Here is a 57,671-nt window from a genome sequence, read left to right as displayed (position 1 = left end):
TTTCACCAGGGTGCTGGATGTTGACGAAAATGGCTTTGCCATCAGGAGATTCGGCAATACCGGTAATTTCACAGTCTTTTGGCCCTACCAGGAAGCGGCGCAGGGTTGTCGTAGTAGCAGTTTTACCCATGCGGGTAACAACAGTCTGGGGTGCATTGTTATTGCTGGGAACATTTTCCGTGTTGGCGACAGAGACAGAACCACCATCACCCACGCTCCCCGGAATGGCAGCCAGCATCATGCAGTTGGTCTGGTCGGTATAAGCGCCATCATCGGTTTGCACCCATAGCAAGCCGGGAGCGGCATGGCTGAACCACAAACCATCCGGGCTGGAAAAGTCGTTGTCAGCCGTCAGACTGGAAAGGTTGACACTGGCAGCCGCAGCAGCTTCAGACCCGAACAGGTAAATGTCCCAGGTAAAGGCGGTTGCCGCATGATCATTGCCTGCTTCTTTCCAGCGGATGATATGCCCGTTGACGTTACCCCGATTGGTTGTTACCCCCTTGGCATCGGCATAGTAACGCGGGTTGGCGGCATCCAGCGGTCGAGCCACAGAACCACCACGCTGGCTGTTGTTGGTCAGCGTCATGTAGACTTCGCCATTCAGCGGGTTGACTGCCCCCCACTCAGGGCGATCCATTTTGGTCGCGCCCACAGCATCGGCTGCCAGACGGGCGTTGATGACCACATCGGCTTCATCTGCAAAAGTGTAGGTTGCATAAGCTGCCACCGTTGGGTTGCTCATGCTCAGCAACTCCCACGTACCTGTACCATCAGCATTGAATTTGGCAACGTACAGCTTGCCTGCATCCATGTATTTGTCACCGGCAAACAGGCCACCATTGGCATCAGCAGCATCCCACAGGGCATCCGATACAAATTTGTAGATGTATTCATTACGGGAGTCATCACCCATGTAGAACACCACCGGCTTGCCAGCAACGGCTTTGGCAGGCCATGCGCCTTCATGCCCAAAGCGACCTAGTGCGGTACGCTTGCGCGGGGTTGAACCAATGTCAAACGGATCAATTTCCACTATCCAGCCGAAGGTGTTGGGGACATTGCGATAGTCGTTTGCAGCCGTTGCCCCGGTAATGCCTGCATTCCAGCGGGCATACACCCCTTCAGCCGTGTCGGCAACACCAGGGCGTGACCAGTTGTAACGACCGGAACTGGAACCACTGACACCGTAACGGTTTAACGAGGTATTTTCTTTGGCAGTACGGGCGGCGTCATTACGACGGTAGAAATAACCTGCCCAGTTTTCTTCGCAAGTCAGGTAGGTTCCCCACGGGGTATAACCATTCCCGCAGTTATTGACCGTGCCACGGGTTTGTGAACCGCTGGTGGAATAGGCTGTTACCATCAGGTCGTCATAAGCCGCAGGCCCGGAAATATCCATCACCGTTGCGCCGGTAATACGGCGGTTGTAATTGGAATAACGGTTGACCTGATATGTGGAGCCTGACTTGACGACTTCTACTACGGATACGCCGTGAGCTGCCACTTCCTTGTCAATTTCCGCCGTTGGACGGGCATTGGTGTTGGCAGTACCGTAATCGGTCGGGCCATTAGCGTGCATAAAGCCCAAATCTTCCGCCACCTCGTGGTTGAGACACAGCAAGCCACGGTTGGAATTACTGTAATCAGGTGCAGTACCGGCAACATTCATACCGAAATAATGCATCCCGTCGTGGTGATCACCGGAACGGTTGTCAAAGTCGGTGTCTGTCCCGTCATTCCTGTAACGTGGTACAGAGGTATTGATCGGGTCGCCCGTTGCCAGCAACACCGTAGCCGTATAACCCGCTGGAACTGTCAGGGCATCGGCAACGCTTTTGGCAACGGCATTGAAGCTCAAGGTCAAACCGGAAGTAGTGGCGGTAGTGGCTGCCGGACTATTACTGTCCGAACAAGCCGTCAGCCCCATGCCAAACATGGAAGTTGCCATCAGTGCAAAGCCACCTTTCAGCAGGCCGCGACGGCTCATCCGTGCTTCCAGTATTTGCTCAAAGGAAGGGTTATTAGAACTGTTGTGCCCAATATCATCTGGGTCGATGGACTGGACAGGAAAATCTTTGTGCTCGCTCATACCTGGATTCCTCAGCATTAACACGACAAAAAACCGATGGAGCGCAGCCTACCTGATGTTGTTGAACAACGTGTTTCAGAAATATTAAGAATTAATTTAACTAATTCAATAGAAAAAGACTCAATCAACCAATAATGAATTTCATCCAGAATTAATAAAAATTTCAGAAAAGCGTCATCCAGCCGCTAGATCATTGACCGTATTTATCCAAATATTTCTGGAGACTATCATGGGGATGCCGTTTTATCTAAAACCTGTCAGCCTGGCCTTGGCGGTTTCACTGGGATTAAGTGCCTGTAACGATGATACTGCTGTTACCACCGCATCACTGCCTGCTTTCAAGGTTGCACTGCAATACGTTTCAACATTTGCCACTGCTGGTGCTGAAATTGTTGCCTACGACAAAGCCAGCAAACGCATGTTCATTACTGATGCAGGCAGCAACACGCTGCACGTCGTGAACATTGCCGACCCAGCAGCACCAGTGTTGGTATCAGCCATTAATCTGGCAGCTTACGGAACCGGCATAAACAGTGTTGACATCAAGGATGGCAACGTGGCTGTTGCCGTGGAGAACAAGATTGATACTGCATTTGATGCTGACACCACTGCTGATGAACACCAGCGTGGCAAAGTGGTGGTATTCAATGCCGCAACCCTGGCAGAAATCCGCCAGTATGAGGTTGGCTTCCTACCCGACATGCTGACCTTTACCCCAGACGGCAAGCGTATTCTGGTGGCAAACGAAGGTGAACCGAATCAGGCTTATTCTTATGATCCAGTGGGTTCTGTCAGTGTTATCGGCTTGGCTGGCAACACCGTCACCGACATCGGTTTCAGCGACTTCAACACAGGCGGAGCCAGAGCGGCTGAAATCACCAGCAATATCCGCATCTTCGGGCCAGGAGCCAGTGTGGCGCAGGATCTAGAACCCGAATACATCACCGTTTCCCCCGATTCCACCAAGGCATGGGTAACACTGCAAGAAAACAATGCCATCGCTGAAATCGACCTGACCAGCCTCAGCATTAACCACATTAGCAGTCTGCGCACCAAGGATTACAGTCAGACTGCCAACGTAATGGACTTGAGCGACAGGGACAGCAGTGTTGGCAATTTCAAAACCTGGCCGAACGTGGTTGGTATGTATTTGCCTGACGGTATTGCCAGCTATAACGTGAATGGCATTACTTACCTGCTGACAGCCAATGAAGGTGACGACCGTGAATACAGCGGCTTTGCCGAAAAGAAACGCCTAGCAAGCGTCACTCCATTGAGTACCGCACTGGATGCAGAAAAAGCGAGCGACAAACTGGGGCGATTGAATGTATCCGATGTCGATGGCAAAACCGCAGGTACACTGACCACCGCACATTCTTACGGTGCACGTTCTTTTTCCATCTGGAGTACCAGCGCAAACCTTGTGTATGACAGTGGCAACGAACTGGACAAAAAAGCTGTTGAAGCCAGCAATTATGATGATGCTCGCAGCGATGACAAAGGCATGGAACCGGAATCCGTCGTTACCGGCAGCATTTCAGGTCAAACCTTTGCCTTTGTCGGTCTGGAACGCGGCTCCAAAAGCAGCATCGCCATCTATGATGTCACCTCACCTGCCAGCCCTGTTTTCAACAGCTATCATGTTGCCAGCAATGCTGATGTATCCCCTGAAGGCTTGAAATTCATCCCTGCCGCTGACAGCCCCAATGGCAAAGACCTGTTGCTGGTTGCCAATGAGGTAAGCAATACCACCTCCATCTATACTGTCAACCAACAGTAAGTGCTTAACCCTGCCGGAAGCCATGTCCGGCAGGGAATCCCCCCAAAGACTGCTATGCTGCAAACCGCCTGCGCGTTTATGCTAGCAGCTCTTTTTCACAAACCAGTTAAACTCGGAACCATGTCTTACTTTTACCTTGCACTTGCCATTATTGCTGAAGTGATTGCCACCAGTTCCCTGCGAGCGACCGAAGAATTCAGCAAACCCGTACCCACATTTATCATGGTGATTGGTTATGCCCTGGCGTTTTATTTCATGACACTGGCGCTGCGCACCATTCCTTTGGGCATTACCTATGCGGTCTGGTCCGGGCTGGGCATTGTTTTGATCAGCATCATTGGTGTCATGTTCTATGGCGAACGGCTGGATTTGGCAGCTACCATCGGCATGGGGCTGATTGTTGCCGGGGTGCTGGTGATCCATTTGTTTTCAAAAGCAGTCCGACACTGAGGAATGCATTCATGACCATCCACGCACTGCACCACGTCAGCCTGATTGTCAGCGACACCAGCCGTTCCCTGAACTTTTACCGTGACCTGCTGGGGCTGTCAGTCGATGATGCCCGCCCTGACCTCGGCTTTCCGGGAGCCTGGCTCACCATCAACAACCAGCAACAAATCCACCTGCTGGAATTGCCCAATCCTGAAGCTGGCTTGCTACGCCCTGCACACGGCGGGCGCGACCGCCACCTTGCCCTGTGGTGTAATGACATTGATGCCCTTGCCGCACGCCTGCAAACCGCTGGCATTGCCATCAGTCGCAGCAAGTCCGGGCGGCAGGCACTGTTTTGCCGTGACCCGGATGACAATGCCGTGGAAATCATGCAATGCCAGCCAACATGACAATTGCATAACGCTGAGCGGGTGATTTGCTGTAAATCACCAGACTTGTGATAGAATTGCGGCACTGCAACAAAAAGGACAAGACATCATGGTTGACCACGATTTTATCCAATCCCTCAAACGGGCCAGAACTTACGGTCTGGGCGAATTTCTCGAAATCATCGGCGAGCTTTCCCAGGAAAGCACCAAAAAAGGCGTACTCGACCGCAAACAGAAAGAGCTGATCACGCTCGGCATCGCCCTTGCCAAAGACTGCCACCGCTGCATCGACATCCACACTGAAGCAGCCCTGCAATTGGGTGCAACCGAAACTGAAATGCTGCAAGTGCGCCGTGTTGCCCTTTACCTGCAAGCCAGCCCGGAACAGCATCAGGGCGATTTGTGGCAAGCATGGTCAGATTCCTGGCGTGAATTTTCCCTCAGCAAAGGCTGCATGGATCGCCGCTGCCGCGAACTGGTCGGGCTGGGCATTGCTTTGGTACAACAGGATTCCCACCTGATCAACATGCACGTCAAGGCCGCCCGCGAATTTGGCGCAACCCCGGAAGAAATCTTTGAAGTCATGCCGATTGCCCTGCTGATGGATGGCGCTCCTGCCCTGTCGCAAATCCCGCAACTGGTACATGCCCTAGAACAGCACCAGCCGGAAGCACTCGCAGCCTGATAGTGTCACGCTCAGGGTTCATGCTACAGTGCCTGCATGGATACCCTGAGCAAACACCAGCGCATTTACCGCACCGTCCGCCGTATTCCGGCGGGCTGTGTTGCCACTTACGGTGATATTGCCCGGCTTGCTGACTTGCCGGGTCATGCGCGGCTGGTTGGCTATGCCCTCCACGCCCTGCCGGAATTTACCGACGTTCCCTGGCAACGGGTAATCAATGCCAAAGGAACCATCAGCCTAGGGCGGGCTTATCCGGGCGGCGAATTGCACCAGCGCCATTTGCTGGAAACCGAAGGGGTGGAATTTGATGCCAACGGGCGGGTAGATTTAAAGCGGTTTCGCTGGAAAGCGGCAACGACTCTGCCCGCATGAGCAGAGCCGTTCAAGCCGTGAATTACACGTTCATGATCTTGATAGTCGGGAACTTGGTGCTGTAATCCTTGGCTTTTTGTGCCAGACGGGCAGCAGCCTTACGGGCAATGTCCTTGTAGATTTGCGCAACCGTACCGTTGGGGTCAGCCACGACAGACGGGTTGCCATTATCGACCTGTTCGCGGATTTTGATGTCCAGCGGCAAGCCGCCGAGGTAGTTCACACCGTATTGTTCCGCCATGCGCTGACCGCCACCTTCGCCGAATATGTGTTCAACTGTGCCGCAGTTGCTGCAAATGTGCATACTCATGTTCTCGACAATACCGAGGATTGGCACTTCGACTTTCTCGAACATTTTCAGACCCTTGCGGGCATCGAGCAGGGCAATGTCCTGCGGAGTGGTAACGATGATCGCACCAGAGACCGGAATCTTTTGTGAAAGAGTCAACTGGATGTCGCCTGTGCCCGGCGGCAGGTCAATCACCAGATAGTCCAGGTCGCCCCAATTGGTATCGCCCAGCAACTGTTCCAGCGCTTGTGTGACCATCGGGCCACGCCAGATCATCGGGGTATCTTCCTCAATCAGGAAACCGATCGACATGGCCTTGATACCGTGGTTCTGCATCGGCTCCAGGCTCTTGCCATCGCTGGATTCCGGCTGCCCACTAATACCGAGCATACGCGGCTGGCTGGGGCCGTAAATGTCAGCATCCAGCATCCCAACTTTTGCGCCATCCGCTTGCAATGCCAGCGCCAGATTGACGGCAGTCGTGGATTTGCCAACCCCGCCCTTGCCGGAAGCAACCGCAATAATGTTCTTGATGCCATCCTTGCGTTTGACGCTTTTCTGCACGGCATGGGCAGCCACTTGGGTTTCTACCGTTACGTCAGCATCCGCGATGCCTGCCTCAGCCAAAGCGGTACGGATGGTCGCCGCCAGTTCATCACGGTAGCTGCCTGCCGGATAACCCAGCACCACACGCACGGCTACCTTGCCATTATCAGCGGTGATGTCCTTGACCTGATGCAGGCTTATGATGTCCTGATCCAGATAACGATCCTTGATGCCTTTCAGTACGGCTTCAACCTGTTCGCGTGTCATGTCTGCTCCTCAAAACAAAGTCTGGAAAAACTGGGCGCGATTCTACACCATCCCGGCACAGACCCGAAATAAGCACCCATTCAGGGATGGTTATTACCTAGTGTGACACTCAGGAATAGATCAAGCGTTCCCGCCCCCAGCCGATTGCTGCTAAACTCCCCCTCTTCAGCAGCAGCCCCGGTCAGCCATGAGCAAAGAACAACAACATACCCCGATGATGCAACAATACTTTCGCATCAAGGCCGAGTATCCCGACATTCTTCTGTTTTACCGCATGGGGGATTTCTACGAGCTGTTCATGGAGGATGCCAAAAAAGCCGCTGCCTTGCTCGACATTACCCTGACCGCACGCGGTTCCTCGGCTGGCGAACCGATTCCAATGGCGGGAGTGCCTTACCACGCCGTCGAACAATACCTTGCCAGATTGCTGAAAGCAGGCGAATCGGTCGCCATTTGCGAACAAATCGGCGACCCTGCCAAATCCAAAGGCCCGGTCGAACGCAAAATCACCCGTCTGCTCACCCCCGGCACTGTCACTGACGACTATCTGCTGGATGACCGCCGCGACAACCTGCTCATTGCCATCGCCCGCACCTCCTCACTCCCTGCCCCCCCTGCGGGGGAAGGGTCGGGGAAGGGGGGAAGTTACGGTATCGCCGCCATCGACCTCAGTACCGGGCGTTTCACCGTGCAGGAAGCCGATTCCGATACCACGCTTTACAATGAAATCGAGCGTCTGCAACCCGCCGAAATCCTGCATGAGGAAGACTGGAAACCCACTTTCACCCGCAACCGTATTTCCACCCCGCGCCCAGCCTGGCATTTCGATTTCGACACCGCCAAACGCCTGTTGCTGCGCCAGTTCGGGGTGCATGATTTAAGCGGTTTCGGCTGTGAGCATTTGCCACAGGCGATTGCGGCTGCCGGGGCATTGCTCAATTACGTGCAGGAAACCCAGCGCACTGCCCTGCCCCACCTCAACAGCCTGACGGTGGAACTGAGCGACGAAGGCATCATTCTCGACGCCGCCAGCCGCCGCAATCTGGAACTGGAAAGCAGCCTGAGCGGGGAACACAAAAACACCCTGATTTCAGTGATCGACAAAACCGCCACCAGCATGGGCAGCCGCCTGTTGCGCCGCTGGCTGAACAAACCGCTGCGTGACCGTTTCATTTTGCGTAACCGTCATCAGGCAGTCGGTGCATTGCTGGATCAATACCGTTTTGAACCCCTGCACGATACCTTGCGCGGTATTGGCGACATTGAGCGCATTGCCAGCCGCATTGCCCTAGCATCGGCACGCCCCCGTGACTTGTCGACCCTGCGCAGTTCGCTGCACGTGTTTCCCAAGGTGCACCGCTTGCTTGCAGACGTGGATAACCCGCATATCCAGCACTTGCACATCCATATCGGCTTGCACGACGAGCTGCGCCACTTGCTGGATTCCGCCATTATCGACAACCCGCCCGTGGTCATCCGTGACGGTGGGGTGATTGCTACCGGTTTCGATGCAGAACTGGACGAGTTGCGCAACCTGAGCGAAAACGCCGACCAATACCTGCTGGATCTGGAAGCCCGCGAAAAAGTCCGCACTGGCATCGACAAACTCAAGGTGGCTTACAACCGCGTACACGGCTATTACGTGGAAATCCCGCAAAGCCAGTTGCACCGCATTCCCAAGGACTACATCCGTCGCCAGACCCTCAAGGGGGTGGAGCGTTTCATCCTGCCGGAGCTGAAAAAGTTTGAAGACAAGGTGTTGTCAGCGCGTGAACGGGCGCTTGCCCGCGAAAAAGCGATTTACGACGACCTGCTGCATACCCTGGCGGAACACCTGATCCCGCTGCGGCAAAGTGCGCAAACCATTGCCGAACTGGATGTGCTGAACACTTTCGCGGAACGAGCCAATACCCTGAACTACAACTGCCCTGCATTGGTGGAAGGCGCAGGCATCCACATTGAAAGCGGGCGGCATCCGGTGGTCGAGCGCACGCTGGATACACCGTTCGTGCCGAATGATCTGTACATGGATTCCCGCCGCCGCATGTTGATGATCACCGGCCCCAATATGGGTGGTAAATCCACCTACATGCGGCAGGTCGCGCTGATCGTGTTGCTGGCACACATTGGCAGCTACGTCCCGGCGCAAGCGGCGCGTATCGGCAATATCGACCGCATTTTCACCCGTATTGGCGCACACGACGACTTGAGTACCGGGCGTTCGACGTTCATGGTGGAAATGACCGAAGCTGCCAACATTCTCAACAATGCCACGGCTCACAGTCTGGTGCTGATGGATGAAATCGGGCGCGGAACCAGCACCTTCGATGGCTTGTCACTGGCATGGGCATTCGCCGAATTCCTGGCGCGGGAACGCAAAGCCTTTACCCTGTTCGCCACCCACTATTTCGAGCTGACCTCACTTGCCGAGCAAATCAGTACTATCGCCAACGTGCATATTGATGCCGTGGAACACGGTGACAAGATCGTGTTCCTGCACGCGGTCAAAGATGGCCCTGCCAACCAGAGTTACGGCTTGCAGGTTGCACAACTGGCTGGTGTCCCCAAAGGAGTGATTGCCCAAGCGAAAAAGAAACTGGTTTCACTGGAAAAACACAGCCAGCAAGCACCACAACCAGGGCAAACCTTGCCACTGCTGTTTGGTACGCCGTCGGAACCGAAAGATGAACTGGCAGACAAGCTCAAGAGCGCATTCCTGGCTCTTGAGCCAGATGAACTCACCCCGCGTCAGGCGCTGGATGAGCTGTATCGACTGAAAAAGTTACTGAAATAAGATTTATCTCACCGCCTTAGTTGGCTTTCGGTGCTTTTTCCAGCATTTGCACCAACTGGTCAGCCGGACGGAAACCAGGAATCATCATGCCGTCAGCCGTTACCAACGCAGGCGTGCCGTTTACACCCAGTTTTTGCCCCAGTTCAAACTGTTCGGCAACCGGGTTGGCACATTCCTTGGAAGTGATTTCCTTGCCTTCGTTTTTGACTTGGTTCATGGCAGCCTGCTTGTCGTCGGCACACCAGATATTGGCCATTTTCTTGTAAGCCGGGGAACCCACACCTGCACGCGGATAAGCCAGATAACGGACTGTCACACCTTTTTCATTCAGGGCAGGAACTTCCTTGTGCAGCTTGACGCAGAATGGGCAATCAACGTCAGTGAAAGCGTAGATAACGTGCTTTTCATCGCCTTTGGCCTTGAATTCGATGGTCTTGCTGACATCAATTTTCTTCACAATTTCCTTGCGTTCAGCCGACATTGCCAATTCAGTCAGGTTGGTCTTGGTCTGCGCATCAATCAGCTCACCTGCGAACACATAGCGGGCATCAGCACTGACGTAGACGATTTCACCACCGAATTTGGCTTCAAACACACCCGCAACCGGCGTTTCCTTGAGGGAATCAGGCGCACCACCAAACAGTGGTTTCATTTTTTCACCCAGATCAGCCGGTACTTCGGCGATAGCCCAACTGCTAGCGAGTGTCAGGCCAATGGCTGCACCCAGAATCATTTTTTTGAACATGTTTGCTAAATTCCTGAAATAAAACGATATAAAAATATTGTTGATTCTTTAACCCAATAGGTAGCGTACCTTAGCATGGCTTGCTGCAATGTGTATACGTTACCCCACTTGGAATGGATGCAGCACCAACAAGTTCCTGATTTCAGCCGCGCGGATGGTGTTGACGATGCAAATCCTGCAAGCGCGCCTGTGCCACATGCGTATAAATCTGCGTGGTGGAAAGGTCACTATGCCCCAATAGCATTTGCACCACCCGCAAATCAGCACCGTGATTGAGCAAATGGGTCGCAAACGCATGGCGCAAGGTATGCGGTGAAATATGCCGCACAATCCCGGCATCCAGCGCATAACGCTGGATCAGTACCCAGAACATCTGCCGAGTCATACCCGTACCTCGCGCAGTCACAAATACACTTTCATCCAACGGCTTGCCGGAAACCAGCAACGGGCGGGCATCACGCAGATAAATTTGCAGCCAGTCGAGCGCCATTTCCCCCATCGGCACCAGCCGTTCCTTGTTGCCCTTGCCCGTGATACGGATAACACCGTTGGACATGGACAATTCTCCAAGTCGGATTCCTACCAGTTCCGAAACCCGCAAACCCGTGGCATACAGCAGTTCCAGCATGGCACGGTCACGCAAACCCAAGGGTGAATCAGTATCCGGGACTTGCAGCAAGGCATCGACTTCTTCTTCCGCCAGGGTTCCTGGCAGTTTGCGCCCCTGCTTGGGGGCTTCGATTTGGGCAGAGGGGTCATCCTTGCGCAGGTTTTCCCGCACTTGCCACCGGTAAAAGCGCCGCAGACTGGAAAGCAGCCGGGCAGTCGTGGCGGGTTTTGCCCCTTCCCGCACCCGGATGGCAAGGTATTCCAGCAAATCACCCCGGCTGGCTTCGCCCAGCGGAATCTTGCGTTCATCCAGCCAGCAGCATAGCAGGCGTAAATCCCGCTCGTAACTGGTCAGTGTATTGCGGCTAACACCGCGTTCCGACCAAAAAACGTCTAAAAAACGATCAATTAATGCCTGATTAAGGCACTTTAAACGAATCATAGGGGCTGAGGATTTTTTCGCAGGCTTCATGGTCTGACTACTAACAGCTATAATTTGATTAATCCTTGCGCATAAAAAGGGCTAGAATAATGACCAACAACGAGTACCAAACGCTGGGGATGTCGCAGTACATGCTGCGTGAATTCCGTGACCGTTGCAACCTGCGTGAGCAGGCGGCGGCGGATGCCCATCTGAAAACCGACTACCCTGTCTTGCCGGATCAGGTGTGGAGCTACCCGATCTTCAACAACCATGCCTGTGGTCATCAGGCAGCCCGCGAATTGCTGGAAGCCGAGTCCCCGGAAGAGTGCTGCCGCTGGCGTTTTTTCTTTGCACCAGAACCGGGAACCTTGCCACATGTCAACTTGCGAGCCACGATGCAAGGCCAACTGGCGACCCTGAAAAGCCGCTACCGTTCTGCCACATCTCCCGTCAATTTCTTCCTGTTTACGGGGGGGCTGCTCAGCGCCCTGCTCCTGCTGGAACACCCCGCTTTGGCAGTCATTCCGCTCGGTGCAGGTTTCTGGTATTGGCTACAGTCCCACCAGAACATTGCCAAAGCCAAGACGCAATTGCTGGCACACATCCACAAAACCGTGGAAATTGCCGAACACCAGACCACCCTGGAAGCTCAGCTCAGCGAAATCCCCGAACCCGCCAGTCAGGCAGACATGCAGGAATGCTACCAGTTGGCAACGGGGCGCCTGTTGCGCAATACCCTGTTGCATCTGCTGCGTCCGCATGAAATTGGCGAACTCGACCAGACACTTGCCAAGTACAACTGGAGTGGTTTCATCACAGAAAGTTGGGGACACCTGCAAGTGCCGCTAGCTGCCAATGACGGCAGTGAAATCCAGCAAATGCTGCTAAACCCGGAAAACATTCCTCTTAGCGCCTTGCAAACTGATCTGGCAGGCCGCAAAGGCAACAACATTTACCGCCTGCAATACCTGCACCTGTGGGTCATGACCAAACAGGGCTTGCTGATGGGACGCGCCCTGTATGACCGGGTAATGGATCACTTCCTGTACGAGGAACACGAGTTTTACCCGTATGCCCAACTGAAACACATCCGTATGACGGAACAGGCATTACCGGAACAGCCCACCCTGAAAGAACGTCTGCCAGAACACCTGTACCGGCGCTATTTCCGTCAGTCATTGGGTATCCTGTCCGTGGGAACCACGGAGGGGAAAACCTATGAATGTGCCTTGCTGCCTGCCAATGAACGCCCACTACGCCCGGCAACATGGCTGGACTTGTATGGGCTGGATACGGACATGACCCGCTTTGCCCGCCAGTTACACGAGCATCTGCTAGCGTAATAGCAGCAAGCAGTGTGGTACTCAGGAAGCCATGAGTGCCGCCATTTTTTCAGCGGTAGGGCGCTCTACCACGCCCTTTTCGGTCACGATGGCATCAATCAGGGATGCAGGCGTCACATCGAAGGCCGGGTTCCATGCCTTGGCATGTACTGCTGCAATCCGTTGGTTGCCAACGTTAAGCACTTCTTCCTGCGCACGTTCTTCGATCGGGATGTGGTTGCCAGTAGGGGTTGCCATATCAACCGTGCTGGTTGGGGCAACGACCATGAATTTCACCCCGTGATAACGGGCATTGACGGCCAGACTGTACGTACCAATCTTGTTGGCAACATCACCGTTGGCGGCGATGCGGTCAGAACCCACAATCACCCAGGAAACCTTGCCCTGCCTCATCAGGCTCGCGGCTGCACCTTCGCAGATCAGGTGTGCGGGGATTTTGTCCTTGACCAGTTCCCACGCTGTCAGGCGGGAACCCTGCCACCACGGGCGGGTTTCATCAGCATACACATGCTCAATCTTGCCAGCACTGTAAGCACTGCGGATGACCCCCAAAGCCGTACCATAACCACCGGTTGCCAGCGAGCCGGTATTGCAATGGGTCAGGACTGCATGGGATGACGGGATCAGTGCGCTACCCAGTTCGCCCATGCGGTAATTGGCTTCTATATCATCCTGATGGATTTTGCGAGCCAATTCCAACAATGGCTCTTCCGGGTCGCCATTAATCGTGTCCAGTGCTGCACACATGCGCTGCAAGGCCCACATCAGGTTGACGGCTGTCGGGCGGGCATTCATCAGGATGTCTTTTTCCGCTGCCAACCTTACCCGCCAGTCATTCGGATACTGTTTGTAACTCTTGCGGGCAGCCATCACCAAGGCATAAGCCGCCGCAATGCCAATGGCAGGTGCACCGCGTACCACCATGTTGCGGATGGCTTCAGCAGTATCCTCGGCATTATACAACTGTACATATTGCTCGTTGTGCGGCAGCTTGCGCTGATCCAGCAAAACCAGGTGATTGTCTTTCCACTCTACTGCACGGATCGAATCGTGTTGACTCATGGTGATTTTCGGCATAAATAGGTTGTTTTTAACGTTGCATGATTACAACACCAGATGGAAATTGAATTACTTGTTGTCCCTGAATGGGTTATTACGGTCAATTCCGGCAACCGGGTTCTGCAACACTACGCTGTAGCGGTGGATAATAGCAGGATTATTGACATACTGCCCAGCGCTGACGCAGAAAAACGTTACAGGGCAAAAAAAACTGTTGTTTTACCGCAACATGCATTAATGCCGGGTTTTATCAATACCCATACCCATGCTGCCATGTCCTTGCTGAAAGGTCTGGCAGACGACCTGCCCCTGATGGACTGGCTGCAAAACCACATCTGGCCTGCTGAAGCCCGTTGGGCCAATGCCGATTTTGTATATGACGGAACCCAACTGGCAATTGCAGAAATGCTCCGTTCCGGTACGACCTGTTTCAACGACATGTACTTTTTCCCGGAAGCCATCGCGCAGGCAGCCGATGAAGCCGGAATCCGCGCATCCATCGGCCTGATTGTAATTGACTTTCCAACTGCCTGGGGCAATGGCCCAGATGATTACCTGCAAAAAGGGCTGGCACTGCACGACCAACTGGCAGACAAGCCATTACTTACAACGGCCTTCGCTCCCCATGCCCCTTACACCGTTTCTGATGAACCACTCGGCAAATTGCTGCATCTGGCCTGCGAACTGGCTATCCCCATTCATATGCACGTCCATGAAACCGCGTTTGAAGTGCAGCAAGCCCAGAGCCAGCAAGGCACTCGTCCGCTGGATCGCCTGCAAGCCCTCGGCCTGCTCGACAAGCATTTCCTTGCCGTACACATGACCCAGTTGACAGATGCAGACATCGGGATGCTGGCACAGAAAGGTACAAACGTCATCCATTGCCCGGAATCCAACCTGAAACTTGCCAGCGGCTTCTGTCCTGTTGCCCGGCTGGCGGCTGCCGGGGTCAACGTCGCCCTGGGCACGGATGGCAATGCCAGCAACAACGACCTCGATATGCTGGGTGAAATGCGTACCGCTGCCCTGCTGGGCAAAGCCGTTGCCCAGGATGCCAGCGCCCTCAGTGCCACTGAAGTCCTGCGCATGGCGACCATTAACGGCGCTAAAGCCCTGGGACTGGAAAATGTGACCGGCTCGCTGGAAATCGGCAAGGCGGCTGATATGATTGCCGTCGACTTCGGTGCCATTGAAACCCAACCATTGTATGACCCGGTTTCACATCTGGTTTACTGCGCCAACCGCAACCAGATCAAACATGTATGGGTGGCAGGCAAACCTTTGCTGGAGGACCGCAAACTGACCACCCTGAACGAATCAGCCCTGCTTGCCAAAGCCCGTAGCTGGCAGGCAAAAATTGGAGAAACCCCATGACAAGCACCGCCCGCAACGTTGACCCCAACGAAATCCGCAAGTTTGAAGCCCTCGCCTACCGCTGGTGGGATACCGAAAGCGAATTCAAACCCCTGCATGACATCAACCCCTTGCGTCTGAACTACATCGACGACCGCACTCACCTGCAAGGCAAACAGGTTATTGATGTCGGTTGTGGTGGCGGCATTCTGGCAGAAAGCATGGCACGGCGGGGAGCGACCGTCACCGGCATTGACATGGGCGAAACACCGCTGTCAGTTGCCCGTCTGCACGCATTGGAATCACAGGTTGAGGTCAATTACCGTCAGATCAGTGTGGAAGAGCTGGCACAAACCCACGCCGGGCAGTTTGATGCTGTTACCTGCATGGAAATGCTGGAACACGTTCCCGACCCTGCTTCCGTGATTGCGGCTTGTGCCACCCTGGTCAAACCTGGTGGCGATGTATTCTTTTCCACCATCAACCGTAATCCCAAGGCTTTCATGCTCGCCATTGTTGGTGCCGAATACGTGCTGAACATGCTCCCCAAAGGCACGCACGAATACGGCAAATTCATCAAACCCTCTGAACTGGAACGCTGGGCGCGTTCCGTCGGACTGGAACTGCGGAACATCGCGGGCATGACGTACAATCCGTTGTTCCAGAGTTATCGTCTTGGCAAAGATGTTGACGTGAATTACCTGATGCACTTCAAAAAGGAAACAACCTGATGCTATCTGTGAAACATGCAGTCCCCCTGCTGCTGTTATCGCTGCTGCTGGGCGCTTGCACTGTCCAGTACGACAACGTACAGCTCGTCCCCAACGGGCAAGTACGCCTGACCCACATGACCCCAGACATGCAGAACAACATCCAACAACTGGAAGCTGCTCTGATTGCGCTGGATCCTGCCATCATCGACCCGCGCGAAGCACGTGCTGTTGCCCATGATGCTTATGTTTACCCCTTGTATCTGGCCAATGACTGGGATCTGACTTGGCCGCCACTACTACACAATACCTTGCGTAACGCCGACCAGCGCAAAGCAGGGCTGTGTGTCGACTGGGCGCGTGCCATGCGGGCGCGAATGCGTGCCAAAAACCTGCAAACCTTTGACTTGTACTGGGGCGTTGCCAACAAAGGCAATCCTTGGCGCGAACACAGCACGCTGATTGTGACCGCCAAAGGCAAACCATTTGCCAGCGGCATATTGCTGGATCCGTGGAGGGACTCAGGCAGACTATTCTGGAGCCGGGTCAAGGAAGATGAAAAATACCAGTGGAAATACTTTGAAGGGCCAGGTTGAAACCAGCCTAACCCTGCTTGTGGAAAGTCAGCACCAGCACATCCCGCCAGGCGGGTTGTGCCGGGTCAGCCGGGCTAACTTCCGTCACACCATGATAAGTCTGGTGATCATTCACCAGCATCAGATCCCCTGACTGCTGCAAAGTCCCCTCTGCCAGCAGTTGCATGTCATTGCTGTAGACGCGACTTACCCCACCCGCAATGTTTTGCCGATCCATCATCATGATCAGGATATATTCCGCACCATCCTTATGCACACCTTCTGGCGTAGGTTTACCCAACTGGTCTTCACGCGCCACAATGCGGAACTGGTGTGCCTGAATCCGCCACAAATCGGCGGGATTAGTCAAAAACTGGCTGGTCGTCCAGCGGATAATTTTCTTCAACACCGGATTTTGCAAGGTTGTCGGCAACCATGCCCGGAAATGCCGGTTAAAACCACCATGCACATGGTTGTAATGGGAACTCTGGTAATGCGGCTCATGCGGAAGCACTTTCAGCATATTGTTCTGCCAATGGAAAACCGAATAACGCCGGTAGCGGTAACTGCCGCCATCACGCAAATAAGGGTCAAGCAGCAAGCCATTCCAGCTTTGCCGGAAACGCCGGTAAGCCTGACCCATATGGCTGGCAAGCTGCTGGTGCAAGCGGCTGGCTTCACCCATTGCCATCATAAATCCCGGTTTTTGTAGTTGCGTGTTCACTTGACTCACTTTAAATTCAGTACTTAAGCACATTGTAATTTAACAAGATAGCGCTTATCCAGCCTGCTGCATTTAAAGCCGCCGCAGGCAGACAAAACAATATGATGCCCACTGGCGCAAGAATGTCCTGCATAACAAGGTGTCGAGCCAACGCACCGGCTGACGCAGCTTTTTCGGGATGCGATGCACTGGAAACAGCATCGCACCCTGCTGTTTTTCTATAAAAAACAAACCATTGGCGTATTGCCGCACCTCATCCACACTGAGAGCAGTATTGCCATGCCAGCCATCCTTCTGGTACTTCACCAGCCGCCGCCGGGCTGCGGTGGGGAAATCGACAATCAATACCCCACCCGGTTGCAGGATACGGTGAGCTTCCCTGATAGCTTGCTGGATAATGGCTTTGTCCAGATGAAAAAACACATGCAAACTGAAAGCTGCCCGAAACTGCTGGTCAGCAAACGGCGTATTGGTTATGGACGCCTGCACCAACTGGTGGTCGGGAAATTTGTGTTGCGCCTGCACCAGCATCTGTCCGCTCAAATCCACCCCGTAATGTGCATACCGTAAAAACCGCCCTGTCCCGCAGCCCAGATCCAGTGTCGCTTGTGGGGCAGTACCTTCTAACCACGTCTGCATGATTCCCTGCTCTTGGGCGTGCAGGTATTGCCCGTAGGAATTGCCAAACCTGTCCTCATCGTAGGCAGCAGCCAGTTCATCGTAATATTGCTGGATGGGGCGGTTATGCATGGCTTGCCTCGTGAAGCGTTTGACCGGGTGTAGCAAATGGTGGCAAAGCATAATGTGAAATACCGACCAGCCTGCCATCCCCTGCCAATGCCCTGACGGTAACGCTTGTGTCGGCATATTGCCGCTCAAAGACCAGCCTTTGCGGATTGAGCGGTTGTGCCGCATGAAGCCGCGCGGTCAGTGTTGTCTCTGTCACTTGCAACCACAGTACCAACGGTACGGACAGGTTGTTTTCCAGACGCAAATCCTTGTAGCCATACACCACGGTCGCATCCGAACCCAACGGGGTAAACCGCTCCTCTTCCCGGTAAATATCCCTGGAGTGATGATGCCGCTCCACAATGTGCAGATTTGCTAGCAAGGCCAGGTGATAAAGGATACCGGAAAGCTGGCACAAACCACCGCCGAAATCCTGCTGCAACTTGCCCGCAATCAGGTTGCGCCCTTCCCGGTAGCCACGTTCAGCCGATGCTTCACCGACCAGATGCCAAAATGACAGGGTGCGCTGCGGCTCCCACTGCAACAAGTGCAACTGACGGATGGCAAGATTAAGGTTGTGGATTTTGTTATCAAGCAGTGGCGAAGGCATGAAGGGCTGCACTACTTCGATGTAATGCGGAAATGCCTGAAAATCAGCCGTTTTACCTTGTGCCCAGCGGAATGCCGTGCCACTCATGGCATCATTCACCTGCCGTAGCAACAGTTTGATGCGTCTTTTCAGCTTGTGCATGGACATTCCCGATGGAAACACAAGACAAACTGTACGAAACAAAATCCATTAATACAACAAATAGTTGATTTACGCTGGTGTATTGGCCATGAGCGTGGCACGTACCGGCGCGGGGTAGCCTTCAATAGTACGCTTGCTATCCGCCGGATCCAGAAAATCGGCCAGTGACTCACCCTTGCTCCAGTCAGTACAACGCTGTTCCTCTGTACTGGTTGGGGTCACGTCAACCACCCGGATATGTGTAAAACCCAGCCTTTGCAACCACAGTTCCAGCATGGCGACAGAAGGGATGAACCACACATTGCGCATTTTGGCGTAACGGTCATGCGGCATCAACACAGTCTGTTCATCGCCTGCCACCACCAGGGTTTCCAGCACCAGTTCACCACCGGCACGCAAGGCACGGCGCAACTCCTGCAAATGCCCCAGCGGGTCGCGCCGATGATACAGCACCCCCATTGAAAACACGGTATCGAAACCTTTCTGGCGCAAATCGGGCAAATCTTCACTTTTCAGCGGCAACATCCATACCGGGTGCTGTTCACCCGCGTAGTGCTTAACCAACTGGAACTGGGTGAGAAACAGCAAGGTGGGGTCAACGCCAATCACCGCTTCTGCACCCGCGCCATACATACGCCACAGGTGATAGCCACTGCCACAGCCTACATCCAACACCAGCCGTCCATCCAGTGAACCAAGGTGCGGGAAAACCCGCTGCCACTTCCAGTCAGAACGCCATTCGGTGTCGATGTTGATGCCGAACAGCTCATACGGCCCCTTGCGCCACGGAATCAGGGTTTGCAACGCTTGCCGCAGTTGCGTGCGGGCTGGTTCATCTGCATCATCTGCGCTCCCGATACACACTGCACTGCTGTTGAAATTATGGTGGGATGGTTGCAAGGCTGGAGTCGTAGCCAGTGCACCTTGCCATTCCTGCCACCTGCCGTGGGAAGCGGCGAAAGCGGCCTCCAATTGCATCGGCAAGGTATCCAACCAGGGAGCAAGCCGGGAGGATTGCAGGAACGCAACCAGGGAGGTTATATCCATTACGCTTTCACCGCCAGTAAGGATGCAAAATTGAACCCCTGGAACCAGCGGACAACATGTCCAAAACCCGCCGCTTGCAGACGGGTCAGATGTTCTTCAAACGTATCCGGGATCAGCACGTTTTCCAGTGCGGAACGCTTCTGACTGATTTCCAGCTCGCTGTAACCATTGGCGCGTTTGAATTCCAGATGTAAATCTGTCAGCAAACCCTGCTCGCCGACATCAGCAAAACGCAGTTTTTCAGACAGGATCAACACCCCACCAGGACGCAAACCCTGATAAATGTTTGCTAGCATCGCTTCCCGCTCGGCTGGTTTGAGGAATTGCAGGGTAAAATTGAGCACCACTACCGAAGCATTTTTCACCGCCACATCCTGGATGTCGGCGCACAACACCTCAAAATGCCCTGCCGCCAGATGCCGCTGTAAAATCTGCCCACAACGGCTGGTCATGGCGTTGGAATTGTCCACGCACATGAAATGCACGCCTGCTTCCCGCACTTGTGAAACCATCGACAAGGTTGCAGCCCCCAAGGAACAACCCAGATCGTAAATCCGGCTATGGGGTTGCGCATAGCGCCGCGCAATCACGCCCAGCAAGCTGATGATGGCTTCATAACCCGGCACGGAACGGCGGATCATGTCAGGGAATACATCTGCCACCGCTTCGTTGAAAGCAAAATCCACGACCTGCCCTTGTGGCAGGGCGTAGATGGCATCACGCTGCATCAGGTCTCCGTCGCCTCCCCGACCCAACAGCTATCAGCGGGCTGTTTTCCCAGCTTCAGATGCTCGCCGGTACGCTGACCTGCATCCGTTCCCAGATAAAACAGGAATGGCCCCACCAGAGCTTCCGGGCGGGCAACCGTATCGGGATTTTCACCGGGAAAATTCAGGGTACGCATACTGGTGCGGATCGGCCCGGTATCCACCGAATTGACACGGATAAACTGCTGGGGATTGTCATATTCCGCCGCCAGAATGTCACAGAGCGCCTCCATACCTGCCTTGGCGACCCCGAAACCACCGTAGTAAGCCTTGTTGGAATCATGTCCCGCAAACACGATAGCTGCGTCAGCCGCCTGTTCCAGCAATGGCAGACAAGCACGGATCAGCAGGAAATTGGCGTGCAGATTGACCATGATCATTTTTGACCAGGTTTCGGTATCATAAAGTTTAAGCGGGGTAAAAGCAGGCAGCCAAGCTGCGTTCAGCACCACCCCGTCCATCCGTCCCAGTTGTTCGCGGATGTTGTTAGCAAGGTCAACGTAATCCTGCGCAGTCGCGCCTTGCATGTCCAATGGGTAAATCGCCGGTTCCGGGTAGCCCGCCGCCACGATTTCATCGTAACTAGCTTCGGCACGGCGTACATCCTTGTCGAGCATGACCACGGTCGCACCAAATTGTGCACAGGCTTTGGCGATAGCCTTGCCCAACCCGGCAGCCGCACCTGTCACCAGGATGACGCGCCCTTGCAAGGCTCCTTCGGCAGGCACATAGGCCAATAAATCTTCCTGCATTCCTGTCTCCGCTTGCGGATAGCTGAAAAATGCAGAGTTTAACGCTTATTGGCATGAGGGAGTAGCTTACAAACCAAAAACAAAAGCAATAGAACATTGACCTGTAACACAGAGTCGAATAAGTTATCTTAACCTCAACCACTCAGTACCCATATGACATACTGTATAGGCGTATCCCTTGATGCAGGGCTTGTTTTAACCTCTGATTCCCGAACCAACGCCGGGATCGACAATGTTAGTACTTACAGCAAAATGCACCGTTGTGAAACCAATCCTGATCGGATGCTGGTTATTATGAGTGCAGGCAATCTTGCCACTACCCAAAGCGTGATCCAACAGGTACGCCGGGATGTGCAGGAGGGAATGCCGCGTAATATCAATACCCTGCACTATCTGGCTGATGTTGCCGAATACCTAGGTGATGTATTGGTTGCCAAAATCCGCAAACATACGGAACAGACCGGCTTCATCCCGGATGCCACCCTGATTCTGGGTGGGCAGATCCTGGGGCGTAATCCCAATATTTACATGATTTATCCGCAAGGCAATTACATTACCTCGTCCGATGACACGCCTTACCTGCAAATCGGTGAAAGCAAATATGGCAAGCCGGTGCTGGATCGTTTTCTCCACCGTGAAACCTCACTGGAAGATGCCGCCATCTGCTCGCTGATTTCCATGGATTCCACCATGAAAAGCAATGCCAGTGTAGGCCCACCGATCGAAGTCACCATTTATCCACGTGACCAGTTCCTGAGCCCCAGACAGTATCGCTTTGAAGCTGATGACCCTTATCTGACTTCCATCCGCCACGAATGGGCAAACCAGTTGAACAGAGCATTCCATGCCATGCCGCGTCTGGAAGGGTATGTGCAGAAACACATGTATTGATTGACAAGGCACTTACGCCCCCACCGTTGCAGTGAGGGCGTGCCTCAGCAGTACAATCAGTCGACTACCGAAACCTTGCTCATGATGACTGGCTGGACTGGCACATCGCCGTGTGGCCCGAAATTGCCGGTTTTCACCCCCACAATCGCATCAACCACATCCATACCCTCAACGACCTTACCAAAGACCGCATAGCCCCAGCCTTGTGGCGTTTTAGAGCGGAAGTTGAGGAAGTCATTGTTCTTCACATTGATAAAAAACTGGGAGGAGCCTGAATGCGGATCCATGGTGCGTGCCATTGCAATCGTACCACGGTCATTTTTCAGGCCATTATCGGCTTCATTCTGCACAGGAGGACGCTTGTCGGCTTTTTCCTGCATGGTTTCCGTCATGCCACCACCCTGGATCATGAAACCCGGAATGACACGGTGGAAGATTGTACCGTTATAGAAACCATCATTGACATAAGCCAGAATGTTTTCCACCGTTTTGGGAGCAGCGGCAGCATCCAACTCAACCTTGATGTTGCCCTTGCTGGTTTCGATGAGAATAGTGGACATTTTACCTCCAGATTTTGATTGTCCATCAGCCTTTTCAGCAGATTTTTCTTCGGCATAACAGCCGCTACTGCTGGCAAGACCAAGCATCATTGCAAAAATAAAAGTGAAGAAACGTTTCATTGCATTACCCCGTTATTGTGTGCTTATACATGGAAGACGCGCATCATAGCCCATCCCTTCAAAACGGTGCAACGCCACGTTGGCGCAGGGCTTCATACAAACACACCCCCGTTGCCACCGACACATTCAAACTCGACACCTGCCCCTGCATGGGGATGGAAATCAGGTAATCGCAACGTTCCTCCGTCAACCGGCGGATGCCTGCGCCTTCTGCGCCCATCACCAGTGCCAGCGGCCCTTTCAAATCGGCCTGATACAAGGTCTGCTTGGCCTTGTCGCTGGTGCCGGTCAGCCAGATGCCGCGCTGCTTGAGGGTATCCAGCGTGCGGGCAAGGTTGGTGACGGGGATGAACGGCATGATCTCTGCCGCACCGGAGGCTACCTTGCGCACCGTCGGGGTAATGCTGGCGGCATTGTCCTTGGGGGCAATCACCGCATGGACGCCCGCGCCTTCCGCCGTGCGCAAACACGCGCCGAGGTTGTGCGGGTCGGTCACGCCATCCAGCACCAGCAGGAACGGGGTTGCTTCCAGCCCGTCCATCAGGTCGTAGAGGTCGTTTTCTGTCCAGTTCTTGAGCTTGTAATACTCGGCAACCACTCCCTGATGACGGTTGTGGCCTGCCATCTTGTCCAACCGGTCGGGGTCAGTCAGTTGCAGATGCAAGCCACTGTCTGCGGCCTGTTTCTCCAGCTTTTTCAGGCGGTCGTTGCGGCTGCGTTTGTCCAGCCAGATTTGCCCCAGGTTTTCGGGGTCGTTGCGCAACGCGGTTTCAACGGCGTGGATGCCGTAAATGGTCGATTTGGACATCAGGTTTTCGGTTTCTTCTTGCGGGGTTTGCGGTTGGATGGCTTTTTGCCAGTGGGTTTGGCACTGGTTTTGGCAGCAGGTTTCTGCGCGGGCTGGGAAGCTTGTTTGCCTTTGCTCTTGCCGCCGGATTTGCGGCTTTTGCCAGCGGGTTTCCGTTCCTGTTCACCTGCCGTTTTTGCCAGCACGAAGTCGATCTTGCGCTCGTCGAGGTCTACCCGCGCTACCGTGACTTGCAGAGTGTCGCCGAGGCGGTAAATGCGCCCGGAGTTTTCCCCGGTCAACTGGTGGCGAGCAGGGTCGAAATGGTAGTAATCGCTGGTCAGCGCGGTGATATGTACCAAGCCTTCCACGTAGATGTCGCTCAGTTCCACGAACAGGCCGAAGCCCGTGACGCCGGAAATGACGCCGCTGAAGCTGTCACCGACGTGTTCCTGCATGTATTCGCATTTCAGCCAGGCCGTCACGTCGCGAGTGGCGTCGTCGGCACGGCGTTCGGTCATGGAACAGTGTTCGCCCAGCGCCATCATGGCCTTGTGCTTGTAGTCGAAGTTGCCGACCTTGCCGCCGCGCAGGATATGGCGGATGGCGCGGTGTACCAGCAAATCCGGGTAGCGGCGGATCGGTGAGGTGAAATGGGCGTAATGTTCCTGTGCCAGCCCGAAATGCCCGTTGGCTTCGGGGCTGTAGACCGCTTGCGACATGGAACGCAGCAACACGGTCTGGATCATGTGCCGGTCAGGGCGTTCACCGAGGCTATCGAGCAGGGCGGTATAATCGGCAGGGGTGGGTTCATCGCCGCCGCCCATCGACAAGCCCAGCCCGCTAAGGAACTGGCGCAAATCCGCCAGCTTTTCCGGGGTAGGGCCGTCGTGGACACGATGCAAAGCCGGGATGCGGTGCTTGCTGAGGAATTTTGCCGCGCACACATTGGCGAGGATCATGCACTCTTCAATCAGCTTGTGGGCATCGTTGCGCTGGGTGGGGACGATGGCTTCGATCTTGCGTTCGGCATCGAAAATAATGCGGGTTTCTTCGGTCTCGAAATCAATCGCGCCGCGCCGGTCACGCGCCTTGCGCAGCACCTTGTAGAGTGCGTACAGGTCGTCAAGGTGTGCGCACAGTTCGGGTGAGTATTCGTTGCGGGTTTCTGCATCCCGATCCACCACGATTTTCGCCATTTTGGTGTAGGTGAGGCGGGCAGCGGAGTGCATCACGCCTTCCATGAACTGGTAGCTGAGCAGCTTGCCACGCGGGCCGACGCGCACTTCGCACACCATGCACAGGCGGTCAACGTGTGGGTTGAGGGAGCACAGGCCGTTGGAGAGGATTTCCGGCAGCATCGGGATGACTTTGCCGGGGAAATAGACCGATGTGCCGCGCTCGGTGGCTTCCTTGTCAATCGCCATGCCGAGGCGCACGTAATGCGACACGTCGGCAATTGCCACCAGCAAGCGCCAGTTGTTGCCTTCGCGCTCGCAGTACACGGCATCGTCAAAGTCTTTGGCGTCTTCGCCGTCGATGGTGACGAGCGGGGTGTTGCGCAAGTCTACGCGGCCTTGCTTGGCATCTTCCGGCACTTCGTAGCCGAACTGGTCGGATTCTTCGCTGATTTCCGCTGACCATTCAAACGGCAACTGGTGGCTGCGGATGGCTACGTCGATTTCCATGCCGGGAGCCATGTGGTCGCCCAGCACTTCCACAATCTTGCCCTTGGGTTGGGCGTATTTGGAGGGCTGCTCGACAATGGCGGCCACCACAATTTGACCGTGTTTGGCTTCGCCCTTGTTTTCCGATGGAATCAGAATGTCCTGGCTAATGCGGGAATTGTCCGGGGCGACGAAGCCGACGCCACCTTCCTGAAAATAGCGCCCAACCACTTGTGTCGTACCGCGTTCCAGAATTTCCACGACCGCGCCTTCACGGCGGCCTTTGGGGTCAAGCCCACGCACGCTGACCAGCGCACGGTCGCCGTGCAGCAGGCTGCGCATTTGCTTGGCGTGCAGGAACAGGTCGGGTGTGCCGTCATCTGGTTTGAGGAAACCGAAGCCGTCGGGGTGACCGATCACACGCCCGGCAATCAGGTCGGTGTGGGCAATCGGTACGTATTGGCGGCGGCGGTTGTACAGCAGTTGCCCGTCGCGTTCCATCGCCCGCAGGCGTTTTTTCAGGGCATCGAGGTCGCGTTCGTCGCTGAGATGCAATTTGGCGGAAAGGTCGGCAAAGTCCAGCGGCTGGCCGCTTTGATCCAGCACTTGCAGGATCAGTTCGCGGCTGGGGATGGGATTATCGTATTTCTCGGCTTCGCGCTGGCTGTGGGGGTCGTTAACCTTCAATGAAAAGTGTCCTTGTGGTGTATGTATTGTCATGGAACGCAAGCATACCAAAAAAATGCAACAAAAACGCACTTTCGTGTTTGACAAGCGTCAGCAAGGTCTATAAGATTCGCCTCTCACAACGCAGCGATGTTTTAGTGAATGCCGAGATGGCGGAATTGGTAGACGCGCTAGTTTCAGGTATTAGTGGGGCGACCCGTGGAGGTTCGAGTCCTCTTCTCGGCACCAATCTCAAAAGCCAGTCAGAAATGACTGGCTTTTTTGTTTTTGCACTAAAGAAAATGCTTCATGCTACGGGCAGAAGGTTGATGGCTTGATTAAGGTTTTGTCAGCAAAGTGCCAGCCGCTGGGTTCCCACATGACAGTTGGGACATCACCGTAAAATTTCATCTTGCCCAAAGCTGTCTCCAGTTCCTCACCTGTACTTTTTCCCTTGATGGCTTTGCCCCCCTGAAGCAGAACACCATGCTGCCCTTCGCTACGGGAACCTTTGGCGCGATACCAGATTTGCAGTTCCCAACCTTCCGCTCGCAAAACCTTGTCAGCAGGCTGACTAATGTCTGCGCCCACACCTTCTCCTGGTAATGGCTGGGCAGAATCCGCCATACATAGCGGTGACGCAACGAGCAGGCCAATCAACAAAGAACGAACAACTCTCATTTTGCATTCTCCTTTTCTCGCTTATGGACACCTTCAGAATACGCCCTGCGCAAAAAAAAAGAGGTGACAATTCTCAATAGGTCAAAAATCATGCATTGCATGGTAATAAGGAAATAACTCACTTGCCAAGGCAACTCCCGACAAGTGGTAGAGAAAAGCAGCGCTGCTTATGGTAATATTTTTTCGACAATGTAGATAAAAAATAACAGACATCCTGATCCCGGCAAACGGGAAACAGGCGCTAAGAGGGTATCCCTTTCATGCAGGTTGTATTGACATACTTCACCCAGGCAACTGGCTGGCAAAAGCCGCTTCCCGCTTTCGATTCTCCCGGAACCCTGGTGCTGATATTCAGTGAACCAGACATTAAGCCGTATCAGCAAGCACTGGATGAATTACAGGCAAAGTACCCGCGCTCAGTGATTGCTGGCTGCTCTACCCTTTCCAGCATTTATAACGACACCATTATGGAAAATGCCTTGGTTGTAGGCATCATCCGTTTTCACAAGACCCGTTTGGCAATCGCATTTGCCGAATTGAACAGCCCACAGGAATCAAAACAAGCTGGTATTAGCATCGCCAGCAGTCTCAACAACGATGATTTGAAAGGTATTCTGGTCTTGACCGATGGCCTTAATACACAAGGATGTGACCTGATCAGCGGTATGGCTTCCCTCATCAACCAGCAACAGGTAACGGTTGTCGGCGGCCTCTCCAGCGATCACTTGCAATTCAGGACAACATGGGTGTTGTGTGACGGGCTACCTGCCTCGCACATGGTTTGCGGCATCGGCTTTTATGGAGAACATTTCGTCATTGCTAGCCAGGCCAAGGATGGTTTCAAGCCGTTTGGCCCGGAACGCATGATTACCCGTGCTACAGGCAGAATTCTGCATGAAATTGACGGTCGCCCTGCCCTGCAACTCTACAAGGAATACCTGGGTGAACACGCCAATGACTTGCCAGCCGCCTGTTTACGTTTCCCCTTGGCGGTCTGGCAGCACGACCGCCGCCATTATGTGGTGCGCACGCCAGTTGCCGTGGATGAAGAAAACAACAGCCTGACCTTTGTTGCTGATGTCCCGGATGGCTACCAGATCCAACTGATGTATGGCAGTTTCGATAACCTGGTCGAAGGTGCAGAAAACGCTGCCCGCAGCCTGATTCACCGCTTGCCACCTTCCACACCAGCCCTTGCCCTCACCATCAGTTGCTCGGGGCGCAAAATGGTGATGCAGGAAGATACCTACCAGGAACTGGAAGCAACCTTGGAAAATCTGCCGCAAGGCAGCCAGCAATTCGGTTTTTATTCCTATGGCGAAATTGCGCCAACCGCACAAGGCACAGGCTGGTGCAGCCTGCACAATGAAACCATGACCCTGACGGTGCTGTATGAAGGAGACTAAACCCCTGCATCGCCGCTTGCAGAAACAGCTCAAACGCAACGGCTTCAAAGCGGACACCCTACCTAATGACATGGAAAAATGGCAGGAATTCCTACACCTGATTGACCTGTCCTACACCGGAACCAGTGATGCCCAATACCTGCTGGAACGCTCACTGGAAGTTTCTTCACAGGAAATGCGCAAACTGTATGATGACCTGAAAACCGAGACAGAACAGCGTATTGATGCCCTGCACAGATCGGAACAGAAAACCCGCTTCATGGCCAACATGAGCCATGAGCTACGCACCCCCATTCACGGCATTCTCGGCTCGCTGGAAATCGTCAAAGGTACCACGCTGGATGACAGGCAAAAACTGTTCGTTGATACCGCCTACGCCTCCTGCGAAGTGATGCTCGACATCATCAACAACATTCTCGACTTTTCCAAACTGAAAGCGGGCGGCATTGAGCTGGAAATCATCGAATTTTCGCCACGTGAACTGGTGGAAAGCATCAGTGGCATCATGTCCACTATGGCGCAGGAAAAAAACCTCGAAGTCCAGTGCTACATCCCCGAAGAAATCCCGGCACGGATCAAGGGCGACCCGGCACGATTGCGACAAATGCTGATGAACCTGATCGGCAATGCCATCAAGTTTACCGAACGCGGTGAAGTCTATACTGGGCTAGAACTGAAGGAAATCCGCGACGATTCAGCCGTACTGCGATTTGAAGTACGTGATACCGGCATCGGCATTCCACCTGCCATGCAAAAAAGCGTGTTTGAATCCTTCGTGCAGGTGGATGCCTCCATCAACCGGCGTTACGGCGGCACAGGTCTTGGCCTGACCATCGTCAAGGAATTTGCCGAAATGATGGGAGGCAAGATTGGTCTGAACAGCACCACCGGGCAAGGCAGTACCTTCTGGTTTGAAATCGAGTTCCCTGTAGTTGAAAGCTCCCATCTCAGCAGCCAGACCAAGCATCTGGAAGGCTGCCGGGTACTGGTGGTCGACGACAACGAAACCAACCGCCGTATTCTGGAAAGCTACCTGCACGCCTGGAAAGCCGAAGCCATCATTGTCAGTAACGGGCATGACGCACTCCACAAAATGGAAGAATCCCTGCTGATCAACAAACCATTCGATATTCTGTTGCTGGACTGGTTCATGCCGCAAATGGATGGTATTGCGCTGGCAAAGACCATCCGCACTGATTCACGCCATGACCAAACCCCCATCGTCATGCTGACTTCCTACGGTATTTCGCAGGAAAAGCAAAAGCAGGCAGGCGTGCAAGCTGCCGTCACCAAACCGGTGCGTTCCATCACCCTGCGTGATGTACTGACTGACACCATGCGCCGCCACGGCTCCCCCAGACACAACCAGACGCATACACCAGTACACCATACACCCACCCCCAAACCTGTCAAACCGCTACTCCCGGCGCTATTGTTGGCAGAGGACAACCCGGTCAATGCGCTGATCGCCATTACCATGCTGGAAAAGATCAAGATTCAGGTCGATCACGTCACCACTGGCAAACTGGCGCTCAAAGCCATGCGTACCCGCCCTTACAAACTGGTGCTGATGGACATCAACATGCCGGAAATGGATGGCTACACCGCCACCCGATACATTCGCAAATGGGAGCGGGAAAATATTCTCAAAGGCCGCACTCCAGTAATTGCCATGACCGCGAATGCGTTAAAAGGTGACAAGGAAAAATGCATGAGCGTCGGTATGGACGATTATCTACCCAAACCCGTCAAACAGGATGAATTGCTGAAACTGGTCAGGCACTGGCTGGAGCAACAAGAAGCGCTGCCAGCCCTGTAAGTGGTTGGCTTAAAAAAACACATCCCGCGTGAAATTGTTGTACCAGCTATAAGCGTATTGCACGTCAATCAGGCGTTCCTCTTCGGCAGCAGCCAGTGGCGACATCCCGCCGGAATTGGGCACAGTTTCAATCGTCAAACCATCGGCTGACAGCCGATAGATGCCCACAATGGAAATGGCGTAATCGTCCCCCACCAGACTGTAGCAACCGTTGGCAAACGAAGTCCTGCCCGGTTCACGTCCGTTCAATAATGCTGCCACAGCCAAGGCACAGGCTTTTGCTTCCGAATTGGCAGCAAACCCGGATTTCGGCAAGGGACTGGCAATACAGGCATCCCCAATCACATGGATGTTTTCCCGCAGGGTAGATTCAAAACTACTCAGTGCCACCGGACACCAGCCACTGGCATCGGTCAAACCGGCAGCAAATGCCAGCGCCCCCGCTTTCTGCGCCGGAATCAGGTTCAGTACACCTGCGCTTATGGTTTGCCCACCCACGGTTGTCACCGCCCGGTTGGCAGCATCCAGCCGCACCACCGTATGGTTGCTGCCTGATACCCACTCAATCATGGCGTTGCTGCTGCCATAACCGTACAGTTTCATCCAGCCCTCTTCAAACAGCGCCTGCTTGGTAAAACTGGTTTTGGGGTCGAGGATCAACACCTTGCTACGCGGCTTGTGCTTTTTGAAATAGCTGGCAACCTGGCTGGCACGTTCATACGGGGCGGGCGGGCAACGGTACGGGTTGGGCGGGGCAACCATGACAAAGGTTCCCCCGTCCGGCATGGCTTCGAGTTGGGAACGCAACAGGGAAGTCTGCTCCCCCGCCTTCCAAGCATGAGGAATCTGTTCGGCAATGTCGGCCCTGTAGCCTTCCACCGTTTCATAGCGGTAGTCGATCCCCGGTGCAACGATACAGCGGTCATAGGGGAAATCACCTGCGCTGGTTTTCACCAGTTTCCCCGCAGCATCAATGGCAGTCACTTCGGCCTGCACTACATTGATACCACGCTTTTGCAAGCCTTCGTAGCCGAATTTCAGGGAATCGAGGCTACGCCCGCCGCTGAGCACTTCGTTGCTCATGTAACAGGTGTAGTAGTAGGCATTTTTTTCAATCAGGGTAACGTTGATGCTGGGGTCAGCCAGTTTCAGGTATTTGGCAGCGGTTGCACCACCCGTGCCACCACCAATGATGACCACATTGGCATTCGCACCCCAGCTACGTGCCGGAATGCCGGACAGCAGCACCAGCCCGCCAGCGCCCAGCGTCTTGAGAAAATGACGACGGCTTGTTGTTGTCATGTTGCGTCTCCTAAACCGTGATTCCGCTGGAAACGGCGGGGTTGAACAGAGCCATGCTTTCGGCTTTCAGGTCATAGCGTTGTGCCAGCGGATGGGTGTCTATGCCCAGCAGCTTGCGCAGTTCGGTGTGAACATGTTTGGTCTGCAAATAGATGCCGTTAGTGTCCGGCAGCAAGGTATTTGGGTTGATTTTGACCCGTTCATGTACCGGGCCACTGATACCGGCAATGCGGTTTGCCCACGGTGCGTTTTTCGCCATGATGAAATCACTGCCCAATGACCAGTGATCCTTGCCATTGGTGGAATTGTAACTGGGGGTTCGCCCCACATCCGAGGTGACATGCACAATCAGGCGATCAGCCATGCCCATGCTTTCAGCTTTTGTCCATAGATAATCCAGCAGACGAGCCATCTCGGTCATGGTATTGGTGTGGGCTGCATCATGATTCCCGTGCGAATCCCAGCCCCCCGTGCCAAAGCTGCCGGTCGCAGTCAGACCTGCCGCCGCCAGCACCAGAAACATGTGCAGTTCCCGGATGCCATTACGCCGTATCCCTTGCAAATCATTGGTATCCAGCGCACCGGGCAATGCTGCACTCAGGGATTTGATTTCCGCGCTGCCCCCACGTGCCCGTTGCAGTTCATCCAGCTTGCGCTGCCAGCGTGGCAGGTTGTCCGCTTGCCCTTGCTGTGTCACCAGCCGCTCCTGTTGATAACGGTGCAGCAAATCCAGATGCGAAGGGGCGTAATAGGTTTTGGCATCGTAATAGAAATTGGGGTTTGCCAGTGTGCGCAGCAGACTTTCGTCAGGCAGTGCCGTAAACGGTGTAATGCCAACCGTACCATCAAAACCTCCCTGACGCACAAACGGCATCGGTAAACCACTGCCGACAATGGCTGCAAACAGCTCATTGGTCGAAGGGAAACCATCCATCAGGTTGCCGGTATTACGGGTACGGCTCGCCGCTTCATGCCCATTGGTTTGAATGTCGATACCATTCAATACCAGCATGTGGTTGTAATACTTGTTGAAAAATGCGGCATTCTCCGCCATTGGTGCATAACGCAGATTGCCAGCGCCACCGGCTTTCTGGCTGCTGGCCCAACGGTTGATGGCAGTATTCTCGCGTGGATCAGAAAATGAGCTGTGATCCCAGCCACCGCCTAGATGCAGAGTCAGCAGCACCTTACCGGTATGCAGGCTGGCAGCCTGTGCGCTACGCCCACTGGTAGCAAACGTGCCTGCCAACCCGCTTGCCATCAGCAGTTTCAGGAAGTTACGTCTATTCATGTGTTCACTCCTTCCCTTGTGCCTATTCATGCAGGAAACGGGCATCGTTCATCAGGTACAGCATCACCACACCCCAGGCCCGTTTGGTGTAGTTCGGGTCTTCCCACGATGAATACAGACGGCAGGCTGCATTACCGCTGTCATTCCGGTTAGTCCAGACATCACTGAACAGATTGAAGCTGCGGGTAATTTCCGGGTCATCCACCGCCAATTTTTCGTTCAGGAACTGGCGGTACAGGTATTGCAGGTTGGCGCGTACCCGTTTTTCTCCGGCTGGCATGTAATTGTCATCCGGTGTCACTACCCGCAGGTAGGCATCATCCACAAACGAATCATTGTTCGGGTTGCTGCTGGTATCAATACGCTTGCCCTGCATGTAGAAACGAATGCTGCGGGTCTGCGCTGGGATACCGACGTAAGACAATTCGGTCTTCCAGTAGCCTTCTCTGCTGACCAAGGTCTGGCTGGTTCCCAACTCGTTGTCAGCAGCATCGCGGAAGCTAAGGTAAACGCTGGCTTCATCGTTATTGGTTCCCCAGCCCCGCAAGGCTGCGCCAAACATGGCTCTGGACTGCCCGCCATCAATTTCATCAGCCCAGGCATTCACATCCACTTTCTGGTACAGCAAGCCCAACGGGGTTGGATTGCTGCAAATGCTACCGGGGTTGAAAATTGCCGTACCACTCTTGATGGAAGGGCCGCCATCGCAGGTATTGGGCTTGCCAGACAAGATCCGGACAGTACCCTGTTCCACTGTCCAGCCTTCCATGCCACTTTCCGCACCCGGATTCGCCAGCAGATTGAGTACCGATGTATCAATTTCCTCATAAACCGGCGTATCGGTCGGTTCCACATAAGGGAACAGTTTGCGGCTGGCAGCAGCCAGACGGAAATCATCTGCCACGGCATTGCAACTGAGTTCCACCGCCATACGCTCAGGGATATTACCCATCAGGCTGTTCATGTCGGTATTAGGCTTACTTTGCAGCCTGCCGCCGTCAAAACCGCCGTAGAACACACCCATGCTGCTACCCCAGGCATTTTCGGGGCGGAATGGATACCAGTCTGTACCGGTCAGGGATTTGACCTTGGCATTGAGTTCTTCCGGTGTCAGCAAGCGTGCCAAACCTGTGTCCGGCAATGCGGTTTCCTGCTCTGCCGACAGATTGCCTGCCCTGGCACGGAACAACGGGCTGGCAACCATATCAACCAGCAAATCCTTGACGTTCCACGCACCATTACCCTGATCGTAAGCAAAACGTTTGGCCATTTGCTCCAGGATTTCATCCTGTGCATTATAAGCTGCCATCTGGGTAGCGTAACCGGGTGCTGCCGGATCGACTGGCGCTTTCAGCGGCTCACGTTTGAACAGTGGCTTGTACCAGAAATACACCCCACCCTTGGCAAAACGTGGATCCCGCACCATCTGGCTAGCCAACCATTGCAGGCTATCCTTGGCCGTAGTGACTGTCAGTGCATTGGGATCAGGGGTTCGCAAGATCAGGAACAGGTCATCCAGATAAGCATCCGTATATTTGTCTGCCCAAGATACGGTGGAACGCAAACCCTGTACGGTAAAACGCAACTTACGAGTCAGCTTGGGGACAACCTGTGTTGCCGTTTTGTTGACCCACGTCCAAGAGGTTTTATCCGTCAGCACGCTGGACCTACCCAGCGCTTTGCCACTTTTATCCAAATATTCCACCCACAGGGATGGCGTATCCCGACTGTTCAAGGAGCTGAAATAAGCACCGAAATCAACTTCGGCTTTGCCCTGATCCACGGCTATTGCTGACGCTGTTATGTCCACATCCTGCCATGCCAGTGTTTCATTCAGCGGGGTATTGCAGGAACCAAGCTGATACAGGTAACTACCTGTTTTGGGAGTACGCGGAATCTTCGCACAACCTGCCGTGTTACTGGCTTCCAGCATACCCCGGCTGACTGTCCAGCCTGCGATACCGTTTTCGGCAGAAGGGCTAGTCAGCAGATTAGCGGAGCTTACCCAAGTTTTCCCTCCAAACACGCCATAATCACCGGGAGCAGTACGGTTGTTGAACCCGGTCGGGAACATGTCCCGATACCAGGTATCACCGCTGTGATACCAAGGCTGCCCGTTATGGTCGAGCGGATAACTGCCTGACTTGTAGACACTGGCGAGGGAATCCTTGCCACCATTTACACCATCAAAATTCTGCCAGAAACGGCTGTTCGCACCCCAGTCGCGGAATGCACCCGCCACCGGCTCCATGATGGTATGGCAAACCATACAATTCGGATTCTGCATGGTGGGAACCCGATAGTCGCCATTCTTGCTGTCATCCAGCGGGCGTTGCGCCAAGGCTTCAATATCCAGCGCCAAAAACTGCTTGTACAACTTCGATGCCCGATGCCGGTTGCGGTTGGTATCCGTGGTGGGGAAACGTGACAGCCACGCATTGCTGCTCAGTACCCCTGCATGGGCAAACGCCTTACCGGGGAAACGTGCTGACAGTTGCGGAATCCTGACCGGACGTACTTCCTTGGGATCTGCCGGATTGGCAAAGCCGCCACTGACAGGTTTCGCCCCTACCGCTTTCGCCAGTTGCGGGTTCATGACGGTGTAGTCGGCCGTCAGGATTTCCGTCCACGGTCTATTGTTAGCAATGATATGCTGTAACAGCAGGACAGGTTCCTTGCGTACCGCATCATTGGCAGCATTCCGTTCTGCATCTGTCAGTGTTTTCAGTACCGGGAAGTCTGTATCACTCAGGCCAGTACCACTGCCAATCCAAGCTGCTCCGCCACTGAGGAACACTTCATGCCCGGCACGATTTACAAACTGATCCAGCACACCCTTGCCATTCATCATTTGCCGCAAGGTCAAACGGAAGGCTTCTTCGGTTTTTGCCCCATCCAGCTCAACCTGGGTTGGCAAGCGGTTCAGCAGCAGCAGGGTGGCCTTGCGCAAGGTATCCGGGTAATTCAGCAACTGCACACCGTCTGGAGCCACTTCATCACTGGTCAGTACCGCACTAGCCGTATCACTGACCACTGACTTGTTGCCAAAAATATCCACCGCAACCACCGTGTAATGGTAGTTGCCTGCTTTCAGCCCCATGTCTGTGAAAGTATTGAAACGGGTGCGGCCTATCCGCACACCATCCCGATAAACGTCGTAATACAGGATGCCCCAATCATCGGAAGAATCCGTCCATGTCAGAGTCACGCTGGTCGGGCTGTAAGAAACCGCATCCACATCCTGCGGCTTGCTTGGCGGAGTCGCATCTTGTGAATTGCTGGCATAAAACTCTGCCAGTGCTGCAATGCCATCATCACCTTCGGCGGCATACAGGGAACGCATTTTTTCCAGCATTCCGCTGCTTGACTGGTTACGCTCCTGTGCATAGTCCTTCAAGGTAGCGTGCAGGTAAGGTTTCCACTGCCCTGCCAGCCGGGTTCCCGTAAAGCTAGCATCACGCCCGCTGGCGATATGACAGGATGCGCAATATTGCTCATGCAACGACTTGCCACGCGCCACCAGAGTAGCATCAGTAGTCTGCCCGGCTGCCACATACGGCTGCTGGGAGAAAAACTCGGATAAGCGACTAACCTCATCAACCGAGAAGCCCTTGGCAATCCGCCCCATGACGGTTGAGGAGCGAGCACCTGTCTGATAATCGCCCATCACTTTCGCCAGATACTGCTTGCTCATCCCGCCGATGCCGGGCGTTGCCGGGCCTGCACTGATGCCATCCGTGCCGTGGCAACTGGCGCAATTGGCAGCGATAGATGCCGTCAGGACAGGTTCATTCGGATCAACCACCGAAGTACATTGCCCCGGTGTCGCCAATTGTCCCAACAAATTGGCAAGCGCCCTGTATTCACTGGAAGTCTTGGCAAACACTGCACCACCACCGTGTGCCAAGCCGCCACTTACCTTGTCCAGCACGGTTTGCTTGCCCAAAAGCTGGGTAATGGCATTGATTGCCCCCAGATTACGGCTGGAAGCATCCGGTGCAGTCGACAGGATGAAACGGGTATTCTGCCCCATGCCGCCCGAGACGTGGCAGGTCGTACAGTTCCCCATCAGGCTTTCTACCTGCTGCTTGTAATACAACTGGGTAGATTCACAAATGCCGTCCACGCTGATGGTGACTGGAATGCTGTCGAGGGAAACATTCCCGGCAACATCCTCAGCCTTGACCGTATAGGTATAGGATTGACCAGTCTTGACCGTTTCATCGGTATACCCCAGATGATCCGTCATGCCCAGCAAACGCCCATTGCGCATGATGCGGTATTTGCTCACACCCTTGTTGTCAATGGCAGCATCCCACTGCAAACGCACATGCTGTGCGGTATTGACCTGCGCAGTCAGGTTAGGGGGCATTCCCGGTGCAGTGGCATCCCCGCTGGTAACTTCCACTGTTGTCGAAGGTGCGGAAGCATTGCCTACCGCATCCAGTGCTGCAATCTGGTAACGATAGAGAGTACCCTGCTGCGCTTTGTCATCCGTGAAGGCAAGCTGGGTCGTTGTCCCCAGCGCTACGCCATCCCGCAGGATACGGTAGCCAGTTACCCCTACGTTGTCTGTTGCGGCCTCCCAGCTCAGAGCAATCCGGGTCGGGGCAACGACCTCAGCCGTCAAACCGGTCGGAATGGTTGGTCCTGTTGTATCCCTGGTAGTCACAACCAAGGCTGCGGAAGCTGGCGACAGGTTCCCTGACGTATCAACCGCCACGATCTTGTAAGAATACTTGCCCGCACTGCTGATGCTGCTATCCACAAACCCGCTATCACTGGATTCACCAATCTGCACATTGTTGCGCAGGACACGGTAATTCCTGATGGCAATATTATCGGTCGATGGCAACCATTCCAGTGTGACTGATAATGGTGTCATGGCCTTGACTGCCAGTTTGGTGGGAGCCGCAGGCATCTGCGTATCCGGGACAGTCACCGCCAGACTGGCAGGACGTGATTCCCGCCCATTCGACCAGACCGCCGTAACAGTGTACACATAGCTGCTGGTTGCCCGCACACCACTATCTGTTACTGAAGTGGTATTACTGGTAGCCAGCAAGTTTCCATCCCGGTAAATGCGGTATTGTGTCACCAAGGGCTGGGCATCCCATACCAGCGTTACCTTGTCCTGAGCCAGAACGGTTGTCCTCAGGCTGGCGGGGATCTGTGGCTCACTAAGCTGTTCCGCTTTCCAGCTTAGCTGGGCAACGGCAGTACCGGTGGCATCGTAATATTCCGCTTTAACCACATGATTGCCACCTGTCAGGAAAATACGCTTGGTATAGGTCGTAGCAGACTGGTTTTTCCATGCATCAATCAGCTTTTCATTATCTACCCACAAACGGAAGCCATCATCGCTTCTGACCGTGAAGGTATATTCACCTTCGGCAAAATCGAATTGCCCTTGCCAGCGGGCAGAGAAATTGTCTGCATTTACCCCGTTTTGTGGCGAATTACCCTTCCAGTCAAAATTGACCGCATCATCATAACGGTTATCAACCACTGTACCCGTCAGGTCACGGGTATTGTAGAAACTGGTGCAAAACTTGCCTTGTGGAACCTCGGCACTGCAATCCGGTGCTTTTTCCCACCAGACTTTGGCTTTGGCACTACCCCATTCCTCACGGTATTCAACCCTTACCTTGTGCAAACCTGCCGTCATGGTTTGCAGTTTGCGCTGTTTGCCATACCAGGGGCTTTGGGGTGTCCAGACATTCATGACTTCCACATCATCCACCCACAAACGGACTCCATCGTCCACGTCCGTGAGGAAACGGTATAAGCCCTGTTCAAACTGGATATTGCCCGTCCAGCGTACCGAGAAACCATCCTTCAACACCAGTGGGTCTGGCGAACCAGCCTGCCAGTCAAAATTGATGGCATCCGCTTTCATGACTTGCCGGGCAAAACCGCTCAAATCCTTGTTGTTGAACAGCTCCATACAAAACAGGTTATCAGGCGTACTGGCACAGCCGTTGACCTCTTCCCAGCCAAACCTGATCCTAGCGTCACCATAGGTTTCACGGTATTCAACCTTGACGACATGCGCTCCCTTACTCACATAAGGTACAACCTGAACCTTACCCTGCCACTGCCAATCTTTTGACCACTGATCAATCAGCAATACGTCGTCCAGCCAAACCCTGATGCCGTCATCCACATCACCGCTAAAACGGTAATAGCCTTCATTGAAATTGAACCTGCCTTCCCAACGGGCAGAAAATAGCTCAGAACCTACCCCGTGCATGGGGCGGTTTGCACCCCAGTCAAAATTAAGGGAAGGCGTTGCCTGCGTGCGTACCGCAGTACCTACCAGTGCGTCCCCGGCAAAGAAGCTGCCGCAAAAACTGTTGTCTGGAATACCGCTGCATTCCTTGCGCTCTTCCCAGAACAGTTTGGCACGCGCCCAGCCGCCATATTCACGCATTTCCATCTTGATACGGTGCTTACCGGCAGACAGCGATACATCCTTGAACTGCTCCTTGCCATCATTGCTATCCCAAGCATCAATCAGCAGGTTGCCATCCACCCAAACACGCATCCGATCATCTGCCTGTGCCACAAACCGGTAGTCACCAGCCAGTTCAAAGTCACCAACCCAGCGCACGGAAAACTGATCAGGGTTAACACCTGCCAACGGGCTAGCATCTTTCCATTCGTAATTGATGGCAGTCTCATTCTGTACTTTGGCCGGATCGTCAAACAAATCGGTATTGTTGTAATACTCGGCACAAAACTGCCCTTCAGGAACACTGCTGCACCCTGTATTTTTCACCCAAACCAGTTTGGCAGATGCGGTGGAAGAACGATCGTAATACTCCATTCGCACACGGTGCTTGCCTGCACTGACTGCAACGGCCTTCTTGTAGGTTGTTGCCCCCTGATCACGCCAGGCATCAATCAGCAACTGGTCGTCCAGCCAGACCCTCACACCGTCATCGGTGGTACTAGCGAAGGTATATTGCCCTGCTTCAAAATTGAAATCCCCCACCCAGCGGACTGCAAAATTATCACTCAGGTAATTGGGCAACATGGGGGCATTCACCCAGTTGAAATCAATCGCATCATCCAGGCGTGTATCGACCGGGCTGACCGTCAAATCCTTGCCATCGTAAATGGTTGCGCAGAATTTTCCTTCAGGAACCACGCTGCAATCGGGTGCTTTTTCCCAGAACAGTTTTGCGGTTGCGGTACTGCTGACATCACGGTATTCAACCCTGATGTCGTGCAAACCGGCCGTCATCTGTTTCAGTTTGCGGTATTTGCCGTTATAGGGGCTGGTACTGTTCCAGCCATCCAGCAACAATTCGCCATCTACCCAGACTTTTGCACCGTCATCAAAATCCGTCACGAAACGGTACAGGGATTCTTCAAAATTGACCTTGCCAACCCAGCGCACGGAAAAACCATCACTCGACACCATCGGTTCCGGTTGAGCATTAGCCCAGGCATAGTCAATGGTGGCAGGGGTTTTAAGCACTTGTACCGGCAACCCTTCCAATGCCTGGTTATTAAACAACATCATGCAGAAAGCATTGTCAGGCACTGCCCCACAACCTTCCACCAGTTGCCAACCGAGTTTCAGGGCAGCCGTACCGTAACGCTCGCGGTATTCCACTTTCACCACATGCTGACCGGCTTCAATGAACGGCGTTGCCTGTGCCTTGCCCGGCCAGCGCCAATCCGAACTCCACTGGCTTATCACCGGTTGTCCGTCAACCCAGACTTGCACGCCATCATCCATCTCAGCGTTGAAGCGGTAATAACCACTTGCCGGAAAATCAAAAGTACCTTCCCAGCGTGCCGAGAACATATCCGCAGGCACACCCTGCATCGGGCGGTCAGCCCAGTTGAAATTCAGCGCAGCAACCTGCTGGGTGCGCAACACATCCCCAGCTAACGCATCGCCCGCAAAGAAAGTACCACAGAAACTGTTGAGTGGTGCACCACTGCACCCCGCCATTTTTTCCCAACTCAGGCGTGCACTGGCCCATCCACCATTATCACGGTACTCATACTTGATCAGGTGCTTGCCTGCGCTCAATGGCAGGTCATACACGTATTCACGATTAGCATCGGCTGACCATTGGTCAATGATCAGTTTGTCATCTACCCAGACGCGCACACCATCATCGGCTTTGGCAATGAAACGGTATTTGTCAGCGGCAAACTCAAACATGCCCTGCCAACGGGCAGAAAACTTGTCAACTGGCACTTCCGGGTAAGGTGAACCGTCTTTCCAGGCAAAGTCGATTTGTGCCACCTCATCGACCTTAACCGCAGCATCTGCCACCCCGTTATTGGCGTAATATTCCCCGCAGAATTTGTTTTCAGGGATACTGGTGCAACCACTGGTTGCTTTCTGCCAATCCAGCTTGGCAAGCGCACCGCCACCATTTTCGTAATATTCCATGGTCACTCGATGCTGACCAGCGCTGACCAACACACCCTGTTTGTTCAACCCGTTCCACTGGTCACGCCACGAATCAATGATCAGGCGATCATCCAGCCAGACCCGCACCCCGTCATCACTGGTGGTCGTGAAGGTGTAATTGGCATTCTCAAAGACAAAATCCCCCACCCAGCGAGCCGAGAACTTGTCAGCCGGAATCGTGCCACCCGCTACCGGTGGCAGGCTACCCCAGTCAAAGTTGATATTGTTGGTGGCCTGAAAGCGCTTGGCTGAGCCTGCCAGCGTCATGTTATCGAAAAACTCACCACAGAAACTGCCCTGCGGCACAGTTGCGCAATCTACCAAAGCAGCATTCCAGCTCATGTTCAGGTAACTGCCCGGAACAGCTTTCAACTCAACCTGAATGCGGTGGCTACCAGCGGATAGGTTTTTCAATGCTTGACTGATATTGTTGGCACTGTAGCCGGAACTCTCATACAGCAGTGCACCATCAACCCAGATTTTCAACGCCCCCAAGCCGTGGCGGATTTCAAAAGCGTAATCACCTGTTGCTGCCACCTGGAACATCCCGTCCCAACGCAGCAACAAACCACTGGACAAATCAATGCCATCCGGGAAGCGGAACTTGCTGAAATCAAACTGGATACCATTGCTAGTCTGGGTTGGCGTCGTATCAGTGATCAGGGTTTTGCCAGTTTTGTCAATGAACGTCAGACACAGCTTGTCATCCGCCAGACTGCAAGCCAGTCGCTTGACCGATAAATCCACCTGCGCGTTGTAAGCAAGGTCAGTGTACTGCAAGCGGACACGGTGGGTTCCCGGAGTCAGCGATACATCAGTGGTCAGGGTACGCGCAGAAACCGCCGCAGCCGCACTGCCATCCAACACCAGCGCATCATCCACCCACAAACGCACGCTATCATCTGCTTTCAGGGTGAAACGGTAAGTGCCACCCAGCACATTGAACGCAGCATTGTATTGTGCAGTAAAACCATCACCACCAATTCCTGCATCCGGCCCACCAGCCAGCCAGTTTTTCACAAACAGCGGGGTGGAACTGCCACTATCATCCAACGTCGCTGGCTGTTCCAGCATCAGGGCAGGCTGCACGGCAACATCGCCCCCCTTATAATACGCCACACAGCTTTGACCCGCGCCTAGTTGCGGGCAAGAGAGCACCTCCGCTGATGTTTCCTCTTTCAGCCAGATACCCTGCGCAGAAACCGGCTCGGCAAGATTTTGTACCCGCGCATCCGGCACGGTCACTTTCAAACCTGTATTCAGAGCAAATCTGGCGGGGTACACACTTTCCACCATCGCATTGATGTCGGCTCCCGCTACCAGTTCCGGGGTGAAACGCCAAACCCTGCCGCTGGCAGTACTGGCTGGTGTCAGCACAAACGGCTGTGCCCAGTCCACCCCATTGTCCGCCAGCCGGGTAGTCGCGGCGGTTCCCACCTGTTGGTCAAATTCACGGAATACCTTGTTCACCAAAGCATCATCTGTACCGGACTGGTTGTTGTTCATGTAAACAAACTTCCGCGCCCCGCTCAGCCCGGCATGTAGCAACATTTCCTGATACAGGTCAGATTCAGCCAGCAAAGGCGCGTAACCGTCAGCCAAGGCAGTTTGCCCCTTGCCCGTCAGATAGGGGTAGAGCGGACGAGGCTGGGAGAAAGCCATTGCCATACCACGCAGCCGGTTGGTTTCGTAGCGGAAAGCATTGAAGGGGGTGGCAGCATAAGCAGTCTGGTTAATGGTGAAACCTGTGGCAGGCATTTGCCCGCTCAGGGTTTTGCTTTGCCCTGTACCAACGTAGGCTCCGGCCTTGGGGTTTTCACCCGGAATGGGGATTGAACTAGAGTAATAAGCCTGATCCCGCGCCACCACTTGGGCTGCCCCGAAGTAAGTGCGCAACGGGGTATAAAACGCCTGGTTCAGGTAAGCCGCCATACGTGCTTTCATCACGGCATCCCACGTTTGCTGGCACGAGCTGGCTTGCGCATCACCTGCATACATGGAAGCCAGATCGGTGAACCCCAGTTGTGTTTGCACGCTGGTAAAACGGCTGTCATTCTGGATCGCCAGCAAGTAAGCTGCCAGATCACCAGAAGCCTCCCCCGCCGCCTTGATGTCAGCCGCAGTCAGCGCCAGTGCTCGGTAATCCAGACTCACGAAATCGACCGTGCCACCCAGCGCCTTGTACTGTTTGAAAAACTCGCCCACTCTTGCCGCAACTGCCGCAATGCCGTTATCCAACCAAATACCGTGATCAGGCAGACCTCCCCCAGTGCCAGTCACCACCACCAACGGCTTGCCATTAGCATCGGTCAACACATTACTGGCACGGGCAATTTGCAGGAAATCCAGATCCAGGTTGAGGAAAGCCCGATGCCCTACCGGCATGGTTTTTGTCACAGCCAGCGCATTGCTGGCAGCCTGGGCAATACTGGCGGGGTCATTCAGTTGCTGGAGCGCAATACGGTGTAACGAACTGATTTTTTCCAGACTGCCATCCACCGGATACAACGAGTAGGCATGGCTGCCGGAAGGATCGAGAGGACTGGCTGTTGCACTCCCCAAAAACAGGAAAACCGGCAAGAGACCATTCAGAATGATACGTTGCAATAGGCGAGACGAGCGCAGCCCGCGTACACGTTCGTTGCACACTTTCATAATCCCTCGCAATACCAATGAGTCTGCACAATATTTGTTCTAATACGCAGTGTACGACTATCAATAGATCAAGTCTATTAAAAAACAATTTCCATTAGTGCCGCTTATCGGAGAGTCAGATTTGGTTCAGTTTCGCGCCTGAATAGGAAAAATTCACCTTCCACTACAACGCCAACTGGCGCATAATGCCCGGTTTTCTCCGACCCTGTACACCCATGTCCCCAGAAACAAATTCTTTACCTGCGTTCACCGAACTCGGCCTCGCCGCCTCCATCCTGCAAGCTGTACAGGAGTTGGGCTATGAAACACCTTCTGCCATTCAGGCCGAAACCATTCCGTATTTGCTGGAAGGACGTGATGTCCTGGGGCAAGCACAAACCGGCACAGGCAAAACCGCCGCTTTCGCCCTGCCCTTACTCTCCCGGCTGGATTTGAGCAAAACCGGCCCGCAAATCCTCGTCCTCGCCCCCACTCGCGAACTGGCGATACAGGTAGCGGAAGCCTTCCAGAAATACGCTGGCAAGCTGCCCGGTTTCCACGTCATGCCGATCTACGGCGGGCAGGATTACCGCACCCAATTCCGCCAACTGGAACGCGGCGTCCACGTTGTGGTCGGTACACCGGGTCGGGTAATGGATCACCTGCGCCGTGAAACCCTCAAGCTCGACAACCTGCAAGCACTGGTGCTGGATGAAGCTGACGAAATGCTGCGCATGGGTTTCATCGAAGACATCGAATGGATCATGGAACAGACCCCGGTCACTCGCCAAATCGCGCTGTTTTCCGCCACCATGCCACCTGCCATCCACCGCATTGCGCAGAGCTACCTGAACAATCCGGCGGAAGTCAAAATCAAGGTCAGCACCACCACGGCGGAAACTATCCGCCAACGTTATTGGCTGGTCAGTGGCCTGCACAAACTGGACGCGCTTACCCGCATCCTCGAAGCAGAGCCATTTGATGCCGTGATCATTTTCGTGCGCACCAAAAATGAAACCGTGGAACTGGCTGATAAACTGCAAGCCCGTGGCTACGGCGCGGTTGCTCTCAACGGCGATATTCCGCAGAACGTGCGCGAACGCACCATTGACCAGTTAAAGAAAGGCAAGATCGACATCCTGATCGCCACCGATGTCGCCGCTCGCGGACTGGACGTGGAACGCATCAGCCACGTCATCAACTACGACATCCCTACTGACACCGAATCCTACGTCCACCGTATCGGGCGTACCGGACGTGCCGGGCGCAGCGGTGATGCCATCCTGTTCGTTTCTCCGCGTGAACGCCATTTGCTGCGGGCGATTGAACGCGCCACCCGCAAGCCGATTGAGTTGATGGAATTGCCGTCCACCGAAGTCATCAACAACCTGCGCATTGCCCAGTTCAAACAGCGCATCACCGACACACTGGAAGCCGAAGATAGCCTTGACCTCTATCAACAACTGATCAGCGACTACGAGCGCGAACACAATGTCCCCGCCGTCGAAGTCGCAGCCGCCCTCGCCCGCCTGTTGCAAGGCGACGAACCGATGCTGCTGGAAGAAAGAAAAGCCCACCCCGCGTTTAACCCTGGTACTGCACGCGAACGTGAACCACGCGACCAGGAACAGCGCAAGGGCAAACGCAAAGCCAACTCTGCCTTCAGCAGTGACGAAGACACCATTGAAATGCAGCGTTTCCGCCTTGCCGTAGGGCGTGCGCATGGCGTCAAACCGGGCAACATTGTTGGCGCAATAGCCAATGAAGCTGGTCTGGATAGCCGCTATATCGGTCACATCGACATCCAGCAGGAATTCAGCCTAGTCGATTTGCCTGCTGGAATGCCGAAAGAAATCCTCCACGACCTGAAACGCGCTCGGGTTGCTGGACAAATGCTCAACATTGAACTGACTGACGAATCCGCAGCAGATTATTCCCCCAACCGCAGTGGCGGTGGTAGCAAACGTCAGGAAAGTGATCGTGGTGAACGTCGTCCGCGTGGTGATGCCCCCGCCTCCCATCGTCGTGAAAACCGCCGCCATGACAGTGATGATCGCCGCCCCCGCACTGACAAACCCGGTGGTAGTGACAGACCCAGATTCGGCAGCGACCGACCAGCAGGTGCGGACAAACCCCGCTTTGGGGGGGACAAGCCCAGATTTAGTAGCGACAAACCCCGTTTTGCTGATGACAAAACACACGGCAGCAAACCGCCAGCGAAGAAAAAAGGTCCTGACAAGGATAAAGGCAAACCCAAGCGTTTCAAGTGAAACGCTGTGCCTTGCTGAGCATGGACGACCTCGGCAGTTTCGTCTGCTATGACGAGCTGCTGCTGGCGCCCATGCAGCGTTACGGCTGGCATGTCCAGACCGTGGCATGGCGCGACCCGCATATCGACTGGAATTCTTTCGATCTGGTCATCATTCGCTCCTGTTGGGATTATCAGGATGCACCAGCAGCCTTTCTCAAAGTGTTGGAAACTATCGACCGTTCTTTAGCCCGCCTGGAAAACCCGTTATCTGTCATACGCTGGAATCTGCAAAAACATTATTTGCGCGATTTGGCTGCCCAAGGCATTCCCATTGTCCCCACCCTATGGCTACCAGAGCTGACGACCGCACAACTGCCAGAACTGTTTTCTCGGTGGACAAGCCCTGAAATCATCATAAAACCCGTGATCAGTGCTGCGGCTTTCGACACCTTCCGCCTGACACCAGATGCAGCGACCAAACAGGCAGATTTGCTGATCCGCACATTTCGACAACGCGAATGCATGGTGCAGCCCTTTCTGCCTGACATCATCACCGAAGGCGAGTATTCCCTGTTCTTTTTCGGCAATGAATACAGTCACAGCATCCTCAAAACACCCAAAGCAGGTGATTTCCGGGTGCAGGAAGAATACGGCAGCCTGTTACGCAGTGTAGAACCGGAACCGTTACTGCTAGCCTTGAGCCGTCAGGTACTGGCAGCCATTCCTACTCCTGTCTTGTATGCCCGCATCGACTGGGTACGGTTAGGCGCAGGTTTCGCCCTGATGGAACTGGAACTGATTGAACCGTCGCTGTATTTCAATATGGATACCGAGGCGGCAGAACGCTTTGCAAGGGTGGTGGACAGATGCTTGCGGAAGTAAAATGTGTCATTGCCCCGTGAACCCAGAGCATGGGTGGAAAATTATACCCGGTTCAGCTTCCAGCCTGATGCCAAACTTGTCCTGCACTGACAAAATGATGCCTTGGGCGAATGCCCAGATTTGCTGCCCAGTTGCATTACCGTGATTGACCAGCACCAGCGCATGTTTGGCATAAGTACCAGCGTCACCCTCTCGCCGACCTTTCCAGCCACACTGATCAATTAGCCAGCCTGCCGATGTTTTTACCCCACCCGCCTGCGGCCAGCCGGGTATAGCCGGGAATTGCGCCTTCAGAGCATCCCACTGCGCTTGCGCAATCACCGGATTCTTGAAAAAACTGCCTGCATTGCCAATCTGTGCCGGATCCGGCAGTTTTTCCTGACGCATACGGATAATGGCATCACTGATGGTACATGCATCCAGTTCCTTGCCTGCAAGCTGTTCTCGCACCCCGGCATAATCGGTTTTCCACTGTGGCTTGCGTGGCAAGCGGAACACGACCGCAACAATCAGCCAACGCCCTGGTTCCACTGACTTGAAATAGCTGTCACGGTAGCCAAAACGGCATTCTTCCTGGCTGAACTCACGCAATTCACCCGTGCGCCAATCGACCGCCTGCAACTCATGCAAACAGTCTTTCAGTTCCACCCCATACGCACCGATATTCTGCACGGGTGCAGCACCGACCGTACCTGGGATCAATGACAGGTTTTCCAGCCCGGCGAAACCTTGCTCAATCGTCCAGCGCACAAATTCGTGCCAGTTTTCACCCGCCGCCGCCCTGACATAGACATAATCATTGTCTTGCCCCAAAACCTCCCGATCCCGCAAGCGTACATGCACCACCAGCCCCGGAAAATCTTCCACAAACAGCAGGTTGCTGCCGCCCCCTAGAAACAGCACAGGTAACTCGGGATGTTCCTGCGTCCATTGCATCACGGTGCGCAACCCACCCAGCTTGTGCAGGGAGCAAAAATAACGGGCGGAAGCCGCCAGACCAAAGGTATTCAGCCCTTGCAGGCTAACATTTTCACGAATTTGCATGGATTATCGGGCAGGGTACAAACGGTGGTTCAAAGCAATTACCACCAGCAACAGCAAAGCCGCCACCAGCGTATGCGCGGTTGCAACGGGCAAGGGCAAAGCCATCACCACATTCAGGATGCCAAGTGTGACCTGAACCAACAACAACAGCAACAGCAAGGCAGGCATTGACCCCAGAATCTGCAAGCGTTTTGCCAGCAACCACACGGCAAAACCGCCCAAAAACAGGAAAACGGTCAATGCCCCCAAACGATGCGCCAGATGGATGGCGGTACGTGCTGGGTTTTCCAACACACCAAACTCATAATTCACCCCTTCTTGCCACTCAAACGCAAACCCTTTGGCGAAGTCTGCTGCGGGCCACCATTCACCGTGGCAAGTCGGAAAACTGGTTCCACACGCCACGGCGGCGTAATGTGTGCTAGTCCAGCCACCCAGAAATATCTGCACCAACAGTAACAGTAAGGCCAACACCCCCAGAATACGTACCCCACCCAAGGTATCGGAATACAGCGTATTGGGGCGTGAGGAATGCTGATTCAGCCACAGCAGCCACAACAGGGACAAGGTTGCAAACCCACCCAGCAAATGCGCTGTCACAATCAGCGGGCTAAGCAGCAATGTAACCGTCCACATGCCCAATGCAGCCTGAAACGTAACCGTACACAACAGCAGAAATGGCAACAACAAACCCTGCCTTATTTGTCGTCGATAGAACACCACCACCAGGAACAATGCGAGAATCAGCAAGCCCAACGTGCCTGCCACATAGCGATGAATCATTTCCGCCCATGCCTTCTCTGGCTCCAGAGGTCGCTCGAACTGGCTGGCATCCACCGACTCCGGCACAATCAGATGCCCATAACATCCTGGCCAGTCGGGGCAGCCCAATCCAGCATCCGACAAACGGGTATAAGCCCCCAAGATAATTACAACCAGCACAAGCAACAAAGCAACTGACAACAGGTAGGAATAAACTCTCTTCATTGACGGACACTCAAGCAAAAGCGTAAACCATAACAATAGGTTATTATGGCAGCATTTGGTTACAACCTGATACCCAAAACCCACAAAAACAGGGAAATACCACCCTCAGCATCACCCCTAAAAAGGCACTGTACTACTGACCACAACCTCTTCCCCCATGAGCGGATGAGGAAAACGGATGGCAGTGGCGTGCAGCAACAGACGCTCAGCTTTGGCGCAAATTTCCGGGCTGGCGTATAAATCATCCCCTAGGATCGGGTGTCCCAATGCCTGCAAATGCACCCGCAACTGATGAGAACGCCCGGTCACAGGTTCAAGCCCTACACGACTCGTATCCATCGCCACATCGTATCCCAGCACCTGATAGCCTGTGCAGGAAGGCTTGCCTAGCTCAAAGCTCACCATCTGGCGCGGACGATTCGGCCAATCAGTAATCAGTGGCAGATTGATTTCACCCACAGCGTGCAACATCCGGCCTGCTACCACTGCCTCATAACGCTTATACACCTTGCGTGTCTGGAACAGAATGCTCAATGCGCGTTCCATCGCCTTGCCGCGTGCCAGCACCATGATGCCTGATGTACCCATGTCCAGACGATGCACAGTCAAAGCCTCGGGGAATTCAGCCTGTACCCGGCTGATCAGGCAATCCTGCTTGTCTGCACCCCGACCGGGCACAGACAACAGACCCGCAGGCTTATCAACCACCAACAAGGCATCATCCGCATACAGGATTTGCAAACCTGTATGCACGGGAGGCAGGTAAATACTCATTGCCCCGTTTTGTACTGATGCATGAACACCACATGCAAATCCGTTTCAGGCGTAAAACCGGTTTTCTCCAGCACAAAAGTACGTGCATCTACCTTTTTCAAACCGGTAGCGCACACACTGATTTTGTCATCAGCCTTCTTTTTTTGCAGGGTCAGGCGGAATTTGCCAATTGGCCCTTTCCAGTTAGCTCCCGTCGTCAAAATGTAATCGACATACGTCGGTGACAGCACACTCCCCTTGTCCGGGCGGTTGGTTTTGTCAATCCACGCCGCGAAATCAGGCTCGATACAATACTTTTTGATCTTTGCATCACGTTCCTCATCAGCGAACCAGAACATGGCCTCACCCCCTGCTGCGGGCTTATAATCATGCGTAACGCGCAGTGGTTTGCCCGCCGGAAAAGTCTGCATCCAGTGATGGGTCATTTTCACCATGCCATCTTTCTTTTTGGTTTCTGTCTCGAATTTCTTCGCCTTGCCATCCACCTTGACGGAAAAACCCATTGGGTTGCTGGAATTCACATCCAACCCCAAATCCATTTCCGGGTTTTCCGGGAATTCCGGCACCGGGAACGCTACTCGTGTTTCAATCGCCTCCTTGCTGGTATTACGGAATACATAAGCCACCCGAATTTTGTCTTCGCTGACAAACAAATCCTCTTGTTCCATCACGATCGCATCAGTTTTGCCAATCACGATGCCACCTGCCCCCAGTGAAGCCACAGCATCATTGGCTGAAACCATCTGTGAAACTGCCAGCAATGCCAGCAAGCCCAACAGGTTTGCTTTTATTCCGTTCATGGTTAAATCCTCTATTGTTATCATCACCAGCCAAGTATAACGGTTCAGACTGGTAGCCTGCCTGCCTTTCCGCTAACATTCCGCCATGAATAAACGGAACCCGGCCTGATTTGCCTTATACATGACAAGACTATTTTCAAGTGCAGGGAAAACGTCCGAATATGCCGGTAGTCGGCTGGATGAGGCAGGCGTCGTACATTTGCTACGGTTACAGAAACGCCTGTACCTTATCTAGTCGGCTACCAGCATATCCCATCCAAAGCAGTACAAAGGAAACCAATGGACGCACAACCCAAAGACCCCCATACCGTCATCGTCAAGCTGCGTGATAGTGAAGGCACTTACACCTGTAACATCCAGGCTGGCAAACACCAGATGGTGGCTGATGAGCCAGTGCCTCTCGGTGGGGACGACCTAGGAGCTGCGCCTTACCAATACCTGAAAGCTGCTTTGGGTGCTTGCACTGCCATGACCCTGCGCATGTATGCCGAACGCAAAAAATGGCCAGTGGAAGACGTGATTGTTACCCTTGCCCATAGCCGCGACGCCAACAAACAGAGCGTCTTTTCCCGCGACATCAAAATTGTTGGCGAACTGACCGAAGAACAGCGTGAACGCCTGCTGGACATCGCAGACCGCTGCCCGGTACACAAAACCCTGAGTCACGGTGCAACCGTGTTGAGCAAACTTGTTGACTAACCTGAAAGGCTACCATGTTACACATTTACAATAGTCTGACCCGTCAGAAAGAACTGTTCGTTCCCATCATTCCCCGTCAGGTACGCATGTATGTCTGTGGCATGACGGTTTATGACTATTGTCACCTCGGTCATGCCCGTGTCATGGTGGTGTTCGATACCGTGTACCGCTACCTGAAAGCCAGCGGCTATGCGGTGCAATACGTGCGCAATATTACCGACATCGACGACAAGATCATCAAGCGTGCAGCGGAAAACGGCGAGCCGATGGATACCCTGACCCAGCGTTTCATTGATGCCATGCATGAAGATGAAGATGCCCTCAAGGTGTTGCGCCCGGATGAGGAACCTCGTGCAACCGGCAACGTCCCGGAAATGCTTGCCATGATCCAGACCCTATTGGACAAGGGCATGGCTTACCGGGGCAGTAATGGTGATGTCTACTATGATGTTTCAAGATTTGCCAGCTACGGCAAGCTCTCCGGGCGCAAGCTGGACGAATTGCGGGCTGGCGAGCGGGTAGCCGTGGATGAGGTCAAGGAAGATCCGCTCGATTTCGTCCTCTGGAAAGCCAGCAAACCCGGCGACCCGGCATGGGATGCCCCGTGGGGAGCAGGCCGTCCCGGCTGGCATATTGAATGTTCCGCCATGTCACAGAAATTGCTGGGCGACCATTTCGACATCCACGGCGGCGGTTCCGACCTGCAATTCCCGCATCATGAAAACGAAATTGCCCAAAGTGAAGGCTGTACTGGTCATCAACACGTCAATTACTGGATGCACAACGGCTTTATCCGCATTAACGATGAGAAAATGTCCAAATCACTCGGCAATTTTTTCACCATCCGTGAAGTACTGGAACACTACCGGGCGGCGGAAGTACGCTTCTTCATGCTCAACAGCCACTACCGCAGCCAGTTGAATTACTCCACCGACCAACTGGAAGCGGCACGCGCCTCCCTGACCCGCCTGTACACTGCCATGCGTGGCCTGCCTGAAGCGGGTGCCGCCATGCACACCGATTACGAACAGCGCTTCAACGCTGCGATGGACGACGATTTCAACACCCCGGAAGCCATTGCCGTCATGTTTGAACTGGCGCGTGACATCAACCGCATCCGCACAACCCAAAGTGACCCGGCTGCCGCCCCGTTGGGAGCCTTGCTCAAACTGCTGGGCAAGACACTGGGCCTGTTGCAGGATGACCCGGAAGACTGGTTCAAGGGTTCCACCAGCAGTGACGGGCTGGACAATGACAGCATCGAAACCCTCATCCAGCAGCGACTGGCAGCCCGTCAGGCCAAAAACTGGGCTGAATCCGACCGTATCCGTGACGAACTCAAAGCCCAGGGAATCATTCTGGAAGACAGCGCAGGCCGCACCACCTGGAAACGAGCATAAAGCATGAACAAAATCACTATTATCGGGGCTGGCTTTGCTGGCCTCACTGCCGTGCGTGAATTGCGCAAGCATGACCGCCATGCGGAAATCACCCTGATTTCACCCCGCGCCGAATTGCATTACCTGCCGGGTATCATCTGGATTCCCAGCGGTATCCGCAAGCGTGAAGATCTGATTGTGCCACTGGGCAATTTCTTCCAGCGCATGAATGTCAGGTTCCATCAGGGTAACGTTACTGGTCTGCGGGATGGCGGGCGCATCGTCGAAACCGACAACGGCGAAGTGACCAATGATGCCCTGATCATTGCTTCCGGTGGGCGTTTCATCAAGAAACTGCCGGGGATCGAGCACGCAATTACCCCCTGCGAAGGCATTGCTGCTGCCGAGCAAATCCGTGACCGCTTGAATGCCTTGCAAGGTGGCACGATTGCCATCGGCTTTGCAGGCAACCCCAACGAACCAAGCGCCATGCGTGGTGGCCCCATGTTCGAGTTCCTGTTTGGTACGGATACCCTGCTGCGCCAGCAAGGTCGCCGTGACCGGTTCAAACTGGTGTTTTTCAGCCCTGCCGACAAGCCCGGCAACCGTTTAGGCGAAAAAGCTGTGAAAGGCTTGCTGGATGAAATGCAAAATCGCGGCATTGAGACCCATCTCGGTCACAAAATGAAAGGCTTTGAAGCCGACAAAGTAAAAACCGAAGGTGGTGAATTCGACGCAGACCTGATCCTGTTCATGCCCGGCATGACAGGCAACCTGTGGTTCGACAACACCACCCTGCCCCGCTCTGCCGGTGGCCTGCTCAAAGCCGACAAACACTGCAAGGTCGAACACTGGGACAAAGTTTATGTGGCGGGCGATTCCGGTAGCTTCCCCGGCCCTGACTGGATGCCGAAACAGGCGCACATGGCAGACTTGCAAGCCGAAGCAGCCGCGAAAAACGTATTGGCTGAGTTGGGCGGCAAACCTGCGGATGCCACCTTCAAAATTGAACTGATGTGTATTGTGGATTCCAACAACAAGGGAATGCTGGTATCACGTACTGAACAAAAGAACCTGATGTTGCCCAACTGCCGCCTGTTCCACTGGGCAAAACGTGGGTTTGAGTGGTGGTATTTGCGGCAGTACCGCTAAACTTACCGGATGCCTGAAAAGAAAAAGCCCCGCAATGCGGGGCTTTTTCATAGAAGATAACCGGCTGATTACATCATGCCGCCCATTCCACCCATGCCGCCCATATCGCCGCCCATTGCTGGAGCATCTTTCTTCGGCAGCTCAGCAACCATCGCTTCAGTGGTGATAATCAGGCCGGAAACAGATGCTGCATTTTGCAGGGCTGTACGGGTTACTTTGGTTGGGTCAAGAATACCCATTGCGATCATGTCGCCGTACTCGGAAGTACGGGCGTTGTAGCCGTAGTTACCTTCGCCAGCCTTGACCGCATTCAGGACAACCGATGGCTCATCACCGGCGTTGGCACAGATTTGACGCAGTGGCTCTTCCATCGCACGCATGGCGATCTGGATACCGACATCCTGCTCATGGTTGTCGCCTTTCAGGCCAGCAATCGCTTGCAGGGCACGTACCAGCGCAACGCCACCGCCAGGAACAACGCCTTCTTCAACCGCAGCACGGGTAGCGTGCAGTGCGTCTTCCACACGGGCTTTCTTTTCCTTCATTTCGACTTCGGTAGCCGCGCCGACCTTGATTACCGCAACACCGCCTGCCAGTTTGGCAACGCGCTCTTGCAGTTTTTCACGGTCATAATCAGAAGAAGTGGTTTCGATTTGCGCACGTACCTGATCAACACGCGCCTTGATGTCATCCGCTGCACCAGCACCGTCGATGATGGTGGTATTGTCTTTAGTGACATTGATACGCTTGGCTTGACCGAGGTCATCCAGCGTGACTTTATCCAGTGTCAGGCCGACTTCTTCGGAAATCACAGTACCGCCAGTCAGGATGGCGATGTCTTGCAGCATGGCTTTACGACGGTCGCCGAAGCCCGGTGCTTTGACCGCTGCCACTTTAACGATACCACGGATGTTGTTCACCACCAGTGTCGCCAGTGCTTCGCCTTCGATGTCTTCCGCGATGATCATTAGCGGCTTGCCTGCTTTGGCAGCGCCTTCGAGTGCAGGCAGCAGTTCACGGATGTTGGATATTTTCTTGTCGTACAGCAGTACAAACGGGCTTTCCAGTTCAGCCGCCATGCTTTGCTGGTTGTTGACGAAGTAAGGAGACAGGTAGCCACGGTCGAATTGCATCCCTTCAACCACGTCGAGTTCGTTGTCCAGACCTGAGCCTTCTTCAACGGTGATAACGCCTTCTTTACCGACTTTGTCCATTGCCGTAGCAATGATGTTACCGATGGCTTCATCAGAGTTGGCAGAAATGCTACCAACCTGCGCAATGGCATTCGTGTCTTCGCAAGGCTTAGACATAGCGTGCAGTTGCTCAACCGCAGCAATAACCGCCTTGTCGATACCGCGCTTCAGATCCATTGGGTTCATGCCTGCGGTAACGGCTTTCATGCCTTCACGCACGATGGCTTGCGCCAGCACGGTTGCAGTGGTAGTACCGTCACCGGCAGCATCAGAAGTCTTGCTGGAAACTTCCTTGACCAGTTGTGCGCCCATGTTCTCGAACTTGTCTTCCAGTTCGATTTCCTTGGCAACCGATACACCGTCCTTGGTTACGGTTGGTGCGCCGAAAGATTTTTCCAGCACGACGTTACGGCCTTTAGGCCCCAGAGTAACTTTAACGGCATTTGCCAACACGTTAATGCCTTTCACCATGCGTGAACGGGCATCATCACCAAAACGTACTTCTTTAGCACTCATTGTTGTAAACCTCTATGTAAATCTTTGTCCGGGTCGGAATTCTTAGTCTGCAACTTAGCCTTCAACAATGGCCAGCAGGTCTTCTTCACGCATGATCAGCAGCTCTTGACCGTCTACTTTCACGGTTGTGCCAGCGTATTTGCCGAACAGTACTTTGTCGCCAACCTTGACTTGCATGGCAACGCGCTCGTTGTCGTCACCAACCTTGCCAGGGCCTACTGCCAGTACTTCACCACGATCCGGCTTTTCCGCTGCATTGTCAGGAATGATGATGCCGCTAGCAGTTTTGCGTTCTTCTTCCATACGGCGTACCACAACGCGGTCATGCAAAGGACGAATATTCATAATCGGATTGCTCCTCAAACCAGTTAGGGTTGAATGTTAAGGTTTAGATTATTAGCACTCTAGGCTAGTGAGTGCTAATAATAAGGTCGGGTCAGGCAAAGTCAAGGGCGGGCAAATGAAATTTTTACTTCAAGGCAGGAAGGAACCATCGTCACGGCGTTCAACCACTTCACCATCAATATCGCGGCTACTTTGGCGAGGTGATGCATGGGTCTGAAAGCCGTGGACGGAAACCACTGCCCGTTTAAGCCACAGTTTCAGCAACAGATGACGGGTTGGCGGCAACACGCACAACAAACCAAGAACATCGGTAAAAAAACCGGGAATCATAAACAGCAAACCACCCACCAGCAAAACCACCCCTTCCAGCATGGCATGAGCAGGAAGCTGACCTTCATTCATGCTGCGCTGGACTCGTGTCAGGGTGGCAAACCCTTGCTGACGTAACAGGAACATGCCCAGTACACCGGCTAGAATCAACAGCAACAGGGTAGACAAAGCCCCGATTGCACTACCAACCTGAATCAACAACCAGATTTCAATGAAGGGGATAACAAGGAATAACAGGGCAAAAATGGGCAATGGGCGCATGAAAACTCTACCGGAACTGACAATACCCTTGTATATCAGTCCTACACGCCTTTTTTCAAGTTAACCCCATGCAAATCAGGCTGCTGACTCAGTGTTTCCCTTGATCCGCTGACAGAGTTGCGCCAGAGGAATGGGGCGACCACAGTAATAGCCTTGGGCGAAATCCACCCCAATCTGCCGTAATCGGTGCAAGGTTTCCGCATCTTCGACCAACTCGGCGATAGTCAGCAAATTCATGACTTGCCCCACGTCATGCACAGCCTTGACCATTGCTGCATCCACCGGGTTTGTCACCAGATTGTGGACAAAATTACCATCAATTTTCAGGTAACTTAGTGGCAGTTCACGTAGATAGCTGAGGGAAGAAAAACCGCTGCCGAAATCATCCAGCACCAAATGGCAACCCAAGCCATGCAAAGCGTTCATAACCCGCTTGGTGTGCACAAAATTGCTGATAGCGACCGACTCGGAAATCTCGAAACAGATCATGCCGGGATCAATCTTGAATTGCCTGACCTGACGCTCCACATACTGGAACAACTCCGGGTCTTGCACTGACTGGGCCGACAGGTTAATCATCAAGCGGGTATCCACACACTGCCCTGCATCATTGTTACAGCGACAATCTGCCAGCATCTCCAGTGCCTTGTGGATGATCCAGCGGTCGATGCTGGTCATCAGATCCAGTCTGTCAGCCACCGGCAGAAAACTACCTGGACTCAGCAAAGCCTGACGAAAAGGCAAACGCAGCAGGATCTCGTATTGCCGGAAACGCCGCTCATGTTCATTGCGCAACGGCGCAACCGGCTGGGCAAACAGGATAAAGCGGTCATCCCGGATAGCATCTTTCAACAACTTGCTCCAGTCGTGTACTCGTTGACTGGACATTTCTGTTACGGTTTCACTTTCATGCACAAACACCTGATTCCGTCCCAATGCCTTGGCGGTATAACAGGCTTTATCCGCATCAGAAAACAGTTGCTTTATCTGGAGGCGCGATGAAGGCATAAACTCCAGCAGGCCAATACTGGCACCAATCGAAAAGACTTTCCCTTCCCAACTGAAACGAAAATTGCGCACTTCGGTCAGGATAGCATCCATAATGCCCCGGCCTTTTTCAACGTTGCAGCCTTCCAGAAAAATGGCAAATTCATCACCACCAATTCGTGCAACCTTGTCAGAACGGCGTACTGCACGCAGGAATATATGTGCCACCTGTTTCAATAACTCATCGCCAGCCGAATGCCCACAGGTATCATTGATAATCTTGAAATTATCCAGATCCACACTGGCTAAAACATGGGTACGGGCAAGCGCAGAGGTATCATGCGCCAATTGCTCCACATATTGTTCAAAGCTGGTACGATTCATTAAATCCGTCAATGGATCACGGGATGCCTGTCGGTACAGGCGATTAATTACCTTGCGGTCAGCCGTGACATCCCGAAAAATGAGCACAACCGTTTTGCAATCATCCAGAATGCAGGTTGTATGCAATTCAACAAAACGGCAATCCCCCACCCGTGGAAACAGTTTGGGTTCTTTGGGATTTCCCGTGGT

The 57,671-nt window shown here is 53.9% G+C and carries 44 protein-coding genes and 1 tRNA gene (1 of these 45 running past the window's edge); 19 read left to right on the top strand and 26 right to left on the bottom strand.

The window, feature by feature from the left end:
* On the bottom strand, positions 1-2,092 hold the 5' portion of the coding sequence (locus B2U47_RS12435) for a PhoX family protein (protein WP_296680237.1). The gene continues 122 nt to the left of window position 1, outside the view; 2,092 of the gene's 2,214 nt are visible here — the first part of the coding sequence; its start codon is at positions 2,090-2,092; its stop codon lies off the left edge, out of view.
* A gap of 235 nt (positions 2,093-2,327) precedes the next feature.
* Between B2U47_RS12435 and B2U47_RS12430 the strand changes: the two genes are divergently transcribed.
* From B2U47_RS12430 to B2U47_RS12410, 5 genes are all read left to right on the top strand, one after another.
* The gene (locus B2U47_RS12430; protein ID WP_296680233.1) at positions 2,328-3,872 is read left to right on the top strand and encodes a choice-of-anchor I family protein; all 1,545 of its coding nucleotides are present in this window, start codon (positions 2,328-2,330) and stop codon (positions 3,870-3,872) included.
* Positions 3,873-3,992: 120 nt separating this feature from the next.
* The gene (locus B2U47_RS12425; protein WP_296680230.1) at positions 3,993-4,322 is read left to right on the top strand and encodes a DMT family transporter; all 330 of its coding nucleotides are present in this window, start codon (positions 3,993-3,995) and stop codon (positions 4,320-4,322) included.
* An 11-nt stretch (positions 4,323-4,333) separates the two neighbouring features.
* The gene (locus tag B2U47_RS12420; RefSeq protein ID WP_296680227.1) at positions 4,334-4,714 is read left to right on the top strand and encodes a VOC family protein; all 381 of its coding nucleotides are present in this window, start codon (positions 4,334-4,336) and stop codon (positions 4,712-4,714) included.
* A gap of 88 nt (positions 4,715-4,802) precedes the next feature.
* Entirely contained in the window at positions 4,803-5,378 is a 576-nt protein-coding gene (locus B2U47_RS12415) for a carboxymuconolactone decarboxylase family protein (RefSeq protein ID WP_296680224.1), read from the top strand.
* A gap of 36 nt (positions 5,379-5,414) precedes the next feature.
* A complete protein-coding gene (locus B2U47_RS12410) occupies positions 5,415-5,750 on the top strand; it encodes an MGMT family protein (protein ID WP_296680221.1) in 336 nt (111 codons plus the stop codon).
* A gap of 22 nt (positions 5,751-5,772) precedes the next feature.
* Here the strand turns inward: B2U47_RS12410 and apbC are convergent, their stop codons facing one another.
* A complete protein-coding gene (apbC, locus tag B2U47_RS12405; protein ID WP_296680218.1) occupies positions 5,773-6,852 on the bottom strand; it encodes an iron-sulfur cluster carrier protein ApbC in 1,080 nt (359 codons plus the stop codon).
* A gap of 187 nt (positions 6,853-7,039) precedes the next feature.
* On the opposite strand from apbC, the gene mutS reads away from it, so the two are divergent.
* Positions 7,040-9,646 (top strand): DNA mismatch repair protein MutS, encoded by a 2,607-nt coding sequence (gene mutS, locus B2U47_RS12400; protein ID WP_296680215.1) that lies wholly within the window; start codon positions 7,040-7,042, stop codon positions 9,644-9,646.
* A gap of 16 nt (positions 9,647-9,662) precedes the next feature.
* Here the strand turns inward: mutS and B2U47_RS12395 are convergent, their stop codons facing one another.
* Positions 9,663-10,391 (bottom strand): DsbC family protein, encoded by a 729-nt coding sequence (locus B2U47_RS12395; protein ID WP_296680212.1) that lies wholly within the window; start codon positions 10,389-10,391, stop codon positions 9,663-9,665.
* A 142-nt stretch (positions 10,392-10,533) separates the two neighbouring features.
* Positions 10,534-11,442, bottom strand: coding sequence for a site-specific tyrosine recombinase XerD (gene xerD, locus B2U47_RS12390; protein WP_296680208.1), 909 nt, complete (start codon positions 11,440-11,442; stop codon positions 10,534-10,536).
* An 89-nt stretch (positions 11,443-11,531) separates the two neighbouring features.
* On the opposite strand from xerD, the gene B2U47_RS12385 reads away from it, so the two are divergent.
* The gene (locus B2U47_RS12385; RefSeq protein ID WP_296680205.1) at positions 11,532-12,767 is read left to right on the top strand and encodes a hypothetical protein; all 1,236 of its coding nucleotides are present in this window, start codon (positions 11,532-11,534) and stop codon (positions 12,765-12,767) included.
* A 21-nt stretch (positions 12,768-12,788) separates the two neighbouring features.
* Here the strand turns inward: B2U47_RS12385 and mtnA are convergent, their stop codons facing one another.
* Positions 12,789-13,829 (bottom strand): S-methyl-5-thioribose-1-phosphate isomerase, encoded by a 1,041-nt coding sequence (gene mtnA, locus B2U47_RS12380; protein ID WP_296680203.1) that lies wholly within the window; start codon positions 13,827-13,829, stop codon positions 12,789-12,791.
* 54 nt (positions 13,830-13,883) lie between these two features.
* Between mtnA and B2U47_RS12375 the strand changes: the two genes are divergently transcribed.
* From B2U47_RS12375 to B2U47_RS12365, 3 genes are read left to right on the top strand one after another with little or no spacing between them, the layout of a single operon-like run.
* Positions 13,884-15,200 (top strand): TRZ/ATZ family hydrolase, encoded by a 1,317-nt coding sequence (locus B2U47_RS12375; RefSeq protein WP_296680200.1) that lies wholly within the window; start codon positions 13,884-13,886, stop codon positions 15,198-15,200.
* On the top strand, positions 15,197-15,910 hold the full coding sequence (ubiG, locus tag B2U47_RS12370; RefSeq protein ID WP_296680197.1) for a bifunctional 2-polyprenyl-6-hydroxyphenol methylase/3-demethylubiquinol 3-O-methyltransferase UbiG: 714 nt from the start codon (positions 15,197-15,199) through the stop codon (positions 15,908-15,910). Before B2U47_RS12375 ends, ubiG begins: the two co-directional genes overlap by 4 nt.
* Positions 15,910-16,485 carry a hypothetical protein gene (locus B2U47_RS12365; protein WP_296680193.1) on the top strand — a complete coding sequence of 192 codons (576 nt, stop codon included), beginning with the start codon at positions 15,910-15,912 and terminating at the stop codon, positions 16,483-16,485. Before ubiG ends, B2U47_RS12365 begins: the two co-directional genes overlap by 1 nt.
* A 7-nt stretch (positions 16,486-16,492) precedes the next feature.
* Here the strand turns inward: B2U47_RS12365 and B2U47_RS12360 are convergent, their stop codons facing one another.
* The 6 genes from B2U47_RS12360 to B2U47_RS12335 all read right to left on the bottom strand — a co-directional run bounded on the left by B2U47_RS12360 (position 16,493) and on the right by B2U47_RS12335 (position 21,234).
* Positions 16,493-17,188, bottom strand: coding sequence for a 2OG-Fe dioxygenase family protein (locus B2U47_RS12360; protein ID WP_296680191.1), 696 nt, complete (start codon positions 17,186-17,188; stop codon positions 16,493-16,495).
* A gap of 72 nt (positions 17,189-17,260) precedes the next feature.
* Positions 17,261-17,938: a class I SAM-dependent methyltransferase gene (locus tag B2U47_RS12355; protein WP_296680189.1), complete on the bottom strand. Its 678-nt coding sequence runs from the start codon at positions 17,936-17,938 to the stop codon at positions 17,261-17,263.
* Positions 17,931-18,668 carry a VanW family protein gene (locus tag B2U47_RS12350; protein WP_296680183.1) on the bottom strand — a complete coding sequence of 246 codons (738 nt, stop codon included), beginning with the start codon at positions 18,666-18,668 and terminating at the stop codon, positions 17,931-17,933. The genes B2U47_RS12355 and B2U47_RS12350 overlap by 8 nt, the downstream gene beginning before the upstream one ends.
* Positions 18,669-18,737: 69 nt before the next feature.
* Positions 18,738-19,715, bottom strand: a complete 978-nt coding sequence (gene cmoB, locus B2U47_RS12345) for a tRNA 5-methoxyuridine(34)/uridine 5-oxyacetic acid(34) synthase CmoB (protein ID WP_296680177.1) — start codon at positions 19,713-19,715, stop codon at positions 18,738-18,740.
* On the bottom strand, positions 19,715-20,443 hold the full coding sequence (gene cmoA, locus B2U47_RS12340; protein WP_296680174.1) for a carboxy-S-adenosyl-L-methionine synthase CmoA: 729 nt from the start codon (positions 20,441-20,443) through the stop codon (positions 19,715-19,717). The genes cmoB and cmoA overlap by 1 nt, the downstream gene beginning before the upstream one ends.
* The gene (locus tag B2U47_RS12335; RefSeq protein ID WP_296680172.1) at positions 20,443-21,234 is read right to left on the bottom strand and encodes an SDR family NAD(P)-dependent oxidoreductase; all 792 of its coding nucleotides are present in this window, start codon (positions 21,232-21,234) and stop codon (positions 20,443-20,445) included. The genes cmoA and B2U47_RS12335 overlap by 1 nt, the downstream gene beginning before the upstream one ends.
* Before the next feature lie 153 nt (positions 21,235-21,387).
* Between B2U47_RS12335 and B2U47_RS12330 the strand changes: the two genes are divergently transcribed.
* A complete protein-coding gene (locus B2U47_RS12330) occupies positions 21,388-22,125 on the top strand; it encodes a proteasome-type protease (RefSeq protein WP_296680169.1) in 738 nt (245 codons plus the stop codon).
* Positions 22,126-22,181: 56 nt separating this feature from the next.
* On the opposite strand, the gene B2U47_RS12325 is transcribed toward B2U47_RS12330, so the two are convergent.
* The 3 genes from B2U47_RS12325 to rnr form a co-directional block, all read right to left on the bottom strand.
* Positions 22,182-22,685: a peptidylprolyl isomerase gene (locus B2U47_RS12325; RefSeq protein WP_296683869.1), complete on the bottom strand. Its 504-nt coding sequence runs from the start codon at positions 22,683-22,685 to the stop codon at positions 22,182-22,184.
* Between the two features lie 178 nt (positions 22,686-22,863).
* A complete protein-coding gene (gene rlmB / locus B2U47_RS12320) occupies positions 22,864-23,613 on the bottom strand; it encodes a 23S rRNA (guanosine(2251)-2'-O)-methyltransferase RlmB (protein ID WP_296680167.1) in 750 nt (249 codons plus the stop codon).
* Positions 23,613-25,946: a ribonuclease R gene (gene rnr, locus B2U47_RS12315; protein ID WP_296680164.1), complete on the bottom strand. Its 2,334-nt coding sequence runs from the start codon at positions 25,944-25,946 to the stop codon at positions 23,613-23,615. Before rnr ends, rlmB begins: the two co-directional genes overlap by 1 nt.
* Positions 25,947-26,089: 143 nt before the next feature.
* Between rnr and B2U47_RS12310 the strand changes: the two genes are divergently transcribed.
* Positions 26,090-26,174: transfer RNA gene (locus B2U47_RS12310), tRNA-Leu, on the top strand.
* 63 nt (positions 26,175-26,237) lie between these two features.
* Here B2U47_RS12310 and B2U47_RS12305 read toward each other — a convergent pair.
* Complete coding sequence (locus tag B2U47_RS12305) at positions 26,238-26,606, bottom strand: hypothetical protein (RefSeq protein ID WP_296680162.1); 369 nt, start codon at positions 26,604-26,606, stop codon at positions 26,238-26,240.
* Positions 26,607-26,866: 260 nt separating this feature from the next.
* Between B2U47_RS12305 and B2U47_RS12300 the strand changes: the two genes are divergently transcribed.
* Positions 26,867-28,012, top strand: coding sequence for an FIST signal transduction protein (locus B2U47_RS12300; protein ID WP_296680159.1), 1,146 nt, complete (start codon positions 26,867-26,869; stop codon positions 28,010-28,012).
* Positions 27,999-29,831 (top strand): response regulator, encoded by a 1,833-nt coding sequence (locus tag B2U47_RS12295; protein WP_296680157.1) that lies wholly within the window; start codon positions 27,999-28,001, stop codon positions 29,829-29,831. The genes B2U47_RS12300 and B2U47_RS12295 overlap by 14 nt, the downstream gene beginning before the upstream one ends.
* A gap of 9 nt (positions 29,832-29,840) precedes the next feature.
* On the opposite strand, the gene B2U47_RS12290 is transcribed toward B2U47_RS12295, so the two are convergent.
* From B2U47_RS12290 to B2U47_RS12280, 3 genes are read right to left on the bottom strand one after another with little or no spacing between them, the layout of a single operon-like run.
* Positions 29,841-31,133 carry an NAD(P)/FAD-dependent oxidoreductase gene (locus B2U47_RS12290; RefSeq protein ID WP_296680154.1) on the bottom strand — a complete coding sequence of 431 codons (1,293 nt, stop codon included), beginning with the start codon at positions 31,131-31,133 and terminating at the stop codon, positions 29,841-29,843.
* A 10-nt stretch (positions 31,134-31,143) separates the two neighbouring features.
* Positions 31,144-32,424, bottom strand: coding sequence for a DUF1501 domain-containing protein (locus tag B2U47_RS12285; protein WP_296680151.1), 1,281 nt, complete (start codon positions 32,422-32,424; stop codon positions 31,144-31,146).
* 22 nt (positions 32,425-32,446) lie between these two features.
* Entirely contained in the window at positions 32,447-43,519 is an 11,073-nt protein-coding gene (locus B2U47_RS12280; protein ID WP_296680147.1) for a PA14 domain-containing protein, read from the bottom strand.
* Positions 43,520-43,734: 215 nt separating this feature from the next.
* On the opposite strand from B2U47_RS12280, the gene B2U47_RS12275 reads away from it, so the two are divergent.
* Positions 43,735-45,768: a DEAD/DEAH box helicase gene (locus B2U47_RS12275; protein WP_296680144.1), complete on the top strand. Its 2,034-nt coding sequence runs from the start codon at positions 43,735-43,737 to the stop codon at positions 45,766-45,768.
* Entirely contained in the window at positions 45,765-46,631 is an 867-nt protein-coding gene (locus B2U47_RS12270; protein WP_296680141.1) for an ATP-grasp domain-containing protein, read from the top strand. Before B2U47_RS12275 ends, B2U47_RS12270 begins: the two co-directional genes overlap by 4 nt.
* Positions 46,632-46,637: 6 nt before the next feature.
* On the opposite strand, the gene murB is transcribed toward B2U47_RS12270, so the two are convergent.
* From murB to B2U47_RS12250, 4 genes are all read right to left on the bottom strand, one after another.
* Positions 46,638-47,675: a UDP-N-acetylmuramate dehydrogenase gene (gene murB / locus B2U47_RS12265; RefSeq protein WP_296680137.1), complete on the bottom strand. Its 1,038-nt coding sequence runs from the start codon at positions 47,673-47,675 to the stop codon at positions 46,638-46,640.
* A 3-nt stretch (positions 47,676-47,678) separates the two neighbouring features.
* Entirely contained in the window at positions 47,679-48,662 is a 984-nt protein-coding gene (locus tag B2U47_RS12260; RefSeq protein ID WP_296680134.1) for a COX15/CtaA family protein, read from the bottom strand.
* Positions 48,663-48,779: 117 nt separating this feature from the next.
* A complete protein-coding gene (locus B2U47_RS12255) occupies positions 48,780-49,436 on the bottom strand; it encodes a pseudouridine synthase (protein ID WP_296680133.1) in 657 nt (218 codons plus the stop codon).
* The gene (locus B2U47_RS12250) at positions 49,433-50,236 is read right to left on the bottom strand and encodes a DUF4424 family protein (RefSeq protein WP_296680129.1); all 804 of its coding nucleotides are present in this window, start codon (positions 50,234-50,236) and stop codon (positions 49,433-49,435) included. The genes B2U47_RS12255 and B2U47_RS12250 overlap by 4 nt, the downstream gene beginning before the upstream one ends.
* A 279-nt stretch (positions 50,237-50,515) precedes the next feature.
* Between B2U47_RS12250 and B2U47_RS12245 the strand changes: the two genes are divergently transcribed.
* The 3 genes from B2U47_RS12245 to B2U47_RS12235 are packed head-to-tail and all read left to right on the top strand — an operon-like array spanning position 50,516 to position 53,466.
* Entirely contained in the window at positions 50,516-50,935 is a 420-nt protein-coding gene (locus B2U47_RS12245; protein WP_296680126.1) for an OsmC family protein, read from the top strand.
* Positions 50,936-50,949: 14 nt separating this feature from the next.
* Positions 50,950-52,335, top strand: a complete 1,386-nt coding sequence (gene cysS / locus B2U47_RS12240; protein ID WP_296680123.1) for a cysteine--tRNA ligase — start codon at positions 50,950-50,952, stop codon at positions 52,333-52,335.
* 3 nt (positions 52,336-52,338) lie between these two features.
* The gene (locus B2U47_RS12235; RefSeq protein WP_296680120.1) at positions 52,339-53,466 is read left to right on the top strand and encodes an NAD(P)/FAD-dependent oxidoreductase; all 1,128 of its coding nucleotides are present in this window, start codon (positions 52,339-52,341) and stop codon (positions 53,464-53,466) included.
* 68 nt (positions 53,467-53,534) lie between these two features.
* Here the strand turns inward: B2U47_RS12235 and groL are convergent, their stop codons facing one another.
* The 4 genes from groL to B2U47_RS12215 all read right to left on the bottom strand — a co-directional run.
* Positions 53,535-55,175, bottom strand: a complete 1,641-nt coding sequence (groL, locus tag B2U47_RS12230; protein WP_296680117.1) for a chaperonin GroEL — start codon at positions 55,173-55,175, stop codon at positions 53,535-53,537.
* 54 nt (positions 55,176-55,229) lie between these two features.
* Positions 55,230-55,520, bottom strand: coding sequence for a co-chaperone GroES (gene groES, locus B2U47_RS12225; protein WP_296680115.1), 291 nt, complete (start codon positions 55,518-55,520; stop codon positions 55,230-55,232).
* A gap of 129 nt (positions 55,521-55,649) precedes the next feature.
* On the bottom strand, positions 55,650-56,111 hold the full coding sequence (locus B2U47_RS12220) for an FxsA family protein (RefSeq protein WP_296680112.1): 462 nt from the start codon (positions 56,109-56,111) through the stop codon (positions 55,650-55,652).
* A 75-nt stretch (positions 56,112-56,186) separates the two neighbouring features.
* On the bottom strand, positions 56,187-57,671 hold a 1,485-nt coding region (locus tag B2U47_RS12215), incomplete at its 5' end, for a putative bifunctional diguanylate cyclase/phosphodiesterase (protein ID WP_296680109.1).

This window comes from Thiothrix sp. UBA5583, assembly GCA_002425225.1.
Taxonomy (GTDB): domain Bacteria; phylum Pseudomonadota; class Gammaproteobacteria; order Thiotrichales; family Thiotrichaceae; genus Thiothrix; species Thiothrix moscowensis.
Note: the sequence above shows the minus strand (reverse complement) of the source record. Positions and strands in the feature narration are given on the sequence as shown.

Coding starts and splice junctions, on each gene's coding strand:
- B2U47_RS12430 (WP_296680233.1), top strand. CDS start 2,328: ATGCCGTTTTATCTAAAACCTGTCAGCCTGGCCTTGGCGGTTTCACTG.
- B2U47_RS12425 (WP_296680230.1), top strand. CDS start 3,993: ATGTCTTACTTTTACCTTGCACTTGCCATTATTGCTGAAGTGATTGCC.
- B2U47_RS12420 (WP_296680227.1), top strand. CDS start 4,334: ATGACCATCCACGCACTGCACCACGTCAGCCTGATTGTCAGCGACACC.
- B2U47_RS12415 (WP_296680224.1), top strand. CDS start 4,803: ATGGTTGACCACGATTTTATCCAATCCCTCAAACGGGCCAGAACTTAC.
- B2U47_RS12410 (WP_296680221.1), top strand. CDS start 5,415: ATGGATACCCTGAGCAAACACCAGCGCATTTACCGCACCGTCCGCCGT.
- apbC (WP_296680218.1), bottom strand. CDS start 6,852: ATGACACGCGAACAGGTTGAAGCCGTACTGAAAGGCATCAAGGATCGT.
- mutS (WP_296680215.1), top strand. CDS start 7,040: ATGAGCAAAGAACAACAACATACCCCGATGATGCAACAATACTTTCGC.
- B2U47_RS12395 (WP_296680212.1), bottom strand. CDS start 10,391: ATGTTCAAAAAAATGATTCTGGGTGCAGCCATTGGCCTGACACTCGCT.
- xerD (WP_296680208.1), bottom strand. CDS start 11,442: ATGATTCGTTTAAAGTGCCTTAATCAGGCATTAATTGATCGTTTTTTA.
- B2U47_RS12385 (WP_296680205.1), top strand. CDS start 11,532: ATGACCAACAACGAGTACCAAACGCTGGGGATGTCGCAGTACATGCTG.
- mtnA (WP_296680203.1), bottom strand. CDS start 13,829: ATGAGTCAACACGATTCGATCCGTGCAGTAGAGTGGAAAGACAATCAC.
- B2U47_RS12375 (WP_296680200.1), top strand. CDS start 13,884: ATGGAAATTGAATTACTTGTTGTCCCTGAATGGGTTATTACGGTCAAT.
- ubiG (WP_296680197.1), top strand. CDS start 15,197: ATGACAAGCACCGCCCGCAACGTTGACCCCAACGAAATCCGCAAGTTT.
- B2U47_RS12365 (WP_296680193.1), top strand. CDS start 15,910: ATGCTATCTGTGAAACATGCAGTCCCCCTGCTGCTGTTATCGCTGCTG.
- B2U47_RS12355 (WP_296680189.1), bottom strand. CDS start 17,938: ATGCATAACCGCCCCATCCAGCAATATTACGATGAACTGGCTGCTGCC.
- B2U47_RS12350 (WP_296680183.1), bottom strand. CDS start 18,668: ATGCACAAGCTGAAAAGACGCATCAAACTGTTGCTACGGCAGGTGAAT.
- cmoB (WP_296680177.1), bottom strand. CDS start 19,715: ATGGATATAACCTCCCTGGTTGCGTTCCTGCAATCCTCCCGGCTTGCT.
- cmoA (WP_296680174.1), bottom strand. CDS start 20,443: ATGCAGCGTGATGCCATCTACGCCCTGCCACAAGGGCAGGTCGTGGAT.
- B2U47_RS12335 (WP_296680172.1), bottom strand. CDS start 21,234: ATGCAGGAAGATTTATTGGCCTATGTGCCTGCCGAAGGAGCCTTGCAA.
- B2U47_RS12330 (WP_296680169.1), top strand. CDS start 21,388: ATGACATACTGTATAGGCGTATCCCTTGATGCAGGGCTTGTTTTAACC.
- B2U47_RS12325 (WP_296683869.1), bottom strand. CDS start 22,685: ATGTCCACTATTCTCATCGAAACCAGCAAGGGCAACATCAAGGTTGAG.
- rlmB (WP_296680167.1), bottom strand. CDS start 23,613: ATGTCCAAATCGACCATTTACGGCATCCACGCCGTTGAAACCGCGTTG.
- B2U47_RS12305 (WP_296680162.1), bottom strand. CDS start 26,606: ATGAGAGTTGTTCGTTCTTTGTTGATTGGCCTGCTCGTTGCGTCACCG.
- B2U47_RS12300 (WP_296680159.1), top strand. CDS start 26,867: ATGCAGGTTGTATTGACATACTTCACCCAGGCAACTGGCTGGCAAAAG.
- B2U47_RS12295 (WP_296680157.1), top strand. CDS start 27,999: ATGAAGGAGACTAAACCCCTGCATCGCCGCTTGCAGAAACAGCTCAAA.
- B2U47_RS12290 (WP_296680154.1), bottom strand. CDS start 31,133: ATGACAACAACAAGCCGTCGTCATTTTCTCAAGACGCTGGGCGCTGGC.
- B2U47_RS12285 (WP_296680151.1), bottom strand. CDS start 32,424: ATGAATAGACGTAACTTCCTGAAACTGCTGATGGCAAGCGGGTTGGCA.
- B2U47_RS12280 (WP_296680147.1), bottom strand. CDS start 43,519: ATGAAAGTGTGCAACGAACGTGTACGCGGGCTGCGCTCGTCTCGCCTA.
- B2U47_RS12275 (WP_296680144.1), top strand. CDS start 43,735: ATGTCCCCAGAAACAAATTCTTTACCTGCGTTCACCGAACTCGGCCTC.
- murB (WP_296680137.1), bottom strand. CDS start 47,675: ATGCAAATTCGTGAAAATGTTAGCCTGCAAGGGCTGAATACCTTTGGT.
- B2U47_RS12260 (WP_296680134.1), bottom strand. CDS start 48,662: ATGAAGAGAGTTTATTCCTACCTGTTGTCAGTTGCTTTGTTGCTTGTG.
- B2U47_RS12255 (WP_296680133.1), bottom strand. CDS start 49,436: ATGAGTATTTACCTGCCTCCCGTGCATACAGGTTTGCAAATCCTGTAT.
- B2U47_RS12250 (WP_296680129.1), bottom strand. CDS start 50,236: ATGAACGGAATAAAAGCAAACCTGTTGGGCTTGCTGGCATTGCTGGCA.
- B2U47_RS12245 (WP_296680126.1), top strand. CDS start 50,516: ATGGACGCACAACCCAAAGACCCCCATACCGTCATCGTCAAGCTGCGT.
- cysS (WP_296680123.1), top strand. CDS start 50,950: ATGTTACACATTTACAATAGTCTGACCCGTCAGAAAGAACTGTTCGTT.
- B2U47_RS12235 (WP_296680120.1), top strand. CDS start 52,339: ATGAACAAAATCACTATTATCGGGGCTGGCTTTGCTGGCCTCACTGCC.
- groL (WP_296680117.1), bottom strand. CDS start 55,175: ATGAGTGCTAAAGAAGTACGTTTTGGTGATGATGCCCGTTCACGCATG.
- groES (WP_296680115.1), bottom strand. CDS start 55,520: ATGAATATTCGTCCTTTGCATGACCGCGTTGTGGTACGCCGTATGGAA.
- B2U47_RS12220 (WP_296680112.1), bottom strand. CDS start 56,111: ATGCGCCCATTGCCCATTTTTGCCCTGTTATTCCTTGTTATCCCCTTC.